At 65.3% G+C, this 43,537-nt stretch carries 41 protein-coding genes (1 of these 41 running past the window's edge); 26 read left to right on the top strand and 15 right to left on the bottom strand.

What is annotated here, in order from left to right; all coding sequences use genetic code 11:
• The 4 genes in view from FXB38_RS35505 to FXB38_RS35520 are tightly spaced (at most 31 nt apart) and all read left to right on the top strand, a layout consistent with a single transcriptional unit that may run on beyond the window.
• On the top strand, nt 1–521 hold the final stretch of the coding sequence (locus FXB38_RS35505) for an ABC transporter ATP-binding protein (protein ID WP_148755600.1). 589 nt of this gene lie to the left of the window's left edge; 521 of the gene's 1,110 nt are visible here — the last part of the coding sequence; its start codon lies beyond the left edge, outside the window; its stop codon occupies nt 519–521.
• A 2-nt stretch (nt 522–523) separates the two neighbouring features.
• On the top strand, nt 524–2,290 hold the full coding sequence (locus FXB38_RS35510; protein ID WP_246230377.1) for an ABC transporter permease subunit: 1,767 nt from the start codon (nt 524–526) through the stop codon (nt 2,288–2,290).
• 31 nt (nt 2,291–2,321) lie between these two features.
• Complete coding sequence (gene dapA, locus FXB38_RS35515; protein WP_148755601.1) at nt 2,322–3,227, top strand: 4-hydroxy-tetrahydrodipicolinate synthase; 906 nt, start codon at nt 2,322–2,324, stop codon at nt 3,225–3,227.
• A 12-nt stretch (nt 3,228–3,239) separates the two neighbouring features.
• A complete protein-coding gene (locus FXB38_RS35520) occupies nt 3,240–4,106 on the top strand; it encodes an IclR family transcriptional regulator (protein WP_148755602.1) in 867 nt (288 codons plus the stop codon).
• A 199-nt stretch (nt 4,107–4,305) separates the two neighbouring features.
• Here FXB38_RS35520 and FXB38_RS35525 read toward each other — a convergent pair whose 3' ends face one another.
• The 3 genes from FXB38_RS35525 to FXB38_RS35535 all read right to left on the bottom strand — a co-directional run bounded on the left by FXB38_RS35525 (nt 4,306) and on the right by FXB38_RS35535 (nt 7,500).
• Nucleotides 4,306–5,406 carry an alkene reductase gene (locus FXB38_RS35525; RefSeq protein ID WP_148755603.1) on the bottom strand — a complete coding sequence of 367 codons (1,101 nt, stop codon included), beginning with the start codon at nt 5,404–5,406 and terminating at the stop codon, nt 4,306–4,308.
• 179 nt (nt 5,407–5,585) lie between these two features.
• Nucleotides 5,586–6,089 carry a DUF1993 domain-containing protein gene (locus tag FXB38_RS35530; protein WP_148755604.1) on the bottom strand — a complete coding sequence of 168 codons (504 nt, stop codon included), beginning with the start codon at nt 6,087–6,089 and terminating at the stop codon, nt 5,586–5,588.
• A gap of 109 nt (nt 6,090–6,198) precedes the next feature.
• On the bottom strand, nt 6,199–7,500 hold the full coding sequence (locus FXB38_RS35535) for a lytic murein transglycosylase (protein WP_148755605.1): 1,302 nt from the start codon (nt 7,498–7,500) through the stop codon (nt 6,199–6,201).
• A 187-nt stretch (nt 7,501–7,687) separates the two neighbouring features.
• On the opposite strand from FXB38_RS35535, the gene htpX reads away from it, so the two are divergent.
• Both htpX and FXB38_RS35545 read left to right on the top strand, forming a co-directional pair.
• Nucleotides 7,688–8,644: a zinc metalloprotease HtpX gene (gene htpX, locus FXB38_RS35540; protein ID WP_148755606.1), complete on the top strand. Its 957-nt coding sequence runs from the start codon at nt 7,688–7,690 to the stop codon at nt 8,642–8,644.
• A gap of 135 nt (nt 8,645–8,779) precedes the next feature.
• Nucleotides 8,780–9,421 (top strand): tetratricopeptide repeat protein, encoded by a 642-nt coding sequence (locus FXB38_RS35545; protein WP_148755607.1) that lies wholly within the window; start codon nt 8,780–8,782, stop codon nt 9,419–9,421.
• A 165-nt stretch (nt 9,422–9,586) separates the two neighbouring features.
• On the opposite strand, the gene FXB38_RS35550 is transcribed toward FXB38_RS35545, so the two are convergent.
• Both FXB38_RS35550 and FXB38_RS35555 read right to left on the bottom strand, forming a co-directional pair.
• Nucleotides 9,587–9,889, bottom strand: coding sequence for a hypothetical protein (locus tag FXB38_RS35550; RefSeq protein ID WP_246230379.1), 303 nt, complete (start codon nt 9,887–9,889; stop codon nt 9,587–9,589).
• Between the two features lie 224 nt (nt 9,890–10,113).
• Nucleotides 10,114–10,926, bottom strand: a complete 813-nt coding sequence (locus tag FXB38_RS35555) for a hypothetical protein (protein ID WP_148755608.1) — start codon at nt 10,924–10,926, stop codon at nt 10,114–10,116.
• 226 nt (nt 10,927–11,152) lie between these two features.
• Here FXB38_RS35555 and FXB38_RS35560 point away from each other — a divergent pair, with 226 nt between their 5' ends.
• Nucleotides 11,153–11,446, top strand: coding sequence for an antibiotic biosynthesis monooxygenase (locus FXB38_RS35560; RefSeq protein ID WP_014497428.1), 294 nt, complete (start codon nt 11,153–11,155; stop codon nt 11,444–11,446).
• 145 nt (nt 11,447–11,591) lie between these two features.
• On the opposite strand, the gene FXB38_RS35565 is transcribed toward FXB38_RS35560, so the two are convergent.
• Nucleotides 11,592–13,037 carry a helix-turn-helix domain-containing protein gene (locus tag FXB38_RS35565; RefSeq protein ID WP_148755609.1) on the bottom strand — a complete coding sequence of 482 codons (1,446 nt, stop codon included), beginning with the start codon at nt 13,035–13,037 and terminating at the stop codon, nt 11,592–11,594.
• A gap of 206 nt (nt 13,038–13,243) precedes the next feature.
• Here FXB38_RS35565 and FXB38_RS35570 point away from each other — a divergent pair, with 206 nt between their 5' ends.
• The 3 genes from FXB38_RS35570 to FXB38_RS35580 all read left to right on the top strand — a co-directional run bounded on the left by FXB38_RS35570 (nt 13,244) and on the right by FXB38_RS35580 (nt 15,853).
• Entirely contained in the window at nt 13,244–14,878 is a 1,635-nt protein-coding gene (locus FXB38_RS35570; RefSeq protein ID WP_148755610.1) for an isocitrate lyase, read from the top strand.
• A 22-nt stretch (nt 14,879–14,900) separates the two neighbouring features.
• A complete protein-coding gene (locus tag FXB38_RS35575) occupies nt 14,901–15,110 on the top strand; it encodes a DUF4170 domain-containing protein (RefSeq protein WP_008137787.1) in 210 nt (69 codons plus the stop codon).
• 188 nt (nt 15,111–15,298) lie between these two features.
• A complete protein-coding gene (locus tag FXB38_RS35580) occupies nt 15,299–15,853 on the top strand; it encodes a hypothetical protein (RefSeq protein WP_148755611.1) in 555 nt (184 codons plus the stop codon).
• A gap of 97 nt (nt 15,854–15,950) precedes the next feature.
• On the opposite strand, the gene FXB38_RS35585 is transcribed toward FXB38_RS35580, so the two are convergent.
• Nucleotides 15,951–16,832 (bottom strand): metallophosphoesterase family protein, encoded by an 882-nt coding sequence (locus FXB38_RS35585; RefSeq protein WP_148755612.1) that lies wholly within the window; start codon nt 16,830–16,832, stop codon nt 15,951–15,953.
• A gap of 92 nt (nt 16,833–16,924) precedes the next feature.
• On the opposite strand from FXB38_RS35585, the gene FXB38_RS35590 reads away from it, so the two are divergent.
• The 9 genes from FXB38_RS35590 to FXB38_RS35630 all read left to right on the top strand — a co-directional run bounded on the left by FXB38_RS35590 (nt 16,925) and on the right by FXB38_RS35630 (nt 25,057).
• Nucleotides 16,925–17,416, top strand: coding sequence for an NUDIX domain-containing protein (locus tag FXB38_RS35590; protein WP_148755613.1), 492 nt, complete (start codon nt 16,925–16,927; stop codon nt 17,414–17,416).
• A 47-nt stretch (nt 17,417–17,463) separates the two neighbouring features.
• Complete coding sequence (locus FXB38_RS35595) at nt 17,464–18,615, top strand: hypothetical protein (RefSeq protein WP_148755614.1); 1,152 nt, start codon at nt 17,464–17,466, stop codon at nt 18,613–18,615.
• Entirely contained in the window at nt 18,612–19,547 is a 936-nt protein-coding gene (locus tag FXB38_RS35600; RefSeq protein WP_148755615.1) for a glycosyltransferase family 2 protein, read from the top strand. Before FXB38_RS35595 ends, FXB38_RS35600 begins: the two co-directional genes overlap by 4 nt.
• Nucleotides 19,548–19,601: 54 nt before the next feature.
• Nucleotides 19,602–20,117 carry a GNAT family N-acetyltransferase gene (locus FXB38_RS35605; RefSeq protein WP_148755616.1) on the top strand — a complete coding sequence of 172 codons (516 nt, stop codon included), beginning with the start codon at nt 19,602–19,604 and terminating at the stop codon, nt 20,115–20,117.
• 6 nt (nt 20,118–20,123) lie between these two features.
• The gene (locus FXB38_RS35610) at nt 20,124–20,591 is read left to right on the top strand and encodes a DUF1801 domain-containing protein (RefSeq protein ID WP_148755617.1); all 468 of its coding nucleotides are present in this window, start codon (nt 20,124–20,126) and stop codon (nt 20,589–20,591) included.
• A 127-nt stretch (nt 20,592–20,718) separates the two neighbouring features.
• Nucleotides 20,719–21,489 carry an IclR family transcriptional regulator gene (locus FXB38_RS35615; RefSeq protein ID WP_148755618.1) on the top strand — a complete coding sequence of 257 codons (771 nt, stop codon included), beginning with the start codon at nt 20,719–20,721 and terminating at the stop codon, nt 21,487–21,489.
• 188 nt (nt 21,490–21,677) lie between these two features.
• Nucleotides 21,678–22,997, top strand: coding sequence for an MFS transporter (locus FXB38_RS35620; protein ID WP_148755619.1), 1,320 nt, complete (start codon nt 21,678–21,680; stop codon nt 22,995–22,997).
• Between the two features lie 10 nt (nt 22,998–23,007).
• Nucleotides 23,008–24,633, top strand: a complete 1,626-nt coding sequence (locus tag FXB38_RS35625) for an N-acyl-D-amino-acid deacylase family protein (protein ID WP_148755620.1) — start codon at nt 23,008–23,010, stop codon at nt 24,631–24,633.
• 40 nt (nt 24,634–24,673) lie between these two features.
• Complete coding sequence (locus tag FXB38_RS35630) at nt 24,674–25,057, top strand: RidA family protein (protein ID WP_148755621.1); 384 nt, start codon at nt 24,674–24,676, stop codon at nt 25,055–25,057.
• 53 nt (nt 25,058–25,110) lie between these two features.
• Here the strand turns inward: FXB38_RS35630 and FXB38_RS35635 are convergent, their stop codons facing one another.
• The 6 genes from FXB38_RS35635 to FXB38_RS35660 all read right to left on the bottom strand — a co-directional run bounded on the left by FXB38_RS35635 (nt 25,111) and on the right by FXB38_RS35660 (nt 34,886).
• Entirely contained in the window at nt 25,111–27,378 is a 2,268-nt protein-coding gene (locus FXB38_RS35635; protein WP_148755622.1) for a TonB-dependent receptor, read from the bottom strand.
• Nucleotides 27,379–27,525: 147 nt separating this feature from the next.
• Nucleotides 27,526–27,924, bottom strand: a complete 399-nt coding sequence (locus FXB38_RS35640) for a DUF2946 domain-containing protein (protein ID WP_148755623.1) — start codon at nt 27,922–27,924, stop codon at nt 27,526–27,528.
• A 138-nt stretch (nt 27,925–28,062) separates the two neighbouring features.
• A complete protein-coding gene (locus FXB38_RS35645; protein WP_148755624.1) occupies nt 28,063–30,126 on the bottom strand; it encodes a hypothetical protein in 2,064 nt (687 codons plus the stop codon).
• Nucleotides 30,127–30,133: 7 nt separating this feature from the next.
• Nucleotides 30,134–32,947 (bottom strand): DUF4159 domain-containing protein, encoded by a 2,814-nt coding sequence (locus tag FXB38_RS35650; RefSeq protein ID WP_148755625.1) that lies wholly within the window; start codon nt 32,945–32,947, stop codon nt 30,134–30,136.
• Nucleotides 32,944–33,888: a DUF58 domain-containing protein gene (locus FXB38_RS35655; RefSeq protein ID WP_148755626.1), complete on the bottom strand. Its 945-nt coding sequence runs from the start codon at nt 33,886–33,888 to the stop codon at nt 32,944–32,946. Before FXB38_RS35655 ends, FXB38_RS35650 begins: the two co-directional genes overlap by 4 nt.
• A complete protein-coding gene (locus FXB38_RS35660) occupies nt 33,888–34,886 on the bottom strand; it encodes an AAA family ATPase (protein ID WP_148755627.1) in 999 nt (332 codons plus the stop codon). The genes FXB38_RS35655 and FXB38_RS35660 overlap by 1 nt, the downstream gene beginning before the upstream one ends.
• A gap of 304 nt (nt 34,887–35,190) precedes the next feature.
• Between FXB38_RS35660 and FXB38_RS35665 the strand changes: the two genes are divergently transcribed.
• The 5 genes from FXB38_RS35665 to FXB38_RS35685 are packed head-to-tail and all read left to right on the top strand — an operon-like array spanning nt 35,191 to nt 38,797.
• Nucleotides 35,191–35,802, top strand: a complete 612-nt coding sequence (locus FXB38_RS35665; RefSeq protein ID WP_148755628.1) for a DUF1285 domain-containing protein — start codon at nt 35,191–35,193, stop codon at nt 35,800–35,802.
• Nucleotides 35,799–36,479: a CoA pyrophosphatase gene (locus tag FXB38_RS35670; protein ID WP_148755629.1), complete on the top strand. Its 681-nt coding sequence runs from the start codon at nt 35,799–35,801 to the stop codon at nt 36,477–36,479. The genes FXB38_RS35665 and FXB38_RS35670 overlap by 4 nt, the downstream gene beginning before the upstream one ends.
• A complete protein-coding gene (locus FXB38_RS35675; protein ID WP_148755630.1) occupies nt 36,476–36,739 on the top strand; it encodes a DUF6111 family protein in 264 nt (87 codons plus the stop codon). The genes FXB38_RS35670 and FXB38_RS35675 overlap by 4 nt, the downstream gene beginning before the upstream one ends.
• 22 nt (nt 36,740–36,761) lie before the next feature.
• Entirely contained in the window at nt 36,762–38,030 is a 1,269-nt protein-coding gene (locus FXB38_RS35680; protein ID WP_148755631.1) for a CCA tRNA nucleotidyltransferase, read from the top strand.
• On the top strand, nt 38,027–38,797 hold the full coding sequence (locus FXB38_RS35685; protein WP_148755632.1) for a sulfite exporter TauE/SafE family protein: 771 nt from the start codon (nt 38,027–38,029) through the stop codon (nt 38,795–38,797). The genes FXB38_RS35680 and FXB38_RS35685 overlap by 4 nt, the downstream gene beginning before the upstream one ends.
• Before the next feature lie 51 nt (nt 38,798–38,848).
• Here the strand turns inward: FXB38_RS35685 and FXB38_RS35690 are convergent, their stop codons facing one another.
• Nucleotides 38,849–39,673, bottom strand: a complete 825-nt coding sequence (locus FXB38_RS35690; protein ID WP_148755633.1) for an outer membrane protein — start codon at nt 39,671–39,673, stop codon at nt 38,849–38,851.
• Between the two features lie 207 nt (nt 39,674–39,880).
• Between FXB38_RS35690 and FXB38_RS35695 the strand changes: the two genes are divergently transcribed.
• A complete protein-coding gene (locus tag FXB38_RS35695; RefSeq protein ID WP_148755634.1) occupies nt 39,881–40,954 on the top strand; it encodes a TauD/TfdA family dioxygenase in 1,074 nt (357 codons plus the stop codon).
• Between the two features lie 525 nt (nt 40,955–41,479).
• On the opposite strand, the gene FXB38_RS35700 is transcribed toward FXB38_RS35695, so the two are convergent.
• Nucleotides 41,480–41,731 (bottom strand): DUF3551 domain-containing protein, encoded by a 252-nt coding sequence (locus tag FXB38_RS35700; protein WP_347340258.1) that lies wholly within the window; start codon nt 41,729–41,731, stop codon nt 41,480–41,482.
• 820 nt (nt 41,732–42,551) lie between these two features.
• Between FXB38_RS35700 and FXB38_RS35710 the strand changes: the two genes are divergently transcribed.
• Nucleotides 42,552–43,412 carry a L,D-transpeptidase gene (locus FXB38_RS35710; protein WP_148755636.1) on the top strand — a complete coding sequence of 287 codons (861 nt, stop codon included), beginning with the start codon at nt 42,552–42,554 and terminating at the stop codon, nt 43,410–43,412.
• Nucleotides 43,413–43,537 lie beyond the last annotated feature (125 nt).

Consider the following 43,537-nt stretch of genomic DNA (forward strand, 5'->3'; position numbering starts at 1 on the left):
AAGAGGCGATGACGATGTCTGATCGCATCTGCCTGATGAATGCAGGCGCGATCGAGCAGCTCGGCACGCCTGAGGATCTCTATTTCCGTCCGCGCTCGGTGTTCGTCGCCGACTTCCTCGGCGAGTCCAATTTGCTCAGCGCCACCGTGCGTGGCGTCGACGGCGATGGGCTCGACATCGTCCTGGCCGCACAGGCCGCGCCGTCGCGCGCGGTCGGCAATGGCGGGAGTTTCGCCGCGGGCGAGCCGATCAAGGTAATGGTGCGTCCCCAGAACCTCGTGGTCGGGGACGCCGGCGGCGGAGGCCAGCTCTCCGGCCGTATCTCTGGGCGGCTTTTGGACGTGATGATCAGCGGAAGCCTGACGCGGCTCTACATCGCGCCGGAGACGGTGGGCATGCCGCAACTTGTCGCCGCGCATCCGACCCGCAGCGGCGCGGCGCCCTACGAGATCGGACAGCTTCTGTCGCTCGGATGGCATGCGGCGGACGCCGTCGCCATCCGCGATGGCAAGGGGATCTGAGCTTGGCCGCCCCGCGCGCGATACAGCGGAATCTGGCCTGGACGCGGGCGGCAATGGGCGCCCCGCTGGTCCTGCTGCTCGCGCTGTTCCTGGTCTATCCGGTCGGCCAGCTGCTGCTGCTCAGCGTCTACGGCGACAATGGCTTCACGCTGGCGCAATACCGCCAGCTCTTCGCCTCATCGGTCTATCTCGACGTTCTCCTGATCACCTTGAATATCTCGCTGGTCACTACCCTGGTCTGCGTCATCACGGGGTATCCGATCGCCTATCTGATCTCGGTCGTCGACAAGGAACGCAAGACGACGCTGCTGTTCTGGGTGCTGCTGTCATTCTGGACCAGCTTCCTGGTCCGCGCCTTCGCCTGGATCGTGCTGCTCGGGCGCAACGGCGTCATCAACAAGCTCCTGATCTCGCTCGGCATCATCTCGAGCCCCGCGAGCCTGCTTTACAATTTCGGCAGCGTCCTCGTCGGCATGGTCAATGCGCTGCTGCCGCTCGCGGTGCTGACGATGCTCGCGGTGATGGAGAACATCGACCGCACCCTGCCGCGCGCGGCCGCCACGCTCGGGGCGCGGCCGGGCATGGCGTTCTGGAGAATCTATTTTCCGCTGTCGCTGCCGGGCGTCGCCGCGGCGGGCATCATGGTGTTCGTCACCGCGATCGGCTTCTTCATCGTGCCGGCACTGCTCGGAGGACGCCGCGAGACCATGATCACGCAGCTCATCATCGACCAGGTCCAGCAGACCATGAACTGGGGCTTTGCCGGAGCGATCTCGGTGCTGCTGCTGTTCGTGGTCTTCATCGTCTTTGCTGCCTATGACCGCCTGCTCGGCTTGTCGACCATGACCGGCGCGGCCGCGCCGCGCAACGCGGCACCGTCGCGTTCGTCGGGCCCCCTTCACAAGGCGGGTGACGCGCTCCTTACGCTGCTCGGTGCGGTCTCCGACCGGATCCTCCGGCTCCTGCCGTCACGCCGTCGCGACCGCAATCCCGACCAGGCCGGCATGGGCTTGCAAGCCTTCGTCTGGATCATGCTGCTCATCATCAGCGCGCCGACCATCCTGATGATCCCGCTGTCGTTCGGCACCGGCGGCCTCAACTGGCCGCCGCAGGGTTTTACCCTGCATTGGTATGAGACCGTGCTGAGTTCGCCGCTCTGGACCCAGGCCATGCTGCGCTCGCTCATGGTCGGGCTCGGAACGGGACTGCTCGCCATGCTGATCGGCACGCCGGCCGCGTTCCTGCTGGTGCGCAGCGACATCCGCGGCAAGGCGGCGTGGCTGGCCTTCATCCTGTCTCCGATCGTGGTGCCCCGCATGATCATCGCGGTCGGGCTGTTTTACGTCTTCGCGCGGATGGGCCTAATCGGCAGCGCTTTCGGCCTCATTCTCGGCCATACCGTCGTGGCGGTGCCCTACGTGGTCATGACGATGATGGCGGTGCTGCGCAATTACGACACGCGGCTCGACCACGCCGCGCAGAGCCTCGGCGCGCGCCCGTTCGCGACGTTGCGCTACGTCACCTTCCCGATCCTCGGCGCGGGCATGATGTCGTCATTCCTGTTCGCCTTCGCGACCTCGTTCGACGAGCTCACCATCGCCCTGTTTGCGACCGGCGGCCTCAACGCGACGCTGCCAAAGCAGTTTTGGGACGAGGTGACGCTTGAGGTCTCGCCCGCGATCGCCGCCGTTTCGACCTGCCTGTTCGTTTTCATGGGGCTCCTGATCTTCGTCGCCGAACGCCTGCGCCGGCGGGCCGCCGCGAGATAGAAGCTCCGCATTCCAACCAGAGGTTCACATCATGCTTACTGCCAATCGTCTTCGCGGCCTGTTCCCGGCCATTCCGACCCCGGTCAAGGCCGACGACACCATCGATGCCGGCGCGGTCTCGGCGCTGTTTGCCTGGCTCAACAAGCAGGGGATCGACGGCGTGGTGCCGCTCGGCGGCACCGGCGAATATGGCGCGCTGGCACGCGCCGAGCGCATCAAGATGGCCGGCTTGTCGGTGAAGGCGATGGCGGGCAAGGGCCCGGTCATTGCCGGCGTGCTGGACACCGGCTTCCACGATGCCTTGCAGGCGGGCAAGGAATTCGCAGCGGAGGGCGTGGACGGTCTCCTGGTTCTTACGCCATATTATACCAACCCGACTCAGGCTGGCGTCCGCGACTATTTCCTGCGTTATGCCGACGCATCGCCCGTGCCCATCCTGATCTACGAGATACCCTACCGCACCCGGATAGCGATCGAGCCCAAGATCCTGCATGAGCTCTCCAGGCACCCCAACATCATCGGCATGAAGGCCTGCAATCTCGACATGTACCATTTCCTCCAGGTCGTGGCCGGCGTCGACGAGAGCTTTGCGGTGCTGAGCGGCGAGGACAGCCTGTTTCCGCTGCATCTCGCGGCCGGCGCGACGGGCGGCATCGTCGTGACCGCATGCCTTTTGCCCCGAGCCTGGCGCCAGATATTCGAGACGGCCACAGCTGGCAAGACAGCGGAGGCCCTGAGCCTCCATCGCCGCCTGATCCCGCTGATGAACATGGCGTTCGCCGAAACCAATCCGGGACCGATGAAAGCGGTGATGGACCTCGTCGGCGTCGAGGCGCCGCGCATGCTGGCGCCGCTGGTCCAGCCGGCACCGGCGCTGGTCGCCGCGCTCCGCGCCGAGCTCGGCCGGCAGTTGGCGGTCTCGGAGGGCATCGGATGAGAGGACGGCAGCATGGCGCGTAGCAGTCGTGACGGCAGCGGCCGCGCCGCGAAGGCAAATGCCGCCAAGGCCGACGAGAAGGCCGCGGACAAGGGCGGCGAGTCACGTTCGTCGCTGTTCGTCGGCTCGACCGAAAAGGCGTTCCAGGTCCTGCACGCCTTCGACGGCCCGCAGCGCTACATGACGCTCGCCGACATCGCGCGCGCCGCCGGTCTCGACCGCAGCGCCACCCAGCGCCTGGTCTACACGCTCGAGACGCTCGGCTATCTCAAGCGGATCGAGGGCACGCGCAATTACGGTCTTACCTCGAAGGTGCTCCAGTTCTCGCACAGCTATCTCAAGGCCAACGATCTGATCGACCGCGCATCGCCCTATTTGCTCGAGATCAGCCGCAATCTCGGCGAGACCACCAACCTGCACGAACTGGATGGCCACGAGGTTGTCTTCGTGGCGCGCTTTCCGGGGGCGCACCTCATCAACATCGACATCGTGATCGGCAGCCGGCTGCCGACCTTCTTCACGGCGTCCGGCACGGCGATCCTGTCGGCGCTGCCCGAGGAGGAACGCCTCGATCTTCTCAAGCGCACGCCGCTCGCGCCGCTGACGCCTTTCACTGTAACCGACCCGAAGGTGCTGATGGAGCGTGTACGCGTCGCGGCCCGGCGCGGCTATGCCGTCATCATGAACGAGACCGTGATGGGCGACATTTCGGTCGCAGCTCCCATTATCGACGAGCATGGCCGTGCGATTGCCGCGATCAACATTTCAGTGCCGACGACGCGCTGGACCAAAGAGCGTGCCGAGGCCGAGCTGGCGCAGCACGTCCACGTCGCCGCAACCTCCATCTCCAAGTCGAAGTTCAACCGCTACGCGGCCTGAGGCGCGGGGGTAGCAAAAAGGCCGGGAGCGATCCCGGCCTTTTCCTTTCGTGGCGCGCCACGCTCGCCATTCCTCTCCGCAGTCATCGTCCGCGAAGGCGGACGATCCAGTACGCCGCGGCCTCTCGACCTGATCTCGCTGCCGGTGGTTACTGGATGCCCCGCCTTCGCGGAGCATGACAGTCGTCGCTTGGGAAAGGCTACTCCGCCGGCTCGGCGGCCAGCGTCGGGTAATCCGTGTAGCCCTTGGCGCCGCCGCCGTAGAACGTGTTCTTGTCCCAATCGTTCAGCGCCGTGCCCTTCTTCAGCCGCTCGACCAGGTCGGGGTTGGAGATGAACGGCTTGCCGAAGGCGATCAAATCGGCCGCGTTCGCGTCGAGCACCTTGGTCGCGAGTTCGAAATCGTAGCCGTTGTTGGCGATGTAGGCGCCCGAGAAGCGCTTGCGCAGGCTCGCATAGTCGAACGCTGCGAAGTCGCGCGGGCCGCCGGTGGCGCCTTCGACGACGTGGAGATAGACGAGCTTCAGCGCGCTGAGGCCGTCGGTGATGTGATTGAACAGCGCTTGCGGATTGGAATCGGCAATGTCGTTGGCGGGCGTCACCGGCGAGATGCGGATACCGGTCCGGTCGGCACCGGCTTCCGCCACGACGGCCTTGGAGACCTCCAGCATCAGCTTGGCGCGGTTCTCGATGGAGCCGCCATAGGCGTCGGTGCGCTTGTTGGCACCGTCCTTGGCGAACTGATCGAGCAGGTAGCCATTGGCGCCGTGGATCTCGACGCCGTCGAATCCGGCCTCCAGCGCGTTCTTCGTGGCGCGCTTGAAATCGTCGATGATGCCTGGAATTTCGGAGAGCTCGAGCGCGCGGGGCTCGGAGACGTCGGCGAAGGTGCCGTTCACAAAAGTCTTGCCCTTGGCGCGAATCGCGCTCGGCGCCACCGGGGCTGCGCCGCCCGCCTGGAGGTCGACATGCGAGATGCGGCCGACATGCCAAAGCTGGATGAAGATCTTGCCGCCGCGTTCGTGCACCTTGTCGGTGACCTTGCGCCAGCCGGCGACCTGGTCCTTCGAATAGATGCCGGGAGTGTCCTGGTAGCCCTGGCCCTGCTGCGAGACCTGGCTCGCTTCGGTAATCAGCAGGCCCGCAGACGCACGCTGGCCGTAATAGTCGGCGGCGAGCGGAGAGGGCACGAAGCTGCCGGGCGCGGCGCGATTGCGCGTCAGCGGTGCCATCACGAAACGGTTGGCCAGCGTGATCGGGCCGAGCTTGTAGGTCTCAAACAGTTTGGTCGGACGGCTCATTGGGGTGCTTCCAGCGGTTAAGAGGTCCGGAACACTTGTGCATTGCGACATCAGGCGCAAGGGATGAGCCATACGGAAAGTGCAGGCGAGCTGCGCGGCAGGCCCGCGCAGCATAATTCATGTGCATTTTCGGCTGCCGCAGCGTGAATTCGCTGCCGCGGCCGTGCGGCCTGACAAACTCAGTTTACGCCGAGGAAATCACGCTTGCCGATCTCGACGCCGCTGTGACGCATGATGCCGTGAGCGGTGGTGGCATGAAAATAGAAGTTCGGCAGCGAGACCGCGCTGAAGAACTGCTGGCCCTTGAGCGTCATGGTCCGGTCCGGGCCCGCCGGGAAGGTCACGTCCTTGGTGTCGGCGCCTTCGAACTGCTCCGGCTTGAATGATTTCACGTAGTCGATCGTCCTGGCGAGCCGCTGCTTCAGCTCCTCGAACGTCTTTTCCGTGTCGGGCATCGAAGGCACCTCGCTATGCGTCAGCCGGGCGCAGCCCTTGGCGGCGAAATCGCTAGCGAGCTGGATCTGCTTTGACAGCGGCAGCATGTCCGGGAAGAGGCGCGAGCCGAGCAGGACGGCCGGGTCGATCTTTTTGGCCGCGCAATGCGCCTCGGCCTTGGTGAGCAGGCCGATAAGGCTGTTCAGCATTTGCAGATAGGCGGGGACGACGGCGTCGTGGAAGGACATGTGATGCTCGCTTCAATGGTGGGAGATCTCAGGAGAAAACCTGAGCCACTCACATGGGAGCCTCATGGAATAATACAATCGCCGAAGTGGCTTGTGCGGTGCGAAAATTCTACCGCACCGTCGCCTGGGGCTGCGCCTGTGCCGTGCTGCCCCGCATGCGGGCCAGAAGCTCCGCGGTCGGCCAGGAATCGGCGGGCAGGCCGTATTTGATCTGCATCGCCTTCACGGCCGCGCGGCTCTGCTGGCCCAGCACGCCGTCGACCTTGCCGACATTGAAGCCGGCTTGGACCAGAAGTTGCTGCAATTGCCTGAGCTCGTTGAACGGCAGTTGCGCGACCTGCCCGGCCGGCCTGCGCATCGGCGCGGCGCCCGCTATGCGCGAGGCAAGATAGCCTGCGGTGGTCGAATAGATCAGCGAGTTATTCCATTCGGTATAGGCCGCGAAATTGGCATACGCCATGAAGGCCGGCCCAAAGCGTCCCATCGGCAGCAGCACGGACGCCGCGAGATTGTCATTCGGCAGTGGACGGCCGTCGGGATAGGTGACGCCGAACTGCGCCCATTTCGAGCGCGGCAGCTGCACGCTGAGGTCGGTCTGATCCCATGGCAGGCTCGAGGGCACCTTGATCTCTTCCAGCCACGGCTCGCCGCGCCGCCACTTCAAGCCCTTGGCGATGTAGTTCGCGGTCGAGCCGATCACGTCGTCCTCGCTGCGCAACAGGTCGCGCCGGCCGTCGCCGTCATAGTCGACGGCATAATCGACGTAATGCGTCGGCAGGAACTGCGTCTGGCCGAGCTCGCCGGCCCAGGAGCCGACCATCTCGTCGGGCGTGAGGTCGCCGCGGTCGATCACCTTCAGCGCGGCGATGGTCTCGTTCGCGAACATCTCCGAACGGCGGCAGTCATAGGCGAGCGACACCAGCGATTTCAGCGTCGGCAGATTGCCCATGTTGACGCCGAAGTCGCTCTCCAGGCCCCAGAACGCGGCGATCACCGCCGGCGGCACGCCGTATTCCTTCTCGGCGCGCGCGAACGCCGCAGCGTGTTGCTTGATGTGCTGCTGGCCGTTCTGCATGCGATAGGGCGCGGCCATGCGGCCGGCAAATTCGGTGAAGAGCTGGCCGAACACGCGCTGGCCGCGGTCGCGGTTGACGATGCCCTGGTCGTAGACGAGGTAGGGCGAAGCCTCCGCTATCGTTCGCTGCGACACGCCGGCCGCAACCGCCTGCTGTTTCACGTCGGCGAGGAAGCGATCGAAGCTCTGCCCATTGTGGCACGACGCCGCGCGCGACGAGGGCACCGTGGCCTTGGGCGCGGCAGGCCTTGCGGGTGGCGGCGCGATCTGGGCGGAGGCGGTTGAAGAGAGCGCGAACAGAGCGGCGGCCGCGATCGCAAATCGGGTCTTGGACATGAGGTTTCCGAAAGGGGGAGGAGACGTTTGGATTCTTGACGAAGTTTAATGGAATGCTCGAGCTCAAACCAGTGCCGCGGCTCCGCGACGCACCCTAGAACCTTGCATCCGAGCCGGGGTCATCCCTACCTCGTGTTTGCCGGCCTGCCACGCGTCCAGCGGCCATGGCCGGCTCCAGGAGACGGCCATGAACTATCTGCGTACCGCAATGCTTCTCGCAGGCCTCACCGCCCTGTTCATGGGCGTGGGCTATCTGATCGGCGGCGCCGCTGGCGCCATGATCGCGCTCGTGATTGCGGCGGCGACCAATCTCTTCACCTACTGGAACTCTGACCGCGCGGTGCTGTCGATGTACGGCGCCCATCAGGTCGACCGTCAAAGCGCGCCGGAACTGGTCGGGCTCGTCGCCGAGCTTGCGGGCCGCGCAGGCCTGCCCATGCCGCGCGTGTTCGTGATGGACGAAGCGCAACCCAACGCGTTCGCGACAGGCCGCAATCCCGAGAATGCCGCCGTGGCCGTCACAACGGGCCTGATGAACCAGCTCAGCCGCGAGGAGCTTGCCGGCGTGATCGCGCACGAGCTCGCGCACATCAAGAATCACGACACCCTGCTGATGACTGTTACCGCCACCATCGCCGGCGCTATCTCGATGCTGGCGCAGTTCGGCATGTTCTTCGGCGGCAACCGCGACAACAACGGCCCCGGCATCGTCGGCTCGATCCTGATGATGATCCTGGCGCCGCTCGGAGCCATGCTGGTGCAGATGGCGATCAGCCGCACCCGCGAATACGCCGCCGACGATCTCGGCGCGCGCATCGCGGGACAGCCGATGTGGCTGGCGTCGGCGCTGGTGAAGATCGAGGGCGCCGCGCATCAGGTGCCGAACTATGACGCCGAACGAAATCCCGCGACCGCACATATGTTCATCATCAACCCGCTGTCGGGCCATGGCGTCGACAATCTCTTCGCCACCCATCCCTCGACGCAGAACCGCATCGCGGCGCTCCAGCAACTGGCGGCCGAGCTCGGCGCGCGAGCGACGCCGTCGGTCGGCGCCAACGAGAATTATCCACCGCAGGGCCCGTGGGGCCGCTCGTCTTCACGGGGTCCCTTGGATGGGCCTTCACGTGGACCTTGGGGCTGATGCGGAATCCGCCGGATTTTGGCTGGCTTTGTGACCTGGCGCACACAGGGCCGGTCTCGCCGGTGGTAACACCTGACCGAGAGTGCTCCTTCGAAAGGGGATGTGTGGCCGGCCCGCCGCCGGTCACCGTCGAAGATGACCAGAGCTGCCGTGCCATTGTTGATCGTCCTGGGCGTGGCCATTGGCCTGTCCACGCATACGGTCGTGAATTGCGGTGATGAGGACGAGCCCGACATCTGCTCGGCCGTGATCGGCTTCTCGCCGTTCCGTGGCTCCCTGATCGCCTTCGCCTATGAGGGGCGCGGACGGATCGCGCTGCGCCACGGCGACAACGGCCGGGCGATCGCCGATTTCAACGAGGCCATCCACCTCAATCCCAACCGCGCCTCGCTCTATCGCGACCGCGCGCAGGCGTACCGTCAGAACGGCGAGCTGAGCCTCGCGATTGCCGATTTTGACGAGGCGATCGCGCTCGATCCCAAGCCGGCGCCGCCCTATCACGAGCGCGGCCTCGCTCTCGCCGCCAAGGGTGATCTCGACCGCGCGATTCTGAGCTACAGCACCGCCGTCCGCCTCGACCCCTCCGACCCGCAGGCCCGCCTCGACCGCGGCCTTGCGTTCCTCGCCCGCGGCCAGGCCAACGATGCGCGTGCAGATTTCGAAGCCGCTGTTGCGTTGCCGCCCGGCAAGGACGGCCGCACACGCGCCGCCGCGCGCGCAAAACTCGCCGAGCTTGCTCACGCCGAGCCGACCCGCGTCTCGGCGCCGACGCGGTGAGAGGTGTTCTCCCTCGCCCCGTTCTTACGGGGAGAGGGTTGGGGTGAGGGGCTCTATCCGCGAAGATGGTGAGAGTTGGATCTGCGGAGACTCCCCTCACCCGGATCGCAAGAGCGATCCGACCTCTCCCCGCAAGCGGGGCGAGGTGAAGGGCGCAAGCGGCGGCTACTTCGGCTTCTTAGCCTTGGTCTTCTTAGCCTTGGCCTTCTTCGCCGGCTTCTCCTTCACCGGCTTCTCGGCCTTCACCTCGATGGGCGTGCTGGCGGCCAGTCGCATGGCGCGGGCATAGCTGTCGGCGACATTGTCGGCGGACATCTGGAGGCGTTTGGCAGCGGCGGTGGCCTGCTCCATGGTGGCCTTCGCCATCATCTTGAAGCGGGCGCCGGTCTCCTTGCCCTTGGCCTTGGCTGCAAGGCCGCTGAAGCGATCCCGCCGCTGCTTGGCGCGGGTCATCAGGCCCGTCTGCAGCTATCTGGCCAGTTGCCGGATCACGACATCCAGGTCGGCGTCGGCCATGTCTTCTATCCTCTTCGAAACAATCCCAATCGATGCGGCGGGACTATGCAGATCGGGCCCCGCCTTGGCAATTCCCGCCCGGGCGTCATCCGCAGCTTCCGGTTACCAAAACAGAAAAGCCGCGCATGTCGCGCGGCTTTTGGCATTGGCTTGGCGCGAGGTGCGCCGTGCCGGCCTTATTTCAGCGAGGCGACCGGTCCGCTTGAGCTTGCTGCCGGATCGGGGTCGAAGCCGAACACGCCGACCAGATATTTGTAATAGTCCGGCATCTTCTCCTTGAGCGCCTCGCGGGTCTTGGGATCGTGGAATTCGCTCTTGCCGGCGAGGAAAATGCTGGCGGTCACCGCAAAGAACTCCATGTGGTTCTTCAGCGCATAGGCTTCCTTGGGCAGGAAATCCTTGGATTTGGCATAGGCGTAATAGCTGATCACGCCCTTGTTGGCGTAGCCGTCCGGCAGCAGGCGCGCGTGATAGGCATGCAGCATCTCGTGGAGCAGCACGGCCTCTTTCTCGTAACGCATCATGTCCGGCCGGACCATGATGACGCCGAGCCCGGAATCGACTGCGAGGTCGACGGCGTTCGGGTTGGTCCAGCGCTGCTTGTCGTGGTCCCACACCGTTAGCGTCCGCGGGGTGGTGCGCTGGGTATCCGGCGTGACCCGGCCGTAGCAGGCGGTTGCGGCGCCTTCGTCGAGGCAGGCCAGCTCGCTCGCGATGATCGGGACGGTACGGAAGAAGCGAAGCACGCGCGGCGAGAACCCGGCGCCTTCGACCACGTCGATCTGCTGCTTCAGATTCTCGGTGAGCTTGTCGACGTCCTTGCGCTCGGAATTCTCCGACACGTCGAACATGTAGCCGCGGTAGCTCTGGAAGCCGGGCGGCAGCGCCTTCGCGGCATCGGCGGACGCGACATCGAACGAGCCGGCGGTGGACGGATTGGCGAACAGCGCGCCGACAACGGTCGCGGTCAGCAGCAACGCAATGCGCATGATGAACCCCCTGATGTCACTTCACGCGGCAGGATAGGCTGCCGTTGTTTGCGAAAAGTGAGTGGGGCGAGACTAAGGCAGCGATGTTGAGGCGTGCTTAATCCTTGGTTGCAGATCGCGAAGGCGGATTAGGGCAGGGTTAACCAAGCCGTAGATCGGCGGCGCGCTTGGGCGTAACATGCCGCTCGGGCATCAAGCCCGGATCAGAAGCCGAAGGGAGGATGCCATGTATGCCGCCATCCGTCAGGCCAAGGCGAAGAGCGGAAGCGCCGAAGAGCTGGCGCGCCGCATCAAGGACGGCGCCGTTCCGATCATCAGCGACGTCGACGGCTTCAGGGCCTATTACGTCGTCTATGCCGGCGACGACACGGTGACCGCGATCTCCATCTTCGACAAGTTCGAGCAGGCCGAGGAAGCGAACCGGCGTGCCATTGCCTGGATCGAAAAGGATCTGGGGCCGTTGCTGGCAGGGCATGCGAGTGCCGCCGCGGGGCCGGTGATCGTGCATACGCTGGCGTAGTTGGTTGGATCGCTCGCGCCTCAAACTCAACGGTCATCGCCCGGCTTGACCGGGCGATCCAGTACTCCGAGACGGCTATGATTGAACCGATGGGCCGCGCCGTACTGGATGCCCCGCTTTCGCGGAGCATGACAACGGAGAGGGGTTACAACTCCCTCGCATTCGAGAACGCGAACGAGCTCACCCGTCGCGTGGTCTCGTCCAGGATTAGCGTGCGTGTGATCGGCGGCTCGGCGCGCTGGGCGCAGTTTTCGCGCTCGCAGAGCCGGCAGTTGACGCCGATCGGCGTGCCTTCCGTCTTCTCCAGGTCGATGCCGGTGGCGTAAGTCAGGCGCGCGGCGTGGCGGATCTCGCAGCCGAGGCCGATGGCGAAGCGCGGCTGCGGCTGCGGGTGCGGCGCGACGGGCCGGCGCACCATCTGCGCGATCGAGAAATACCGCGTGCCGTCGGAGAGCTCGATCACCTGCTTCAGCAGACGATCGGGCGTGTCGAAGGTCGAGTGCACATTCCACAGCGGACAGGTGCCGCCGAATTTCGAGAACGGGAAGGTGCCGGAGGAAAAGCGCTTCGACACGTTGCCGGCATTGTCGACGCGCAGCAGGAAGAACGGAATGCCGCGTGCGTTCGGCCGTTGCAGCGTGGTGAGGCGATGGCAGACCTGCTCGAAGCCGGAATTGAAGCGCTGCGCCAGCACGTGGATGTCGTAGTTGAGGGCGTCGGCCGCCGCGAGGAAGGCCGGGTAGGGCATCATCACGGCCGCTGCAAAGTAGTTGGCGAGCGTGATGCGGAACAACCGGCGCGGCGTATCGTCGAGCGGGCCGGCGCGGCCGATGATGGTCTCCAGGGCTTGCGTGCATTCGCCGAGGCCAAGCTGGAAGGCGAGCTGGAAGGCGCGACCCGGAGGGTCGACCAGCTCCGAGATCAGGAGCTGACGGCGGTGACGGTCGAAACGGCGGAGCGTTTCGCGCATCACGTCGACCGGCATGATGCGGGTCTGGATCGAATGCTTTTCGCGCAGGCGTGCGGCGAGTGCGGCATAGAGCCCTTCGGCCGGCACATTCAACTCGTCGCGAAGGTTCTCCGCGGCCTGCTCGAGCTCCGGGAAATAATTGCGGTTGGCCTCGATCAGCTCGCGCACGCGCTCGACCGGATTGGCCTCGTAGCGCGTGCCGACATCGCGGTCGGCCATTTGCGCTGCCGCCAGCGTCTCGCCCTGGCGCGCCTCGGTATAGGCCGCGTAGAGCCGCTGCAGCGCGTGCGTCACGCCGGGACAGAGCTCGGCGAGGTCGCGCAGCTCCTGCTTGGGGACCTCGATCTGGCGGAACAGCGGATCGGAGAAGACCTCGTTGAGTTCGGCGAAGAAGCGGTCCTCGTCGGCGGTGGCGAGATCGCGCAGATCGAGGTCGTAGGTTTCGGCCAGCCGCAGCAGGATCTGCGCCGTCACCGGGCGCTGGTTCCGCTCGATCAGATTGACATAGCTCGGCGAGATCCCGAGCCCCTCGGCGATCTGGGTCTGCGATAGCCCCAATTGCTGCCGGATCCGCCGAAAGCGCGGACCGACGAACAGCTTTTTCCCTGATGCGGCGGGCATTTCTTACATCTCCAGAGGCACTAAGGGCAGTCTCACTGACCTGTATTCTTTACAAAATTTACAAAATAACATCTACTACATGTTCTTATGTTACATGACATCACCATTCGAATACAAGGCCTCTGTACGAACTTCCCTTTCTCGCGTTTAGCTCATGTCACGCGTTTCGCAATGCACTGTCAAAACTGTCGAGAGAGAGCACGCACATGAACTACCAGCCCCGTGGCATCAACGCGCTCCAGCGCCCGGCCTCGTATCAGAGCGAGATCGAGGCGGCCCAGGCGCTCCTCGAGACCAAGCCGACCTGGAATGGGGTGTCGGCCGAGGCCGTCGCGCGCATGCGCATCCAGAACCGCTTCAAGACCGGTCTGGACATCGCCCGCTACACCGCGGCGCTGATGCGGGCCGACATGGCGGCCTATGACGCCGATCCGACCAAGTACACGCAGTCACTGGGCTGCTGGCATGGCTTCATCGCCCAGCAGAAGCTGATCTCGATCAAGAAGCACTTCGGTGGCAAGACCGATCGCCGCTACCTCTATCTGTCCGGCTGGATGATCGCGGCGCTGCGCTCCGAGTTCGGACCGCTGCCCGACCAGTCGATGCACGAGAAGACCTCGGTGCCGGCCTTGATCGAGGAGCTCTACACCTTCCTGCGTCAGGCGGACTCCCGCGAGCTCAACGACATCTTCCGCGCGCTCGACAAGGCGCGCAAGGAAGGCGACAAGGCCCGCGAGAAGGAGCTGATCGAGAAGGTCGACAACTTCCAGACCCATGTAGTGCCCGTCATCGCCGACATCGACGCCGGCTTCGGCAACGCCGAGGCGACCTATCTGCTCGCCAAGAAGATGATCGAAGCGGGCGCCTGCGCGCTGCAGATCGAGAACCAGGTCTCCGACGAGAAGCAGTGCGGTCACCAGGACGGCAAGGTCACCGTGCCGCATGAGGTCTTCCTGGCGAAGATCCGCGCCTGCCGCCACGCCTTCCTCGAGCTCGGCATCGAAGACGGCGTCGTCGTGACCCGCACCGACTCGCTCGGCGCCGGCCTGACGCAGCAGATCGCCGTCAGCCACAAGCCTGGCGACCTCGGCGACCAGTACAACAGCTTCCTGGATTGCGAGGAAATCACCACGGAGAACGCCCGCAACGGCGACGTCATCATCAACCGCAACGGCAAGATGATGCGTCCGAAGCGGCTGCCCTCGAACCTCTACCAGTTCCGCCCCGGCACGGGCGAAGATCGCTGCGTGCTCGACAGCATCACCTCGCTGCAGAACGGCGCCGACCTGCTCTGGATCGAGACCGAGAAGCCGCATATCGAGCAGATCGCCAAGATGGTCGACCGCATCCGCAAGGTCGTTCCGAACGCGAAGCTCGCCTACAACAACTCGCCCTCGTTCAACTGGACGCTCAACTTCCGCTGGCAGGTCTACGACGCGATGAAGGAAGCCGGCAAGGATGTCTCGAAGTACAACCGCGCCGAGCTGATGAAGCCGGAATACGACGATACGCCGCTGGCGATTGAAGCCGACGAGCGCATCCGCACCTTCCAGGCGGATTCGGCCAAGCGCGCGGGCATCTTCCATCACCTGATCACGCTGCCGACCTATCACACGGCCGCGCTGTCCACCGACAACCTCGCACGCGAGTATTTCGGCGAGCAGGGCATGCTCGGCTACGTCAAGAACGTCCAGCGTCAGGAGATTCGTCAGGGCATCGCCTGCGCCAAGCACCAGAACATGGCCGGCTCCGATATCGGCGACGACCACAAGGAGTACTTCGCAGGTGAAGCCGCCCTGAAGGCGGGCGGCGCCCACAACACGATGAACCAGTTCGGCTAACGCCACGCAATAGGAGACTGATATGACCAAGGGCAGCAATTTCTGGGTGATCGGCGGCGAGTTCGGCTCGATGAACTTCCACAAGCTCGTCGAAGGCTCGGCCCAGGTGCAGGGTCCGTTCAAGACCCGCAAGGAAGCTGAAGACGCCTGGCGCTCGGTTTCGGAAGAGAACCGCCACAAGGCCGGCGTCCGTTTCTCGATCGTGGAAGAGCCGTCGCGGGTCTCGGCCTGACGGCTGCCTGACAAATAAGAAGACGTCCAAGGACGGAGGGTCCCATCCGGCGCAAGCCGGGTGGGATCGTCTGCTTTTGGCACACATCAACGGCCTGTGGGTGTCGTAAGTATCTGGAATGATAGGCCCTTTGCGGGCGCTTTGGTTGCTGATAGGTTAATGGCGGAAAGTCGAGGACCAGGCCGACAATGTCAGAGCCCGAGACCAGCGGGACCCATCCCAGCCAGCCGCGCCCGGTGCGGCTGCGCGATGCGCTGCTGCGCGCGCGGATCGAGGCCGCCGACCGGACCGGCGTCGTCGTCGATCTCAGGGATGCCGAGGTGGCGCGGCTCGAGATCCTCAACGACGCGCTCGACCCGCTGTTCGCCCAGGTTCCGGATCAGATCGATTTGTTCGACCGCGGCATCAGCCAGGGCGATACGCCGCGGCTCTGGATCGACGTCGTCGCGCACATCATGATGGGGCGCGACAAGCGGCTGTACCGCTTCGTCCAGGACAGCCGCTTCGGCCGCATCGTGCTCGCCGAATCGCACGACACTGCGGTGATCGTTGACGCCGTGACCGACTACGTCGCCCGCCGCATGATCGAGCGCGAGCGCGCGATGGTGGTGCTGCCCGAGCCGAAGCCGGAGGTCGCGCAGCCGTCCCGCCGCTCGCGCGTTTGGCCGTTCGTGTTCGGCTTCATCCTCGGTGCCGCCGCGCTGTTCGGCGTCGCCGTGCTCGCGGCGCTGCGGAGCTGGTGAGATTTCGTCATTGCGAGGAGCGAAGCGACGAAGCAATCCAGGCTGTCTCCGAGGAAGCAGTCTGGATTGCTTCGCTTCGCTCGCAATGACGGCAAGCCTAAACCACCCGTACCCGCTTGATCTCTCGCACCTGCAGGTCATGATCGATGCTTCGCACGATCTGCTCGCAGTGCCAGCCGGCATTGTCCTTCTCGATCGCGAACAGATTGTAGGCCGCCGCCGGATGTCGCCCGTGCGCGAGCGCCGAGGCCGACGGCACGCCGATCGCGGGAATGTTGCCGTTCCGACCTGCGAACCGCATCGTCGAATGGATGTGGTCGTGCCCGTGCAGGATCAGCTCGACGCCGTGGCGCTTGAGCAGCGCCAGCAGCGCCGCGGAATCCGTCAGCCGCTTCTGCCATGCGCTGGACTTCAGGGGGTGATGCACCAGCAGCACGCGGAAGACGTCCTCGGCCGCGAGCTGATCGAGCACCCGTTCGAGTGCGGCGAGCTGATCGTGCCCGAGCGTGCCCGTCGCCATCAAGGGCGGCGTCGGCACGGCGCTGGAGAGGCTGATCAGCGCAGCCGGCCCGCGCCGGCGCACACCGGGAAAGCCGGTGTTGCCGTCGTCGTCTGCAAGATAGGGCGCAAAGGTCTCGCCGAAGCGATGGCGCGTGGCGCGGACATAGGCGTCGTGATTGCCGGGAATCGTGGTGACGCGATCGGGCGGCCCGACCCCGTCGAGCCAGGCGCGCGCCGGCGCGAACTCCGCCTCCATCGCCAGATTGACGAGATCGCCTGTGACCGCAATGTGGTCGGGCGCCTGCGCCTTGATGTCGGCGACCAATGCATCGAGCACCTCGCGGCGGTGGTAGTTGTGACGGTTGCGCGTCCAGTTGACGTAGCCGAGCGCGCGCTTGCCGGCGAGCTCGATCAGCCGCGGCTTCGGCAGCGGCGGCAGATGCGGGTCGGACAGATGGGCGAGCGTGAAAGGTGCCATGGCGCGCGGTTGCCTCGCTATTCGCACGCTGTAATGGCAAGGTCGCCGGCAACGTGCAAGGGACGCTTGAAAGGGCGCTTCAGGAGAGCCTGATGGGGGAACGCCTGGACAAGATCCGACGCAGATTCGAGCCGCTGCTGCGGCGTGTCTTCCACGCCTATTTCCTGCTGGTCCGCGGTATGACGCTCGGCGTCCGCGCCGTGGTGCTCGATGCCGACAACAAGGTGTTTTTGGTCAAGCACAGCTACGTCTCGGGCTGGTATCTGCCGGGCGGCGGCGTCGACTATGGCGAGACCATGGAGCAGGCGATGCGCCGCGAGCTCAAGGAGGAGGGCGATATCGACCTCACCGTGGAGGCCGTGCTGCACGGCGTCTTCCTCAACAGCCACATCTCCCGCCGCGACCATGTCGCGGTCTATGTCGTCAGGCATTTCCGGCAGGACAGGTTGCCGGCGCCCAACCACGAGATCATCGAATGCGGCTTCTTCGACACCGCCGCGCTGCCGGAGGAGGCGACCCCCGGCACGCGGCTGCGGATCGCGGAAGTGCTTCACGGCAGGCCCGTGATTGCGACGTGGCGCTGAGGGCGGGCTATGCTAGTACCAGTCCGAATGGGCGCCACGGAAACCTGATGAAAGCCGCAAAACTCGCCTTCGGCTTGATCTGCCTCGCGATCCTCGCCAGCAACATTGCGACAATGTCGCGCTGGAGCGAGGCGCGCGGGGTCTATGACGACATCTGCTATCTCCGGCAGGCGCATCTGTTCCAGCGCTTCGGCGCCGGTGGGCTCGACACCAATGCGGTCAGGGACGACGACCGCTATTTCGAAGGCAAGCTGAAGGACATTGCCTTCGCCGAATGGAAGGATCCGATCCGCTGGCCCTGCCACAATCCGATGCCGGGCGGCAAGGTCGTGTTGCAATATCCGCCGGGCACCGGCTTTCTGCTGGCGCTGTTTCCGCAAGGCCATCAGGTCGTGCCGCTCTACATTGCGGCGAGCCTGATCCTGTGCGGCCTCGCGCTATCAGGCATTGCCATGGCGCGGAGCCTGCCGTCGGTCCTCGGCGCTGGCGTGTTCGGCGCGCTTGCCGTCTATCTCATGATCAATCCGGCGAAAGCGAGCTATTCGGTCGCGCCGACCATGGCGCTGTGCGCGGTCGCGGGCTTCCTGACAGCGCTGTGGCTGGCCAGGGGCAAGCGCAGTGTCTTACTGATTGCGCTGATCGGCCTCCTGCTCGGCGCATCCGTGAATTTCAGGCTGCCGAATGCCTTGCTCGCGGCCGGCTATTTCCTCTTCCTCGGCATTCCCTTCCTGTGGACGCGCTCGCTTGCAACGTTCGTGCAGGGCCTCGCCTTCGGAGCCGGCGTGCTCGTCGGCATGGCGCCGACGCTGGCCGCCCAGGCTATCAACGCCGGCAGTGCGCTGTCGACAACCTATGGCAGCGCCGATCTGGTCGCGCCGGCGTTCGATCTTGCGGTTTTCGGTCAGTATTTGCGCGACATGCAGATCGTGCTGATCGTGCTTGCGATCGGCGCGACGCTCTCGCTGTTGTGGTCGCGCGAGGGGCATGTGCAGCAGGCTGCCTTCGTCGTTGCCGGCAACCTCGCCGTCAATCTCGGCTTCTTCCTGAGCCATCCGGTCTTCACACCCTACTACGTCGTGCCGATTGCGATGTTGTCGCTGTGGACGCTGTCGTTTGCCCGGCTGCTTCAGCCAGCCGAGGCGCGCGAGGCTGCATCGGTCCGGCGCGAGCCGGCCAGTCTGGGAGCGCTGCCGCGATGACATCCGCTCAATCCCGCATCGCCGTGCTGGTGCCCTGCTACAATGAGGAGGCGGCGGTCGCGACTGTCGTCGCCGACTTCCGCAAGGCGCTGCCCGCGGCGGAGATCTATGTCTACGACAACAATTCGCGCGACCGCACCGCTGCCGCCGCGCGCGAGGCCGGTGCGATCGTGCGCAGCGAGCGGCGGCAGGGCAAGGGCCACGTGGTGCGTCGCATGTTCGCCGATGTCGAGGCCGACATCTACGTGCTGGTCGACGGCGACGCCACCTACGATGCGCCGAGCGCGCCGCCCATGATCGACAAGCTGCTCGACGAACATCTCGACATGGTGGTGGGCTTTCGCATCGACCAGTCGCAGGCCGCCTACCGTCTCGGCCATCGCACCGGCAACCGCATGCTGACCGGCTTCCTGTCCTCGACCTTTGGACAGGAGTTCAAGGATATCCTGTCCGGGTACCGCGTGTTCTCGCGGCGCTTCGTCAAATCGTTCCCCGTGCTGTCTGATGGCTTCGAGATCGAGACCGAGCTCGCGGTCTACGCGCTGGAGCTGTCGCTGCCGGTTGCCGAGGTCGAGACACCCTATTACGCGCGCCCGGAAGGTTCGTTTTCGAAGCTCAACACCTGGCGCGACGGCTTTCGCATTCTCGGTACCATTCTGAAGCTGTACCGCTCGGAGCGGCCGCTGCGCTTCTTCACCGTGATCGGAATCCTGCTGGCGCTGGCCGCGATCATCCTTGCGATCCCGATCGTCGTCACATTCATCGAAACCGGCCTGGTGCCGCGCCTGCCGACCGCCGTGCTGTCGATGGGATTGACGATCATGGCGCTGCTGTCGATCTCGTCGGGCCTCGTGCTCGATACCGTGACGCGGGGGCGACGGGAGATGAAGATGCTGGCCTATCTGTCCCAGCCGGCGCCGAAAAGGAACTGAAGTCGGGCGCTGCCATGGACTGCCGAACGTCCAGATGCTACTCCGCGAAACAACATGAACGATCTCTCAATCACCATCAGTCCAGAAGCCGCAGGCGACGCCCAGGCGATCGAGCGGCTGCATGAGCGCACCTTCGGCCCCGGCCGTTTCGTGCTCAGCGCCTATCGCATCCGCGAGCACGTCAATCATCTTCTCGACGTCTCCTTCACCGCCCGCATCGGCACGCTGCTGGTCGGCTCCGTCAGGCAATTGCCTGTCACGATCGGTGAGACGCCGGCGCTGCTGCTCGGGCCGCTGACCGTCGAGCCGCCGTTTCGCAGCCGCGGCATCGGCCGCATGCTGATGGAGCGGGCGCTGAAGGACGCCAGGGACAAAGGCCATCGCCTCGTGCTGCTGGTCGGCGACGAGCCCTATTACAGCCGCGTCGGCTTCAAGCTCGTCCCCAAGGGACGCGTGACCATGCCGGGCCCGGTCGATGCCGCCCGCGTCCTGGTGTTCGAGCTCGCCGACGGCGCCTTCGAGGGCGTCTCGGGCAAGATCGCTCCCGACTGGAGCCAGGCGCGCGGGTAGGCTCACATGTTCCGGGTGACAGCCGACACATTGCAGGCCTACCTCGATTTCGATCCGCAGCGAAGGCGAGATCTGACCGAACTGCACAAGCTGGTCGTCTCGGTTGCGCCGACCCTCAAGCGCTATTTCCACCGAGGAACGCCCGCGGGAGAGGCGGGAATGCGCATGAAGATGATCGGCTACGGCAAGTTTCGCTACGCCGTCAAGTCGGGAAAAAGCACGGAGTGGCCGGTGATCGGTGTTGCACTTCAAAAGAACTACATCAGCGTGTACGTGGCGGTTACCAGGCAAGGTGCGCCGATCGTCTCCCGTTATGCGGGAGAGCTCGGCGAACTGCGGATGGGGGGCAACAACTTCAGTTTCGAGCGGTTCGAGGATCTCGATCAGGATGCCGTATCGACCCTCGTCGCGGAAGTTGCCGGCATCTTCAAAGCGGATCCTGAAAACCCCGTTCGCTATATGCAGGGCTCGTGACTCGCCGGTGCCCGGCAAATAGCTCTGGGGCGTTATTCTGAACGCGGAAAGCCGGACACCGCTATACCGTCGGCGCGGTTTATGCCAAAAACAGCAGGCCGCGCAGCTGACGAAGGACATGTGAAGTTTGGCCGCATCCAAAAAGGGCACCTCGCCCGCGGAACGCCAGAATGGGATTGATCGGACCATCGATCTCCTGGAAGCACTGCTGCATTTGCGCGCGCCCTCCAGGCTCAGCGACCTCGCCAAGCAAATGGGCGCGCCGCGCTCGACGGTCTATGCCATCGCCAACCGCCTGATCGAGGCGGACCTGCTGGAGAGCGTCGGCGAGGGCGGTCAGGTCTATTTCGGCAAGGCGGTGCATCTCTACGGGCGGGCCTATGCGGAGGCCAATCCCCTGCATCGCCGATGCCGCGAAGCCCTCGACCGGCTGGCGACCCAGCATAGTGCCACCGCGCAACTCTGCGCGCTGCGTGGCCGCAAATATGTGGTAGTCGATACGCGGGACGGGTCGGGCCTGTTCCGGATCACGACGGATGTCGGCATCGAGGTGCCGCTGCCGTGGACTGCGTCCGGCAGGTTGCTGCTGGATCACATGAGCCCGGCAGAGATTCGCGCGTTCGTTCCGAAAGAGGATTTTCGCCTTCCGGACGGCCGCGTCCTCGATATCGACGATTTCATCAAGGACGTCGCACGCGCGAGACGTGACGGCAAATGCGTGACGACGGCGCTGTCCGATCGGTTTACGTCGTGTCTTGCCGCCCCGATCCGCGACAAGAAGGGTGTCGCGGTCGCGACGCTATGCTTCGTCGTTCCCGCGGATTCGGTGAAGGAGCGCAGGACCGCGCTGCTCGACGACCTCGTCGCCACCGCAACCGAACTCTCGGATCGCCACTGAACCCGGTCGACCGGCAGCGCCACGGCCGATGCACTGGCATCGGGCCGTCGCGGCTCCGCGTGTCCACTCTTGACATCATGCCGCTGCAATATCTAACGTAACGCTATAAGATAATATTGTCCGTTATAAGAGACAACGTACCAGCAGGGGTGAGAGGCGCGACCCTGCGTTCCAGGCGAGGATTCGAAATGGCAAATGCAAGACGACGGGTACCCGGGCGACGCTGGCTGATCGGTTGTCTCCTCGGCGTCGGAATTCTCATCAACTACATCGATCGCGTCGGGCTGTCCGCCGCGACGCCCGAGCTCACCAGGGAGCTTGGCCTCACCGCCACCGATATCGGGCTGCTCGGCAGCGCGTTCTTCTGGACCTATTCGCTGCTGCAAGTCCCCGGCGGCATGGTGCTCGACCGCTTCGGCGTCACCATGGTCGGCCGTGCCAGCAGCTTCCTCTGGGCGGTCGCCGCCACCATCACCGCGCTCGCCAGCGGACTTTGGGGAATCGCCGGCGCGCGCCTGTTGCTCGGCGTCGCGGAAGCACCGGCCTTTCCGGCCAGCCAGAAGGCGACCGGCCACTGGTTTCCGCTCGATGAGCGCGCGCGCTCGACTGCGATCTTCGATTCCGCCGCCAAATTTTCCAACGTGATCGGCGTGCCGCTGGTCGCCTATGTGATCTTTCTCTACGGCTGGCGCTGGGGTTTTGGCGTCACCGCGCTGCTGAGCTTGCTGTATTTCGTCGCCTACTACGTCATCTATCGGAATCCGAGCGAGGATCCGAAGCTGTCCAAGACGGAGCATGACTACATCGTCGCCGGCGGCGGCACGCCGGAAGGCCCGGCCACGGCAGGGCAGAGCCGCATGCTCGGCTACCTCTTGCGCAACCGCAAGGTCTGGGGGCTGACCATCGGATTCTCCGCCTATGGCTACACCTTCTATCTCTTCCTGACCTGGTTGCCCGGCTATCTCGCGCAGACCATGCATATGAATCTGATGTCGGCCGCGGGCTATTCGACGATTCCCTGGATTTTCGCGACGTTGTCGGACCTCCTGATCGGCGGGTTCCTGGTGGATCATTTGATCGCCCGTGGTTACGACAGCACGCGGGTGCGCCAGTCGGTGATCATCGTCGGCATGCTGATGGGGCTTGCCGTCATCGGCGCCGCCTTCACCGTGAAGCCGGGCTGGGCGCTGCTGTGGCTGTCGATCGCGATCTCGGGATTGTCGGCCGCGGCGCCCGTGGGGTCCTCGATCGTGTCGCTGATCGCGCCGAAGGGCGGGGCGGGAACGGTCGGCGGCATTCTCAATTTCACCAACAACATGATGGGCGTGCTCGCACCGATCGTGACTGGTATAGTCGTCGACTGGACTCAATCGTTTGCCGGCGCCTTCATGATCGCCGGCGTGGTGCTGCTGATCGGCATCTTCTTCTATGTCGTGGTGCTGGGGCGGATCGAATCGATTCCCGATTTCGCCGAGGCACCGCCGCCGGACGCCGTGCCGGTCCACTGAGGAGAGGGCCATGCCCCAAGGAACAAGCCAAAGCAGAGCCAGGGACACTCTCATCCGCAATGCCCGGCTGATCGACGGCACCGGCGCGCCGTGGTTCGAGGCCGACCTGCGCATCAGCGGCAGCCGCATCGCGGCGATCGGCGCCTCGCTGCCGGCGGAGGAGGCCGACATCATCGACGCGCGCGGATGCTATCTCGCGCCGGGTTTCATCGACGCCCATTGCCATGACGACCTGATCTGCCTGCGCGAGCCTGACAGGCCCGAGAAGGCGTTGCAGGGCGTGACCACGCTCGTGGTCGGCAATTGCTGCTTCTCGCTCTATCCGGCGACCGCAGGCTCCGCCGAGATGCTGCGCCTGCACTTCTCGGGTCTCGCCGGCGAAACCCGCTCGAACGAAGTCTTCGACAGTTTCGACGGCTACCGGCTGGCGCTGGAAGGGCCGGGCGTGGCGCTCAACCTCGTCTCGCTGGTCGGACATGCCGCGATCCGGCTCGCGGTGCTCGGTTACGACCGCCGCGTGGCGACGGCGCAGGAGATCGCGGCGATGCAGGCTCTGCTCGCCCAGCAACTTAAGCAGGGCGCAGCCGGCCTGTCGCTCGGTCTCGTCTATCCGCCGAGCGCCTATGCCGACACCCATGAACTGTGCGCGCTGGCGGAGACGGTGCGCGCCCACGGCAAGCTGCTCACCGCCCATATCCGCAGCTACGAAGCGGGCCTGCTGAATTCCATCGACGAGTTCATCGCGATCCTGCGCGCCTCCGGAGCCGCGGGGCTGCTGTCGCATCTGCAATCGGCGGGAAAGCCGAACTGGGGCGCCATCCCCAAGGCGCTCGACCGGCTCGAGGCCGCGCGCGCAGAGGGGATCGATATCTCGTTCGACATGTATCCGTATCCCGCCGGCAGCTCCTACATGCTGCAACTGTTGCCGCCGGCGGCGCTCGAAGGCGGCATCGACGCGCTGCGCGCGCGGCTGCGCGATCCGGCGAAGCGCGAGGCGTTGCGCGTGCTGGTAGAGGAGGGCGATCCCGATCCGCATGCCGCGCAGTCCAAGATCGTGCTGATCGGCTGGCACAATGTGCGCATCTCCGGCACCGGCAATCCCGCGCTGAAGCCGCTCGAGGGCAAGTCGATGGTCGATGCCGCGCGCGAGCTCGGCATCTCGCCGTTCGATCTGATGGTTCGGTGCATCGAGGAGGACCAGGGCCAGACCGGCATCATCATGTTCCAGCTCGATGAGGCCGATCTGCGCGCCGCCTTCACCCATCGCCTGCACATGGTCGGCTCCGACGGCATTCCGCGCCCAGGGACCAAGCCGCATCCGCGCGCCTATGGCAGCTTCCCGCGCGTCGCCGGCCGCCTGACACGCGAGCAAGGCTGGCTCACGTTGGAGGACGCCGTGCGGCGAATGACGGCGATGCCCGCCCAGCGCTTCGGCCTGTCCGACCGCGGCATCCTGCGGCCAGGCATGGTCGCGGATCTCACTTTGTTCGATGAGACCATCATGGACAAGGCGACGTTCGAGACGCCGACGGAAATGCCCGCAGGCATCCGTTCTGTATTCGTCGCAGGCGAGGCCGTGGTTGCAGACGGACGCAGCACCTTCGCGCGGCCGGGCCGGGCCCTGATCGCCGGATGACGGCCCTGCAGACATCATCACCACAGACAGGACGAGACCAATGACGCTGAAACGATACGGCGCGGCCGGCGGCACCGGCACCGGCGGCCAGCACCTTCCTTTTGCCCGCGCGGTCGAGGCCGACGGCTGGCTTTACGTTTCGGGGCAGACGCCGATGGAGAACGGCGAGGTGATCGAGGGCGGCATCATCCCCCAATCGCACAAGGCGATCCGCAACCTGCTCGCCATCCTGACCGAGGCCGGTTACGAGCCCAAAGATGTCGTGCGTTGCGGCGTGTGGCTCGACGATCCCAGAGACTTTCAAAGCTTCAACAAGGTCTTCGCCGAATATTTCGGCGCCAATCCACCGGCGCGGGCCTGCGTGGTGTCGAGCATGGTGGTGGATTGCAAGGTCGAAATCGACTGCGTCGCCTATCGCAGGTGAGCCGGATTGTGCTGCGTTGGGGCCCGCGGGCCCCGACGCGGCAAGCCGCGCAGCTAGAACCGCTGCGACATGCCGACATAGAAGCCGCGCCGCGGTCCGTATTGCGGGGCGAACACGCCGATGCCGGAGCCGTCGCGGATCTGGTAGATCGTGTCGAACGCATTGACCACGTCGAAGCGCACCGTCGTCGGCTTGTTCGGCGCGACGATGTTGAAATCGTGCGACAGGCCGAAATTGACCTGCGTGTAGCCGGGCAGGTGATCGGTGTTGGCAAAGCCCGAGCGCAGGCCGCTGCCATAGATCATCGACACGCTGTAGCGCGTCCCCTCCCAGAGATAGGAGGCGCCGGCCGATCCCGACAGCATCTGGGCGTGGTCGGTGTAGATGTAATGGCCCGAGATGTAGGCAAGCTCGTCCGCGCCGAACAGATACTGGTTCGAGACGACGCTGGTCGCGATCTGCTTGGCCCAGGCAAGGTTGGCGTAGGCACTAAAATTGCCGTTGCGATAGGTCGACTTCAGCTCGACGCCGACGTTCTCGCCGCGATCGTAGTTGAAGCCGCTGAGCACATAGGCCGCGCCGAACTGGCCATCGTCGAGCAGGTCCCGCGCCTTCTTGTAGTAGGCGTCGGCGCCGACCTCGAGACCGGGGATCGGATAGATCTTCTGAACTACGCCGACATCGAACACGTGCGACCGCTCCGGCAGCACCGGGCTGTTCTGCCCGACCTCCGGCGTCTGCGTGTTGGCGGGCGCGCCGGGCGGGGTCACCAGGGCGAGATTGACGGGTGACGCGATCACCTGCGAGGGCGGGGTGAAGTTACGCGCATAGCCGGCGTGGAAGGTGGTGCCGTCGAACGGCTTCCAGGTCAGGCTGACGCGCGGGCTGAGCTGGTTGGCATCGACAAATTGATACATCTGGTCGAAGCGCAGGCCGGCGTTCAGGGTCAGATTGTTGGTGATCTTCCATTCGTCCTGGACGTAGGTCCCGATCAGCCAGCCGGTCTTGGCGCTGGAATCGAACACCGAGAACGGAGCGTCGATCGTGCCCGCCGTCGGGTCCGCGGGATCGGCCAGCGGCAGCACCGTCGTTCCGCTGTTGACCAGCGTTCGCTCAGCGCTCACCGACAGGCCGAACCGCAGCGTGTGCGCGTAGCCGATGCGCCAGGCGGTGTCCTGCTGGATGCCGTTGACCACGCTCTGGCGGTAGACGTCCGAGGAGACGCCGTTGAAGACGAGATCGCCGATCGGGTCGGGGTAGAAGTGCAGCTGGCTGTAACGGTTAAAGTAGGAGGTCTGGGTGTCGAACTCGCCGTTCGACGTCTGGTAGGAGACGACGTTGAACTGGTTGAACTCGTTCTGGTGCTCGTTGAGCCGGGACGAGTCGAAATCCGAGACGCCGAACGCCGTGTAGGCAGGCGTCTGGCCGGGATTGTTCGGGATCTGGAACGTCGCATTCGACACGCCGCTCATGAAGGTGAGGCGGCTAGTCGGATCGATCATCGTCGAGAGATAGAGAAATCCCTTTTCCTGGTTGGTGCGGTCGTGGATCGCATTGACCGACGGGGTCGGGTTCTCGATGCCGAGATTGTTCTGGAGAAAGCGTCCCGACAGGAAATACTGCGTCTGCCCGGCGGTCCCGCCATATTCCACGTTGGTCGAGATGGTGCCGTGGCTGCCGCCATAGACGCCGACGACACCGGAATTGTTGAAGGCGTCCGCCTTGGTCGTGATGTCCAGCACGCCGGCGGTTCGCTGGCCGTATTGCGCCGGCAGCGCACCGGTGAGCAGACTGAGGCTGCCGACGATGCCGGTGTCGAGAATCTGCCCGAATGCGCCTACGCCGTCGGGAAGCATGACGCCGTTGATGCGATACTGAAGATTGGCGTGCTCGTTGCGGACGTGCAGGTCGCCGCTCGCCGCCGAATCCTGGGTGACGCCGGGGAATTGCAGCAGCACCTTGTCCAGCGAGGCATTGCTGCCCTGCGGCAGCGCCTCGATCGCCTGGTGATTGAGCGTGTGGGTCGTGGCCCCGCCGGGCGGAAGCACGCTTTGGCGCGCAGCGTCGAACCGGTCGCTCGGGCCCTCGACGGCGGCGGGAGCCTCGGTCTGTGGCCGTGCCTGCGTTGTCGCACGCCGCTTGGCAACGGCGACGCGAACCTTGGGGCGGCGCGGCGCCTGGGTCTGCTTGGGCGCATCGACCTCGACGCTCGGCAGCGTCGTGGTGGGAGCCGTCGTCTGCGCCATGGCGCTGCCGCCGGGATAGAACAGCGTGAGTGCGGCGAGGCTCGAGCCCGCCAATATTGCTTTTGAAGACACCATTGTCCTGATTTCCGATCGCGCACCGCCGCTTTCTTTTGGAGGCTTTGCGGGCGATACGCGCCGTCGACACGCGACGGATCAATTTCGATAACCTTGCGGGATCGGCGCGACGTGCGGCCGATGCCGAAGGCAGCTCAATCGATGGGATCAGGACGCAGGTGGGGCGCGTGGCTGGAATGCCGTGCGGGCCGATTGCAGATGGATGAATTCGGCATCGGTGGTGCGGTAAAGCAGCTCGACCGCCTGCGGCAGCAACAGCAGGGGCGGCGTCGCGAACGTGACCGTGGCGGCCATCGCGACCAAGGCGCAGATCGCGCAATTGTCCTCGCCCGGCCGTTCGCGATCGGGATTTGTCGGGGACTGCTTCTGGACCGATGCGCTGTCGGTCGATGCGATGCTCTTGGCGCTGTCGGCCAGCTGAGACTGGGCGAGGGGCGCGGCCTGCGCGAACCAATGGCTATGACCGAAGGTCAGCGCGAACTGCACCAGCATCGCGAACAACGCGAGCCGGGAGCCGTGCCTGATATTCGACCGGAACCACTTCATCTGGAAACGCCACCCCGCATCGCGAGGCGCCGATCGGCGGCGCGATGTTATATTGTAACATCGCAGCAAGGGTCAGCGGATGTCAACCGCCGCCGCAACGGTCCTGGCGGACCGTTGTAAGATGTGTCGTTCCGGCAACTAACGCCCTTCGCGCACCCAGGTCGCGGCGAAGGCGCCGAGCAGCAGCAGCAGGCCGATCAGGCCGGCAAAGATCGGCAGCACGCCGACGCCCTTGACGACGCTGGCGTCGCGCATCCGCACGCCCATCCAGCCGTCACCGGCAAACACGCTGGTCGAGCGCACCGGCACGATGCGCGGCAGCTCGACGCTGCCGCCATCCGCGATCCGCACGGCGCTGCCGCCGGTCGCCTGGGTCAGCGGCTTCAAGGTCTCGGTGGTGGAGGTGACTTCCGAAAACTCCTTCGGATTGGTCGGGCCGACATTGATCAGCGCCTTCAGCGTGCCGTCGGTCGCCTGCCACAGGCCGAGCTCGCTTGCGGGAAGGCTTGCGCGCCACTCGCCGGGATCGCCGGGGCTGAGCGTCAGATCACGCGAGACGCCGGAGGGCGAGGTCACGCTCACCGGCTGCACGCTGTCCGCCATGGTCTGGCGCACCACGACGAGATCCTTGCCCTGCACCTGGAGGCGCAGCGCCTCTTCATCGAGGTCCGGCTGCTTCATCAGCCAGTGCGACATCCGCCTGAGCAGATCGAGATGCGGACCACCGCCCTCGTAGCCGCGCGCCCACAGCCAGATGTGGTCGGACAGCAGCAGCGCGACGCGGCCCTCGCCGAAGCGCGACAGGAACAGCAGCGGCTTGCCGTCCGCGCCCGTCATCACCGGCGGGTTGACCGAATTGCGGGTCTCGACGGTGCGGAAGAAGCGGCTCCAGTGCGGCGGCTCGAACGCCGAGCCCTCCAGCCCGCGCGTGACGGGATGGCGTTTGCCGATGTCGGAGAGATGCGCATAGAACGGCTTCTCGGTGACGCCGACGGGTTCTGCCGGCAGCACCGTGTCGAGCGGCGTGCGCCAGATGCTGGTGGTCGAGGCATAGTCGGGGCCGGCCGACACCAGCACGGCGCCGCCGGCGCGCACGTAGCGCGCGATGTTGTCGAAATAGGCGATCGGCAGCACGCCCTGGCGGGCGTAGCGATCGAAGATGATCAGCTGGAATTCGTTGATGTGCTGCTGGAACAGCTCGCGGGTCGGAAACGCGATCAGCGACAATTCGTTGATCGGCGTGCCGTCCTGCTTCTCCGGCGGCCTTAGAATCGTGAAATGCACGAGGTCGACGCTGGCGTCGGACTTCAACAAATTGCGCCAGGTGCGTTCGCCGGAATGCGGCTCGCCGGACACCAGCAGCACGCGCAGCTTGTCGCGTACGCCGTCGATGGCGACGACGGCGCGATTGTTCACCGGCGTCAGCTCGCGCTCGAGCGGCGAGGCCTCGATCTCGACGATGTTCGGACCGGCATGCTTGATCTCGACGTCGACGCTGGCGCTCTGGCCGCTCGAGAGCGTGCGCTCGTTGATGACCTCGCCGTCGCGGCGGATCGTGACCTTGGCGCGCTCGCCGGTGACGCCCTGGTCGTCGAGCTTGTAGCTGATGGTCTGGTTCTGGCCGACGATGCCGAAGCGCGGTGCCGCCGTGATCGCGATGCGGCGGTCGCGCTCGTCCTTCTGTCCGGTGACCAGCGCCTGCACCGGCGCCTGGAAACCGAGCGCGGCGGCGTTGGCGGGGATATCGTGAACACGGCCGTCGGTGATCAGGAACGCGCCGGCGACGCGGTCGACCGGCACGTCCGACAGCGCGGAGGCCAGCGCGCCGAACAGCTTGGTGCCGTCGGTCTCGCCGTCGGCCTGTCCGGCATCGACGACGCGCACTTCAAGTCCCTTGATCTTCTTCAGGCTGTCGACCAGCGCCTCCTGCGCCTTCGCGGCTTCCTGGTTGCGCTTGCCGAAATTCTGGCTCGGGCTCTTGTCGACCACGACCGCGGCGACCGAGGTGAGGGGATCGCGGTCCTCGCGCGTGAAGGAGGGATTGGCGAGCGCGAGCAAGAACAGCGCCAGCGCCGCCACGCGCACCGCCGCGCCGCGCGCCCGCGCAACCAGCAGCACGATCGCGATGACCACGATGGCAGCGAGCGCGATCCACAGGACGATCGCGGGAACCAGCGGCGTGAACGCGATACCGTAATTCATATTGATCCTATTGCCCCAGCCGCTCGATCAGGGCCGGCGCATGCACCTGGTCGGCCTTGTAGTTGCCGGTCAGCGTGTACATCACGATGTTGACGCCGGCGCGGTAGGCGAATTCGCGCTGGCGCGGCTCGCCCGGGGTCAGCGGCAGCATCGGCTGGCCGTCGGGACGCAGCGCCCAGGCGCCTGCGAGGTCGTTGGAGGTGATGATGATCGGCGAGACGCCGTCGCCGCCGCGCGCGGGCCGTTGCGCGCTCTCGTCGTCGTCCTCGCGCGGCAGCGCTTCGACCCAGGTCTGGCCCGAGTTGAAGCGGCCGGGGAAGTCGCGCAAGAGATAGAAGGTCTTGGTCAGCACGTGCTCGCGCGGCACCGGCTCGAGCTCGGGCACGTCGAGCGAGGACAGGATCTCGCGCAAGGCCTGCATGCCCGGCGTCTGCGAGGCCCCGTTCTCGCCGGGCGGCGCTTCGACCGCGTCGCGGGTGTCGAAGATCACGGTGCCGCCCTGCTTCATATAGGCGTCGATCTTGTTGATGGCGTCCTGCGGCGGCTTCGGCGCGCCCGGCACGATCGGCCAGTAGATCAGCGGGAAGAAGGCCAGCTCGTCGCGCGCGGGGTCGACACCGACGGGATCGCCGGCCTCGAGCGCGGTGCGCTGCGCCAGGAACAGTGTCAGGCCGGACAGGCCCGCCTTGACGATGGAATCGACGTCGGCATTGCCGGTGACGACATAGGCGAGGCGGGTCTGCGAGGTCGACTTCATCGCGAACTCGTCCGACGCGCTGTCGGCGCGCGACGGCGTCGGCGTCAGCACGGCCATGCCTGCGAGCACGAAGCCAAGCAGGATCATGGCGGGCGCTGCGCGCCGGCGCAGCAGCGCGGCAAGGCCGCCGCCGAGCAGCGCCACGATGATGGCGTCCACCAGAAACAGCGCCAGCGCCGTCGACAGCAGCCAGCCGCGCAGATCGCGCGGCTCGGCGTTGGTGTAGGTGGCGTGCCGGGCGCGGAGGCCTGCGGTGTTGAGGGCTGCGATGCGGTCGGCGGCTGCGAGCGTGTTCACGGCGAGCGGTCCTTCTGCCGGACCGTAGAAGCCGGGTGGATGATCCGGCGTGGCGCGGTCGCGATAATCAGCCGTCAGCGGCTTGGCGGTGGCCGGCGGCGGCCCGAACGCGCCGAAGCCGTCGAGCAGATGCAGCGGCGCCAGCGTCTCGGTGCTGGGCTCAGCGGCAACGCCGGCGCCGGGCTTGGCGGTGTAGCCGGACATGTCGACGACGCGCCGGAGCATTTCGACGAAGGTGCCGGACATCGGCAGATCCGACCAGCGCATGTCGGCGCTGACATGGAACAGGCTGACCAGTCCCTTGCCGCGATGCTCGCCGGTCACCAGCGGCGTGCCGTCTTCGAGCGAGGCCCAGCTCTTGGTGGCAAGCACTGCGTCCGGCTCGGCCAGCACCTGCCGGCTCACGGTGACATCCTTGGGCACGACGACGCCGGCAAACGGACCGTCGGCGGCGAACGCGGCGAGATGCTGCGGCTTCTCCCAGGTCAGGCTGCCGCCGAGCGTGCGGCCGCCCTTGCGCAGCTTGACCGGAACGAGATCGTCTTCGGCCTGCGCCAGCCGCGGACCCGCGAACCGCACCAGCACGCCGCCCTGGTCGATCCAGGCGTTGAGACGCTCGCGCAATTCGGGCGCGACGGTGCCGACATCGGCCAGGATAATCATCGGCAGCTTCTGGTCGAGGAACTGAGTGATGCCTTGCTGCGGCGAACCCTTGTCGGCAAGCCGCACGTCGGCGAACGGCGCCAGCGCGCGCGTCAGGTAGAAGGTCGGTGCCAGGAGCGGCTGCGCGGTCTCGCTGGTTGCGCCCGAGACGATGCCGATGGCGCGCCGCCGCCAGCGCTTGTCGAGCAGCTGCACCGCGCCGGCCGAACGCTCGCCGGAGATCTCGAGCCGCGAGATGTCGTTGCGCAGCTCGACCGGAAGGTCGAACGCCGCCTCGACCTCCTTGTCCTGCGGGCCGAAGGTGAAGCGCGCCTCGCCGATCGGCGAGGCCTTCTGGTCCAGCGCCCGCACGGTGCCGGCGGCAATGCCGCTGTCGGTGCGCAGCACCTTCACCGTCATCCTCGCCGCCGCGTTTTCCGCCGCGACCAGCGCCAGCGGGGAGGAGGTGCCGCCTTCGAACACCGTCAAGCTGCGATCCCCTAAGGTCTTGCCGAGCCCCTGCACGAACTCTTCGCCGCGGCCGGTGTCGACGCCGTCAGACAGCCAGGCGATCTCGCAGTCGCCGGTCGCTTTCAGGAAACGATCGATTGCCGTGAGGGTTTCAACGCGCTCGATCGAATAGGGCTTTGGCACGATCTGCCGCAGCGCAACGCGCGCAACGCCCGCCGGCATCAGCGTGATGTCGCGATTCGGCTCGGACAGTGGCACCAGCGCGATCGCGCGGCGGTCATTGTCGGCATTGGCGATCAGCTCGTCGGCGGCCCGGATCCGCGTGTCCCAGTTCGAGGCGGCGCTCCAGCCGTCATCGAGCATGATCATCAGCGGCGCCTTGCTGGAGGCGAGGCCGGTTTGCGGATTCCAGATCGGGCCGGCGGCGGCGAAGATCACCAGGGCTGCGGCGAGCAGGCGCAGTGCGGTCAGCCACCACGGCGTCCGCGCTGGCGTCTCTTCCCGTGGTGCGATGTCGAACAGCAGGCGGGTCGGCGGAAATTCGATGCGGCGCGGCCGCGGCGGCATCACGCGCAACAGCCACCACAGCACCGGCAGGCTGACGAGGCCGATCAGGAGCAGCGGTTCGGTGAAGGCGAGCGGCAATCCCATCATGCGGCCGGCCCCGCCTTGATCGAGGTGGTGCGGGCGCCCGACTTGCTCACCTGCATGCCGGCATGGAGGAACAGCAAGAGTTCAGCGGCCGAGCGGTCGGTCGCATGCGTCGTGAACAGCCAGTCGAGCTTGTTGGTCTCGGCGCGGATCTGGTCGCGGTGCAGCGCCAGCCGCGCGGTGTAATCGTCCACCCAGCTCTCGGCGCGGCCGGCGGTGATCACGCCAAAGCCTTCCGGCTCGACGAACTCGACGCGGCCGGAATAGGGAAAACTCTCTTCGGCGGGATCGACGACCTGCACCAGCGTGCCATGCGCGCCGGAGCCGGAGAGCCCCGCGAGCGTGGTCCTGATCTCCGCGATCGGCGACCAGAAATCCGACAGCACGATGGTCTCGGCCAGCGCGGCGGGGACGAAGGACGGCGGCAGGCTCAGCCGGTCTGCATCGTCATGCAGCATCGCCTGCGCCATCTTGTCGATGACGCTGCTGCTTGCGGTCGGCGCCATCAATCCGGGAATGCCGACGCGCTCGCCGCCCGCAACCAGCAGCTCGGCCAGCGCGAATGCAACGATCAGCGTGCGCTCCAATTTGGAGTCACGTGCGGTCTTCGAGGCGAATGCCATCGACGGCGAACGATCAGGCCAGATCCAGACCGTGTGCGAGGCCTCCCATTCGAGCTCGCGGACATAGAGATGGTCGTCACGCGCCGAGCGGCGCCAGTCGACTCTCTGCGCCGGCTCGCCGGAGACGAAGCGGCGGTACTGCCAGAAATTTTCACCGGACCCCGCGCGGCGCCGGCCGTGCAGGCCGTGGATGACGTTGGCGGCGATGCGGCGGGCCTCGAGCACCAGGCGCGGCAGCGAAGCGGCGAGCGTACGGCTTTCGCCATCGGCACGTCGGATCGCGATGACCTCCTTTGCTGTGTGCCCGGTCTCTGCGGCCATCAACCGATCCGTGTCTTCAATTGCCGGATCACGTCCGGAATCGTACGTCCCTCGGCGCGCGCCTGGAACGTCAGCGCCATGCGGTGCTTCAGGATCGGCTCGGCGAGGTCGAGCACGTCGTCGACTGAGGGCGCGAGACGTCCGTCGATCAGCGCGCGGGCGCGCACGGCGAGCATCAGCGATTGGCTGGCGCGCGGACCGGGGCCCCAGGCGATGAACTTGCCGGCCTCGCCGCTCTCCTCGCCCGGACGGGCCGAGCGCACCAGCGACAGGATGGCTTCGACCACGGAATCGCCGACCGGCAGGCGGCGCACCAGCCGCTGCGCGGTGATCAGCGCATCGGCGGTCATCGAGCCCTTCGCCAGCGTGTCTTCGGCGCCGGTGGTCTCGAACAGGATGCGGCGTTCGGCGTCGCGATCGGGATAGTCGACGTCGATCTCCATCAGGAAGCGGTCGAGCTGCGCCTCGGGCAGCGGATAGGTGCCTTCCTGCTCAAGCGGGTTTTGCGTCGCGAGCACGTGGAACGGTTTTGGCAGATCGTGGCGCGCGCCGGCCACGGTGATGTGCTGCTCCTGCATCGCCTGCAGCAGCGCCGATTGCGTGCGCGGGCTGGCGCGGTTGATCTCGTCGGCCATCAGCAGCTGCGCGAAGACCGGGCCGGAGATGAAGCGGAACGAGCGCTTGCCGGCGGTGCTCTCGTCGAGCACTTCGGCGCCGAGAATATCCGACGGCATCAGGTCAGGCGTGAACTGGATGCGCTTGGCATCGAGACCGAGCGTGACGCCGAGCGTCTCGACCAGCTTGGTCTTGGCAAGGCCGGGCACGCCGATCAAAAGCGCGTGGCCGCCGGAGAGGATGGTGACCAGCGTGTTCTCGATCACGCGATCCTGGCCGAAGATCACCGATGCGATCGCGTCCTTCGCCGCGCGCACCTGGCTCGACACCTGCTCGGCCGAACGGACGATGCCGTCTTCGAGCTTCTCGACACTTTCCGCCATCCGTTAGCTCCTTAAGCCTGTCACGCGGCAATCTTGCGTCGTCAGATCATCTGCCGTCACGTGATCTCGTCACGTGATCACATGGGCCCCATGCTAGACTTGCAGGAAGGCCATGTATTCGTTGAATTAACCTATCCCCACCTTATCGGCTTAGGGTTATGTAGGGCATCACGAAGTGGCGACCTCCACACCGGACTAATGCGGGGTGGAACCGCGCACTGATCTGCAACGTAGACTTACAAATCAGACGTGCACCAATCGTGCCAAACGACATACGTGCGAAATGACAAAGTCAGGGCAAACCATGGCGAACCAAGGGCAGAGCGCCGACCGCGGTCTTGAGGGGCTGACTGCCGCCGCCAAAACTGCTGCCGGTGCCGAAGGCGCCAAAAAGGGCCTGCCTCCGGTGCATTTGTGGAATCCGCCGTTCTGTGGCGATCTCGACATCCGAATCGCGTCCGATGGTACTTGGTTCTACATGGGCACGCCAATCGGGCGTCATGCGCTGGTGCGGCTGTTCTCGACCATCCTCAAGCGCGAGGGCGACAAGCATTTCCTCGTCACGCCTGTGGAGAAGGTGGGCATCCGCGTCGACGACGCGCCGTTCATGGCGGTCGAGATGCAAAAGAACGGCGAGGACAACCATCGCGTGCTGAGCTTCCGCACCAATGTCGACGACTGGGTCACTTGCGATGCCGCGCACCGGCTGCGCTTCGAGCAGGCCAGGGACGGCGGGTTGACGCCATACTTGCATGTCCGCGCCGATCTCTGGGCCAAGGTCACCCGCGCGCTCTATTACGATCTGGTTGACATGGGCGAGGAGCGGATGGTCGATGGCCAGCCGATGTTCGGCGTCGAGTCGGCCGGCGAGTTCTTCGCCATGGCCGACGCGGAGCAGGTGAGGGCCGCACTTTGAACAAGCCTATCTCCAGAAGCGAGAAGAGCGAGCCCGTTGCTTTCGGCGCGGCGGATTTCTTCGCCCGCTCCAGGGCGAAGCTCGGCTTCGACGTTCCGCCCGGCCTGTTTGACCCGAACATCATTCCGGCCTCCGGCGATCCCGGCACCGACAAGATGCTCGAGATCGTCGCGCGCGAGCAGCCGGTGCGCCCCGCAGCCGTCCTGATCGCGGTGGTTGACCATCCCGAGCCGACCATCCTGCTGACGCAGCGCTCGACGAACCTCAACGATCACGCCGGCCAGATCGCCTTTCCCGGCGGCAAGATCGACGCGACCGATTCCTCGCCGCTCGACGCCGCGCTGCGCGAAGCGGAGGAGGAGGTCGGGCTGTCGCGCGATTTCGTCGAGCCGATCGGCTATCTCGATCTCTATGGCACCGCGTTCGGCTTCCGCATCCTGCCGACGGTCGCCAGGGTGCGGCCGGGTTTTCAGCTCACCATCAACCATTCCGAGGTTGATGACGCATTCGAAGTGCCGCTATCCTTCCTCATGAATCCGGTGAACCACCAGGTGCACAGCAAGGAATTCCGCGGCATGGAGCGGTTTTACTATGCGATGCCGTTTGCAGAGCGCTACATCTGGGGTGCGACGGCCGGAATGCTGCGTGTGCTGTATGAGCGGATCTATTCGTCATGATCCGGCCGGTTCTGACCGAGATCGGAATCTTCCTCATCCCCTTTGCCGTCTATGCGCTGTTCCTGGCCGCCACGCGATCCGGCCTGTTCGTGCAATCGTCGTGGCCGATCACCGTCGTCGCGCGCCTCATCCTGGTGGCGCTGGTGCTTGTCATCGCCGGGTTGATCGGGCTGGCGCATTTCTCCGGCGCCGCACCGAACTCGACCTACATTCCCGCCCACATCGAGCATGGCAAGCTCGTGCCGGGCAGGGACAGCTGAATGGAAAGATAAGGGCCGGACAATGAGCGCGGAGCCGATCCTTGAGCCGGTCCTTGCCGGTGCGCCCTGGCTGACCGCGGGCGGGACCGCGCGCGTCCTGCAACTGCTTAACGCCGATGGCGAGGAGGCGCGCGTGGTCGGCGGTACCGTCCGCAACGCGCTGCTCGGCCTGCCGCCGGGCGATACGGATATCGCGACCACGGCGCGCCCCGACGAGGTGGTCCGGCGCGCGAAAGCTGCCGGCATCAAGTGCGTGCCGACCGGCATCGACCACGGCACCGTCACGCTGGTCATCGACAGCGTGCCTTACGAAGTCACGACGCTGCGCGAGGATACCGAAACGTTCGGCCGCAAGGCCAGGGTCGCCTTCGGCCGCGACTGGGTGAAGGACGCCGAGCGGCGCGACTTCACCATGAACGGCCTGTCGGTCGACGCCAACGGCGTCGTCTACGACTATGTCGGCGGCATCGCGGATGCGAGAGCGCGGCGCGTGCGCTTCATCGGCGACGCCGACCAGCGCATCGCCGAGGATTACTTGCGCATCCTGCGCTTCTTCCGCATCCATGCCGCGTTCGGCGCCGGCGAGCCCGACCGCGACGGCTATCTCGCCTGCATCCGCGGGCGCGCGGGCCTTGCGGCCCTGTCGGCCGAGCGCGTGCGCATGGAGATGCTGAAATTGCTGGTGGCGGGCGGTGCATCCGCAGCCACGCTCGCGATGGCCGATGCCGGATTGCTGCAAACGCTGACCGGTGGTGTCGCCTATGCCGGGCCACTGACGGCGATGATCGCGATCGAGCAAGAGCTGCGCTTGCCGCCAAGCGTAACGCGCCGTCTCGCCGCGCTGACGGTGGCCGTGACCGAAGACGCCAAGCGTGTCGCCATGCGCTTGAGGCTCTCCAATGCCGAGGCCAAGGCGCTGGATTCGATGGGCCATCGCTGGTGGCGCTTCGCCACCAAGAACGAGGCCGGTGCGCGGCGGCTCCTCTACCGGCTGGGGCCCGAGCGCTATCACGACCGTGTGTTGCTGGGCTGGGCGAGGGCCGGCGGCGACGTGACCTCGTCGCGCTGGCGCGAGCTCGCGGAGCTGCCGCAACGCTGGACCGCGCCGAAATTCCCGCTGAAAGCCGCCGACTTCATCGCGCGCGGCATGGCCGAAGGGCCTGCGCTCGGACATGTGTTGACACTCGCCGAGGACGCTTGGCTTGCGGCGGATTTTCCACTAGACGAGGCCGCACTCGCTTCCATCGCCGATCAAGCTGCGGCACGCATCAGCCGCGATGAGAGAACGTGACCATCGTCTCAGGCTTCGCCGACATCTCGATGTTTCAGCTTCTGCTGGTCGCGTTGATGGCGTTGTTTGCCTCGATCATCGGTGGTCTTGCCGGTTACGGCACCGGCGCGTTGATGCCGCTGGTGCTGGTGCCGCTGGTCGGTGCCGAGCCGGTGGTGCCGATCATCGCGATCTCCGCACTCTTCACCAATTCCAGCCGTGCGGTCGCCTATCTCCGCTATGCCGATCGCCGCCGTGCGCTGATCGTGCTGGCCTGCGCGGCGCTGACCACCGCGCTCGGCGCCTACGGCTATACACGCCTCACCAATGCCGGAGCTGCACTCGTGATCGGCACCATGCTGATCCTGAGCGTGCCGCTGCGCCGTGTGCTGCGCCGCCGCGAGGTCAAGATCGGCGACACCGGTCTCGCCGCAGGCTCCGTCGGCTACGGCGTGCTGGTCGGCGGCACGTCAGGCTCGGGCGTGATCCTGCTCTCGCTCTTGATGGCCGCGGGCCTCGAAGGCGCCGCCGTGATCGCGACCGACGCGATGATCTCGCTCGGCACCGGCCTGATCAAGATCTCGGTGTTCGGCCTCGCCGGCGCCGTCACCGCGCAGGTGCTCGCCTTCGCGCTCCTGATCGGCGGCATCGCCATCCCCGGCGCGTTCATGGCAAAAGCCTTCGTCGAGCGGATGCCGGTGCATATCCACACCGCGATCCTCGATGTCGCCGTGATCACCGGCGGGCTGGTGATGATCTCGGCGGCGGCGAGGCAGCTGGTCACGTAGATGGCCGGCCCGATTGGCATTCGTGCAGCGGCGACGACGTCCCGTTCATCTCTAGAAGTTGTAGTTCAGGCCGACGCGCACCAGATTGCCGTTATTGCGAAATCGGTACGTGATCGTATTGCCCGCATCGCCCGGAACCGGGGCGTAATCCAGGGTGAGGTTTTGCGTGCCAAGATCGTAGTAGAGGTATTCGAACTTGGCCCTCCAATTGCTGGCAAATGCGTATTCCAGGCCGCCACCCGCCGTCCACCCGACGCGAACCGCCGCCGAGCTGGCGCTGATCAAAAACGGGCCAGCGCCGTTTGGCACGCCAATGGTATAGATGCTGTCATCGACCTTGCCATAGGCCAGGCCGCCGGTCACGAACGCAAGCAGCCTGTTGTTCAGGGTTGTGAACCCGAGGCGACCGCGTACGGTCCCGAGCCAGCCCAGCTTTTGTGTCGCGGATTCGGTATTGGCGTCGATGATGCCGCCGCCGATGAAAGGGGTCGCCGGGAACACGCGCGTGTCGGTCTTCTTCAGGCCGCTGTAGTTGATGTCGGCTTCAATACCTGCGACCCAATTTGACCCGAATTGGAAGTTGTATCCAACCTGACCCCCGCCGGTGAAAGCGGTATTGCCGACGTCGAAGCTCGGAAATTGGCCAACGGCCTGGCGCCCGGAAAAGTCAACGCCGGTGGTCGTGAATGACACGGGGTCCGCCCGCCGGTCGCTCCATATGACGCCCACGTTCCCGCCCAGGTAGAACCCGGACCAGCTGTAGGCGACCGGTGCCGCTCCCGCAGGCGCCGCCTTGTACACGGGCGCGAGATCGGCCGCGTTGGCCGAACCAGCGATCAAAATCGTGGCGATAGCAGCAGGAACCCACGTCTGCACGGACCATCTCCCGTTACCCCGTGGGCTTATCTAACCACAAGCACGGGACGATACCTGTGCACTTCAGGCAACACCTTGTGAAATAGTGCAATCCCCTCTCGGTGAGCGGGCCGCCCCTTGCTCGGGTGTATGGTGCGGTTGAAGGATTGAGCTGCGAAATTGAAGTTCCGACGTCTTACCTGGCGATCAATCTCAGGAGCCACCACGATGAATGCGGTCTCAGCGCCCGACAGGATCAATCGCCCTCCAGGGAAAATCGATATCCCGTCGGCCTGGCGAGGCGCCGAGATGAAGGCCAATCCTGATCGATGGCTGATATCGCTTGCGGCCAGCGAGATCACGGAGCTTGAGAACGCCGCTGAATCCTATCTTGGCAGAAGCAAGAAAATCGCCGAGATCACCAGGGACAGCTTTCCGCTTCCTCGCTTCGGCGCGCACCTGGAAGGGCTCAAGACAAGGCTGCTGGCCGGCCTTGGCTTCGAGGTCATCCGCGGCCTCCCGGTGGCCAATTACAGCCAGGCGTTTGCCGCCACGATATTCTGCGGGGTCGGCGCGCATCTGGGGTCGGCTCGGTCCCAGAATGCGGCGGGTCACATTCTCGGTCACGTCCGTGACACCGGCGCCGATGCCAGGGATCCGAACACCCGGATTTATCAGACGTCGGAACGGCAAACGTTCCACACGGATTCCTCCGACGTGGTGGGGCTGTTATGCATTCGCGAAGCCATGGAGGGAGGCGATTCTCTCCTTGTCAGCACGACGACCATCTACAACGAGATGCTCGAGAGGCGTCCCGACCTTGCCGCGCTCCTGTTTGATCCCATCGCGACCGACCGGCGCGGCGAGGTGCCCGAGAACGAAAAGCCGTATCTCGAAATCCCGGTGCTGAATTGGCACGCGGGATTCCTGACCGGCTTCTATCAGCGCCAGTATATCGACAGTGCGCAGCGCTTTGCCGATGCGCCGAGACTGACGCCGGCTCACGTCGAGGCGCTCGATCTGTTCGACGCGCTCGCAAATGATACCACGCTGCATTTTGGCATGCGGCTTCAGCCGGGTGACATGCAGTTCGTCTACAATCATGCCTTGCTGCATGACCGGACCGGATTCCGTGATTGGCCCAATGCAAGCCAGAAGCGTCATTTGCTGCGCCTCTGGCTCAGCATGGAAGGTGACCGGCCGCTGCCCGATTGCTTCAAGCAGCGCTATGGTTCGATCGAGATCGGCAACCGTGGCGGCATCATCACCAAAGGTGCCAGTCTGAACGTGCCGTTGGATTGATGGTCGAAGTCAGACGACGTCGCTCGCCCCAAGCATTACGGGCTGTGCACGGTGGCCAGAAATCGCTCCTTTTCGCCAGGCGCATAACCCTGACAAGCGCCGTAATACGGTTCAGGCTTGTCACAGGAGGGGGTGGACCGGAATTGGGCCGGCGGCGGCGGTGGCGCGTAGGCAAAGCTCGAAGCGGGACCTGGTGCGAACATGCCCTGTTGGGAGTGAACGACAGCGTGCCGGTGGGCGTGATGTACCGGCGCCGCGTTCGCAACGCCGCACAGGGCGCTCAAGAGGCTCAAGGCCAAAATGGAACGCATCGCTTTTCTCCAGCTGCCCCTCGCTCCGTACGTAACGCCCGGCCGCAGAGCCCCAAGGGATAACGGCTTCACGACTGCTCACATCCCCGGCATCATGACCGAAGGGACCAGTCTGGACGTACCGTTGGATTGACGTCCGCGCGTACGCGGTTGCGGGCAGAGAAGCGCACATTAGGGGAGCCGGAGCCGAGCACTCCGATCAGCGTTGCCGTGATCAGCGCGTCCGGGGCGTCCGGGGCGGAGCCGGCTGTTTGAACCTGACGCGCGGGTTGACATCGCAATAGGTGTTCCACCGCCCGGACGCCGAGGCCAGGCACTGTTCTCGCGTTACATACATGCACTCGCCGGGAGCGCCGAGCTCGCCGCCAAAGACGCACCAGGGATAGTCACGCTCTGCGTGCGCTGCGGGAGCAAGCCCCGCGACCATGAAGACAACCAGCGCGGCGATCCGCATGAGATACTCCATCAGTCAGCCGAACGGCGATCGCCGGTGGCTGAATGTGGCTAACGAATTGTCGCCCCAGCCGCAAGGATCAATCCGGCGTTACACGACATCGTTCCTGACGAATTGCGAAAGCTTATCATCAGCCTTTAGGAACGTCCGCATGTAGCTTCGGTTGACGGCCACAACGTCAAACGGAGTTGAAGAATGCGAAAGACGATTTTCTCAATGGCCATGTGCGCGTTGCTGGCCGGTGCGTCGATCGGCTTCGCCCACGCCCAGGCGGGCGGCGGCAGTGCAGGTGGAGGAGCGGGTGCGGGCGCTGGAGGAGCCGGTGCAGGTGCGGCCGCTGGAACAGGCGCCGCTGGCGTGGGAGGAGCCGGGTCCGCGGCCGGTAACGGATCGGGCAGCGGCACAACCGGCATGGGCGGCGGCGCTGGCAGTGCCGGGGCCGGATCCGATGGAGGCACCAACAGCGGCCAGGGCGGGCCCCAGACGCTTCGTCCCGGCAGGAGCAACGATCCCACCGGTCGCTGACATCCTCGCCGCGTGATCTGACAAGAAAAAGGAGGCTGCCGAGTCGCGCTCGGCAGCTTCTTTCCTATGAGGGCGTCTTCAGATTGTTCGGACCGCCCCACCGGACATCCGCACGCGCATGTTGCAGTCCGTCAGAAGCGCGTCGTCCACCTCGCTCCCTGGCTATGGAGCGGGACCGTCAAGTCCTGTTCGATCGAACAAGAGTTGGCGTTAACGGCGCTTAATGGTTCCAGTCTGAGCGGAATCGCTTCGAAGTTTGTTAAATTTTGCTGGGTACGTCTTCCAGGCAGTGATCTGGGGGAAAGATATGAGCAAGCGGGCCAAACGTGGAAAGGCAGAGACACTTGCACTCCCAATGGTCGGCAGAGTTGCAATCGGCGCCGTGGCCGTCGCCGCATTGGGGTACAGCTTGCTGTCTCGCCCGGCGAGCGTGCCACCGATACGAAAACCCTCCGCGCACCAGGCCCTGGCGTCGTCAACTCCGGTTTATGTGTCAACGCCGGTTCATGCATCAGCGCCAGCCCCAGCTCCGATTCCTGCTCCGGCGCCTCCGGCCGAACCACCAAAGGCCGCTAACGGTCCCGGAGCATTTGTTCGGCAGGTGGTTGACTACGCCAGCCACCAGACCCCGGGGACCGTGATCATCGATACCAAGAACACATTCCTTTATTTCGTCCTGAACGACGCACAAGCGATGCGCTACGGCATCGGTGTTGGCCGCGAAGGTTTCGCATGGTCCGGTGAGCAGACCGTGGCCCGTAAGACAGAATGGCCGGATTGGCGTCCGCCTGCAGAGATGGTTGTGCGTCAGCCTTATCTGCCGCGGTTTATGGCAGGCGGTCCCGGCAACCCGCTCGGCGCCCGGGCGATGTATCTGGGCGAGACCGAATATAGAATTCACGGCACCAACAAGCCCGACACGATCGGGAAGCGGGTTTCGTCCGGCTGTATCCGGCTGACCAACGAGGACGTCGCGGATCTTTACGAGCGGGTGAAAGTCGGAGCGAAGGTGATCGTGCTTCCGGCAAATGCTGCCCGTCGACCATCCCAGGAAGCGCCGCCCGACGCCGCGCTCCGATCGCCAGACCCGGCATCGCCATCGAACCGGCCCTCGGCAACGAACGCGCAGATGCCGTCGTCTGGACCGAGGATCGCCGAGGTCCAGTAACTCAGTGTCATCCTCGGTCTGCAACTGCGGACAAGGAGGCAATTCAAGGCGTCGCCTTCAAGAATTACGGTGGCAGTGCATTCAATTCGGGCCAGCACAATTAGGTGCACTGAAGATCATCTAGC

The organism is Bradyrhizobium cytisi, from assembly GCF_008123515.1.
Lineage (GTDB): Bacteria > Pseudomonadota > Alphaproteobacteria > Rhizobiales > Xanthobacteraceae > Bradyrhizobium > Bradyrhizobium cytisi.

Bases quoted from the DNA above. Each gene is read 5' to 3' on its own strand.
- FXB38_RS35665 (WP_148755628.1), top strand. From the start codon at position 35,191: ATGGCGAACCAAGGGCAGAGCGCCGACCGCGGTCTTGAGGGGCTGACT.
- FXB38_RS35650 (WP_148755625.1), bottom strand. From the start codon at position 32,947: ATGATGGGATTGCCGCTCGCCTTCACCGAACCGCTGCTCCTGATCGGC.
- FXB38_RS35560 (WP_014497428.1), top strand. From the start codon at position 11,153: ATGTATGCCGCCATCCGTCAGGCCAAGGCGAAGAGCGGAAGCGCCGAA.
- FXB38_RS35620 (WP_148755619.1), top strand. From the start codon at position 21,678: ATGGCAAATGCAAGACGACGGGTACCCGGGCGACGCTGGCTGATCGGT.
- FXB38_RS35565 (WP_148755609.1), bottom strand. From the start codon at position 13,037: ATGCCCGCCGCATCAGGGAAAAAGCTGTTCGTCGGTCCGCGCTTTCGG.
- FXB38_RS35630 (WP_148755621.1), top strand. From the start codon at position 24,674: ATGACGCTGAAACGATACGGCGCGGCCGGCGGCACCGGCACCGGCGGC.
- FXB38_RS35625 (WP_148755620.1), top strand. From the start codon at position 23,008: ATGCCCCAAGGAACAAGCCAAAGCAGAGCCAGGGACACTCTCATCCGC.
- FXB38_RS35580 (WP_148755611.1), top strand. From the start codon at position 15,299: ATGTCAGAGCCCGAGACCAGCGGGACCCATCCCAGCCAGCCGCGCCCG.
- FXB38_RS35570 (WP_148755610.1), top strand. From the start codon at position 13,244: ATGAACTACCAGCCCCGTGGCATCAACGCGCTCCAGCGCCCGGCCTCG.
- FXB38_RS35595 (WP_148755614.1), top strand. From the start codon at position 17,464: ATGAAAGCCGCAAAACTCGCCTTCGGCTTGATCTGCCTCGCGATCCTC.
- htpX (WP_148755606.1), top strand. From the start codon at position 7,688: ATGAACTATCTGCGTACCGCAATGCTTCTCGCAGGCCTCACCGCCCTG.
- FXB38_RS35660 (WP_148755627.1), bottom strand. From the start codon at position 34,886: ATGGCGGAAAGTGTCGAGAAGCTCGAAGACGGCATCGTCCGTTCGGCC.
- FXB38_RS35520 (WP_148755602.1), top strand. From the start codon at position 3,240: ATGGCGCGTAGCAGTCGTGACGGCAGCGGCCGCGCCGCGAAGGCAAAT.
- FXB38_RS35610 (WP_148755617.1), top strand. From the start codon at position 20,124: ATGTTCCGGGTGACAGCCGACACATTGCAGGCCTACCTCGATTTCGAT.
- FXB38_RS35555 (WP_148755608.1), bottom strand. From the start codon at position 10,926: ATGCGCATTGCGTTGCTGCTGACCGCGACCGTTGTCGGCGCGCTGTTC.
- FXB38_RS35640 (WP_148755623.1), bottom strand. From the start codon at position 27,924: ATGAAGTGGTTCCGGTCGAATATCAGGCACGGCTCCCGGCTCGCGTTG.
- FXB38_RS35590 (WP_148755613.1), top strand. From the start codon at position 16,925: ATGGGGGAACGCCTGGACAAGATCCGACGCAGATTCGAGCCGCTGCTG.
- FXB38_RS35700 (WP_347340258.1), bottom strand. From the start codon at position 41,731: ATGGAGTATCTCATGCGGATCGCCGCGCTGGTTGTCTTCATGGTCGCG.
- FXB38_RS35545 (WP_148755607.1), top strand. From the start codon at position 8,780: ATGACCAGAGCTGCCGTGCCATTGTTGATCGTCCTGGGCGTGGCCATT.
- FXB38_RS35695 (WP_148755634.1), top strand. From the start codon at position 39,881: ATGAATGCGGTCTCAGCGCCCGACAGGATCAATCGCCCTCCAGGGAAA.
- FXB38_RS35585 (WP_148755612.1), bottom strand. From the start codon at position 16,832: ATGGCACCTTTCACGCTCGCCCATCTGTCCGACCCGCATCTGCCGCCG.
- FXB38_RS35525 (WP_148755603.1), bottom strand. From the start codon at position 5,406: ATGAGCCGTCCGACCAAACTGTTTGAGACCTACAAGCTCGGCCCGATC.
- FXB38_RS35605 (WP_148755616.1), top strand. From the start codon at position 19,602: ATGAACGATCTCTCAATCACCATCAGTCCAGAAGCCGCAGGCGACGCC.
- FXB38_RS35535 (WP_148755605.1), bottom strand. From the start codon at position 7,500: ATGTCCAAGACCCGATTTGCGATCGCGGCCGCCGCTCTGTTCGCGCTC.
- FXB38_RS35710 (WP_148755636.1), top strand. From the start codon at position 42,552: ATGAGCAAGCGGGCCAAACGTGGAAAGGCAGAGACACTTGCACTCCCA.
- FXB38_RS35675 (WP_148755630.1), top strand. From the start codon at position 36,476: ATGATCCGGCCGGTTCTGACCGAGATCGGAATCTTCCTCATCCCCTTT.
- FXB38_RS35680 (WP_148755631.1), top strand. From the start codon at position 36,762: ATGAGCGCGGAGCCGATCCTTGAGCCGGTCCTTGCCGGTGCGCCCTGG.
- FXB38_RS35655 (WP_148755626.1), bottom strand. From the start codon at position 33,888: ATGGCCGCAGAGACCGGGCACACAGCAAAGGAGGTCATCGCGATCCGA.
- FXB38_RS35600 (WP_148755615.1), top strand. From the start codon at position 18,612: ATGACATCCGCTCAATCCCGCATCGCCGTGCTGGTGCCCTGCTACAAT.
- FXB38_RS35635 (WP_148755622.1), bottom strand. From the start codon at position 27,378: ATGGTGTCTTCAAAAGCAATATTGGCGGGCTCGAGCCTCGCCGCACTC.
- FXB38_RS35645 (WP_148755624.1), bottom strand. From the start codon at position 30,126: ATGAATTACGGTATCGCGTTCACGCCGCTGGTTCCCGCGATCGTCCTG.
- FXB38_RS35575 (WP_008137787.1), top strand. From the start codon at position 14,901: ATGACCAAGGGCAGCAATTTCTGGGTGATCGGCGGCGAGTTCGGCTCG.
- dapA (WP_148755601.1), top strand. From the start codon at position 2,322: ATGCTTACTGCCAATCGTCTTCGCGGCCTGTTCCCGGCCATTCCGACC.
- FXB38_RS35530 (WP_148755604.1), bottom strand. From the start codon at position 6,089: ATGTCCTTCCACGACGCCGTCGTCCCCGCCTATCTGCAAATGCTGAAC.